61 protein-coding genes (2 of these 61 only partly in view) are annotated in these 57115 nt (G+C 48.5%); 3 read left to right on the forward strand and 58 right to left on the reverse strand.

Annotation, left to right across the window (positions count from 1 at the left end; all coding sequences use genetic code 11):
• The 39 genes from QTL79_RS03020 to QTL79_RS03210 all read right to left on the reverse strand — a co-directional run.
• On the reverse strand, positions 1–454 hold the 5' portion of the coding sequence (locus tag QTL79_RS03020; protein ID WP_346353456.1) for a basic amino acid ABC transporter substrate-binding protein. Its footprint begins 323 nt before the window's first position; the window shows 454 of its 777 coding nt (coding positions 1–454); it begins with the start codon at positions 452–454; its stop codon lies beyond the left edge, outside the window.
• Between the two features lie 294 nt (positions 455–748).
• Positions 749–1042, reverse strand: a complete 294-nt coding sequence (locus QTL79_RS03025) for a zinc-ribbon domain containing protein (RefSeq protein ID WP_346353457.1) — start codon at positions 1040–1042, stop codon at positions 749–751.
• Between the two features lie 441 nt (positions 1043–1483).
• Positions 1484–2791, reverse strand: coding sequence for a flagellar filament capping protein FliD (gene fliD / locus QTL79_RS03030; RefSeq protein ID WP_346353458.1), 1308 nt, complete (start codon positions 2789–2791; stop codon positions 1484–1486).
• A 112-nt stretch (positions 2792–2903) separates the two neighbouring features.
• Positions 2904–3980, reverse strand: a complete 1077-nt coding sequence (locus QTL79_RS03035) for a hypothetical protein (RefSeq protein ID WP_346353459.1) — start codon at positions 3978–3980, stop codon at positions 2904–2906.
• Positions 3981–4247: 267 nt separating this feature from the next.
• Complete coding sequence (gene hisH / locus QTL79_RS03040) at positions 4248–4883, reverse strand: imidazole glycerol phosphate synthase subunit HisH (protein ID WP_346353460.1); 636 nt, start codon at positions 4881–4883, stop codon at positions 4248–4250.
• A complete protein-coding gene (gene hisF / locus QTL79_RS03045; protein WP_346353461.1) occupies positions 4880–5644 on the reverse strand; it encodes an imidazole glycerol phosphate synthase subunit HisF in 765 nt (254 codons plus the stop codon). The genes hisH and hisF overlap by 4 nt, the downstream gene beginning before the upstream one ends.
• A gap of 6 nt (positions 5645–5650) precedes the next feature.
• Positions 5651–6967 (reverse strand): N-acetyl sugar amidotransferase, encoded by a 1317-nt coding sequence (locus QTL79_RS03050; RefSeq protein WP_346353462.1) that lies wholly within the window; start codon positions 6965–6967, stop codon positions 5651–5653.
• Positions 6968–6992: 25 nt separating this feature from the next.
• Positions 6993–7814 (reverse strand): SDR family oxidoreductase, encoded by an 822-nt coding sequence (locus QTL79_RS03055; protein ID WP_346353463.1) that lies wholly within the window; start codon positions 7812–7814, stop codon positions 6993–6995.
• A complete protein-coding gene (locus tag QTL79_RS03060; protein WP_346353464.1) occupies positions 7811–8527 on the reverse strand; it encodes an acylneuraminate cytidylyltransferase family protein in 717 nt (238 codons plus the stop codon). Before QTL79_RS03060 ends, QTL79_RS03055 begins: the two co-directional genes overlap by 4 nt.
• Positions 8499–9437, reverse strand: coding sequence for a Gfo/Idh/MocA family protein (locus tag QTL79_RS03065; RefSeq protein ID WP_346353465.1), 939 nt, complete (start codon positions 9435–9437; stop codon positions 8499–8501). Before QTL79_RS03065 ends, QTL79_RS03060 begins: the two co-directional genes overlap by 29 nt.
• Entirely contained in the window at positions 9434–10483 is a 1050-nt protein-coding gene (locus QTL79_RS03070) for a nucleotidyltransferase family protein (protein ID WP_346353466.1), read from the reverse strand. The genes QTL79_RS03065 and QTL79_RS03070 overlap by 4 nt, the downstream gene beginning before the upstream one ends.
• Positions 10480–11121, reverse strand: coding sequence for an acetyltransferase (locus QTL79_RS03075; RefSeq protein ID WP_346353467.1), 642 nt, complete (start codon positions 11119–11121; stop codon positions 10480–10482). Before QTL79_RS03075 ends, QTL79_RS03070 begins: the two co-directional genes overlap by 4 nt.
• Complete coding sequence (gene neuB / locus QTL79_RS03080) at positions 11121–12194, reverse strand: N-acetylneuraminate synthase (RefSeq protein ID WP_346353468.1); 1074 nt, start codon at positions 12192–12194, stop codon at positions 11121–11123. The genes QTL79_RS03075 and neuB overlap by 1 nt, the downstream gene beginning before the upstream one ends.
• An 18-nt stretch (positions 12195–12212) precedes the next feature.
• Positions 12213–13382, reverse strand: coding sequence for a UDP-N-acetylglucosamine 2-epimerase (gene neuC, locus QTL79_RS03085; RefSeq protein WP_346353469.1), 1170 nt, complete (start codon positions 13380–13382; stop codon positions 12213–12215).
• Positions 13383–13388: 6 nt separating this feature from the next.
• Complete coding sequence (locus QTL79_RS03090) at positions 13389–14564, reverse strand: LegC family aminotransferase (protein ID WP_346353470.1); 1176 nt, start codon at positions 14562–14564, stop codon at positions 13389–13391.
• Complete coding sequence (locus QTL79_RS03095) at positions 14561–15571, reverse strand: NAD-dependent 4,6-dehydratase LegB (protein ID WP_346353471.1); 1011 nt, start codon at positions 15569–15571, stop codon at positions 14561–14563. Before QTL79_RS03095 ends, QTL79_RS03090 begins: the two co-directional genes overlap by 4 nt.
• A gap of 230 nt (positions 15572–15801) precedes the next feature.
• Positions 15802–16737 carry a transketolase family protein gene (locus tag QTL79_RS03100; protein ID WP_346353472.1) on the reverse strand — a complete coding sequence of 312 codons (936 nt, stop codon included), beginning with the start codon at positions 16735–16737 and terminating at the stop codon, positions 15802–15804.
• On the reverse strand, positions 16734–17537 hold the full coding sequence (locus QTL79_RS03105; RefSeq protein WP_346353473.1) for a transketolase: 804 nt from the start codon (positions 17535–17537) through the stop codon (positions 16734–16736). The genes QTL79_RS03100 and QTL79_RS03105 overlap by 4 nt, the downstream gene beginning before the upstream one ends.
• Positions 17538–17568: 31 nt before the next feature.
• On the reverse strand, positions 17569–18666 hold the full coding sequence (locus tag QTL79_RS03110; RefSeq protein WP_346353474.1) for a class I SAM-dependent methyltransferase: 1098 nt from the start codon (positions 18664–18666) through the stop codon (positions 17569–17571).
• Positions 18663–19613 carry an NAD-dependent epimerase/dehydratase family protein gene (locus QTL79_RS03115; RefSeq protein WP_346353475.1) on the reverse strand — a complete coding sequence of 317 codons (951 nt, stop codon included), beginning with the start codon at positions 19611–19613 and terminating at the stop codon, positions 18663–18665. Before QTL79_RS03115 ends, QTL79_RS03110 begins: the two co-directional genes overlap by 4 nt.
• On the reverse strand, positions 19610–20836 hold the full coding sequence (locus tag QTL79_RS03120; RefSeq protein WP_346353476.1) for a class I SAM-dependent methyltransferase: 1227 nt from the start codon (positions 20834–20836) through the stop codon (positions 19610–19612). The genes QTL79_RS03115 and QTL79_RS03120 overlap by 4 nt, the downstream gene beginning before the upstream one ends.
• Positions 20837–20874: 38 nt before the next feature.
• Positions 20875–21948, reverse strand: coding sequence for a CDP-glucose 4,6-dehydratase (gene rfbG / locus QTL79_RS03125; protein ID WP_346353477.1), 1074 nt, complete (start codon positions 21946–21948; stop codon positions 20875–20877).
• Between the two features lie 9 nt (positions 21949–21957).
• Positions 21958–22731 carry a glucose-1-phosphate cytidylyltransferase gene (rfbF, locus tag QTL79_RS03130; protein ID WP_346353478.1) on the reverse strand — a complete coding sequence of 258 codons (774 nt, stop codon included), beginning with the start codon at positions 22729–22731 and terminating at the stop codon, positions 21958–21960.
• Positions 22728–24647, reverse strand: a complete 1920-nt coding sequence (locus QTL79_RS03135; RefSeq protein ID WP_346353479.1) for a glycosyltransferase — start codon at positions 24645–24647, stop codon at positions 22728–22730. Before QTL79_RS03135 ends, rfbF begins: the two co-directional genes overlap by 4 nt.
• An 88-nt stretch (positions 24648–24735) precedes the next feature.
• On the reverse strand, positions 24736–26592 hold the full coding sequence (locus tag QTL79_RS03140; protein ID WP_346353480.1) for a motility associated factor glycosyltransferase family protein: 1857 nt from the start codon (positions 26590–26592) through the stop codon (positions 24736–24738).
• 2 nt (positions 26593–26594) lie between these two features.
• Positions 26595–26858 carry a DUF8042 domain-containing protein gene (locus tag QTL79_RS03145; RefSeq protein WP_346353481.1) on the reverse strand — a complete coding sequence of 88 codons (264 nt, stop codon included), beginning with the start codon at positions 26856–26858 and terminating at the stop codon, positions 26595–26597.
• 93 nt (positions 26859–26951) lie between these two features.
• Positions 26952–28187: a flagellin N-terminal helical domain-containing protein gene (locus QTL79_RS03150; RefSeq protein ID WP_346353482.1), complete on the reverse strand. Its 1236-nt coding sequence runs from the start codon at positions 28185–28187 to the stop codon at positions 26952–26954.
• A 174-nt stretch (positions 28188–28361) separates the two neighbouring features.
• Positions 28362–28673 carry a flagellar protein FliT gene (locus tag QTL79_RS03155; protein ID WP_346353483.1) on the reverse strand — a complete coding sequence of 104 codons (312 nt, stop codon included), beginning with the start codon at positions 28671–28673 and terminating at the stop codon, positions 28362–28364.
• On the reverse strand, positions 28670–29065 hold the full coding sequence (fliS, locus tag QTL79_RS03160) for a flagellar export chaperone FliS (protein ID WP_346353484.1): 396 nt from the start codon (positions 29063–29065) through the stop codon (positions 28670–28672). The genes QTL79_RS03155 and fliS overlap by 4 nt, the downstream gene beginning before the upstream one ends.
• A gap of 64 nt (positions 29066–29129) precedes the next feature.
• Positions 29130–31040, reverse strand: coding sequence for a flagellar filament capping protein FliD (gene fliD, locus QTL79_RS03165; protein WP_346353485.1), 1911 nt, complete (start codon positions 31038–31040; stop codon positions 29130–29132).
• A gap of 48 nt (positions 31041–31088) precedes the next feature.
• Positions 31089–31499 carry a flagellar protein FlaG gene (locus QTL79_RS03170; protein WP_346353486.1) on the reverse strand — a complete coding sequence of 137 codons (411 nt, stop codon included), beginning with the start codon at positions 31497–31499 and terminating at the stop codon, positions 31089–31091.
• 74 nt (positions 31500–31573) lie between these two features.
• Entirely contained in the window at positions 31574–31807 is a 234-nt protein-coding gene (gene csrA / locus QTL79_RS03175) for a carbon storage regulator CsrA (protein ID WP_346353487.1), read from the reverse strand.
• Positions 31808–31809: 2 nt separating this feature from the next.
• On the reverse strand, positions 31810–32271 hold the full coding sequence (gene fliW, locus QTL79_RS03180; protein ID WP_346353488.1) for a flagellar assembly protein FliW: 462 nt from the start codon (positions 32269–32271) through the stop codon (positions 31810–31812).
• Between the two features lie 52 nt (positions 32272–32323).
• Positions 32324–32893, reverse strand: a complete 570-nt coding sequence (locus QTL79_RS03185) for a DUF6470 family protein (RefSeq protein ID WP_346353489.1) — start codon at positions 32891–32893, stop codon at positions 32324–32326.
• Between the two features lie 12 nt (positions 32894–32905).
• A complete protein-coding gene (flgL, locus tag QTL79_RS03190; protein WP_346353490.1) occupies positions 32906–34126 on the reverse strand; it encodes a flagellar hook-associated protein FlgL in 1221 nt (406 codons plus the stop codon).
• Between the two features lie 13 nt (positions 34127–34139).
• Entirely contained in the window at positions 34140–36059 is a 1920-nt protein-coding gene (flgK, locus tag QTL79_RS03195) for a flagellar hook-associated protein FlgK (RefSeq protein WP_346353491.1), read from the reverse strand.
• A 33-nt stretch (positions 36060–36092) separates the two neighbouring features.
• Entirely contained in the window at positions 36093–36590 is a 498-nt protein-coding gene (locus tag QTL79_RS03200; protein WP_346353492.1) for a flagellar protein FlgN, read from the reverse strand.
• A gap of 11 nt (positions 36591–36601) precedes the next feature.
• A complete protein-coding gene (gene flgM, locus QTL79_RS03205) occupies positions 36602–36913 on the reverse strand; it encodes a flagellar biosynthesis anti-sigma factor FlgM (RefSeq protein ID WP_346353493.1) in 312 nt (103 codons plus the stop codon).
• Positions 36914–37114: 201 nt separating this feature from the next.
• Positions 37115–37513, reverse strand: coding sequence for a flagellar protein (locus tag QTL79_RS03210; protein ID WP_346353494.1), 399 nt, complete (start codon positions 37511–37513; stop codon positions 37115–37117).
• Positions 37514–37769: 256 nt separating this feature from the next.
• Here QTL79_RS03210 and QTL79_RS03215 point away from each other — a divergent pair, with 256 nt between their 5' ends.
• The gene (locus tag QTL79_RS03215) at positions 37770–38366 is read left to right on the forward strand and encodes an HD-GYP domain-containing protein (RefSeq protein ID WP_346353495.1); all 597 of its coding nucleotides are present in this window, start codon (positions 37770–37772) and stop codon (positions 38364–38366) included.
• A 69-nt stretch (positions 38367–38435) separates the two neighbouring features.
• On the opposite strand, the gene QTL79_RS03220 is transcribed toward QTL79_RS03215, so the two are convergent.
• The 4 genes from QTL79_RS03220 to fliW (QTL79_RS03235) form a co-directional block, all read right to left on the reverse strand.
• Positions 38436–38846: a GxxExxY protein gene (locus tag QTL79_RS03220; protein ID WP_346353496.1), complete on the reverse strand. Its 411-nt coding sequence runs from the start codon at positions 38844–38846 to the stop codon at positions 38436–38438.
• Between the two features lie 88 nt (positions 38847–38934).
• Positions 38935–39591, reverse strand: coding sequence for a ComF family protein (locus tag QTL79_RS03225; RefSeq protein ID WP_346353497.1), 657 nt, complete (start codon positions 39589–39591; stop codon positions 38935–38937).
• Between the two features lie 153 nt (positions 39592–39744).
• Complete coding sequence (gene recD2, locus QTL79_RS03230) at positions 39745–41901, reverse strand: SF1B family DNA helicase RecD2 (RefSeq protein ID WP_346353498.1); 2157 nt, start codon at positions 41899–41901, stop codon at positions 39745–39747.
• A gap of 227 nt (positions 41902–42128) precedes the next feature.
• Complete coding sequence (fliW, locus tag QTL79_RS03235) at positions 42129–42581, reverse strand: flagellar assembly protein FliW (protein ID WP_346353499.1); 453 nt, start codon at positions 42579–42581, stop codon at positions 42129–42131.
• A gap of 150 nt (positions 42582–42731) precedes the next feature.
• Between fliW (QTL79_RS03235) and QTL79_RS03240 the strand changes: the two genes are divergently transcribed.
• Positions 42732–42986: a TIGR03905 family TSCPD domain-containing protein gene (locus QTL79_RS03240; protein ID WP_346353500.1), complete on the forward strand. Its 255-nt coding sequence runs from the start codon at positions 42732–42734 to the stop codon at positions 42984–42986.
• Between the two features lie 111 nt (positions 42987–43097).
• On the opposite strand, the gene QTL79_RS03245 is transcribed toward QTL79_RS03240, so the two are convergent.
• The 5 genes from QTL79_RS03245 to QTL79_RS03265 all read right to left on the reverse strand — a co-directional run bounded on the left by QTL79_RS03245 (position 43098) and on the right by QTL79_RS03265 (position 46760).
• Complete coding sequence (locus QTL79_RS03245) at positions 43098–43229, reverse strand: YvrJ family protein (protein ID WP_428845454.1); 132 nt, start codon at positions 43227–43229, stop codon at positions 43098–43100.
• 104 nt (positions 43230–43333) lie between these two features.
• Positions 43334–43546 carry a DUF2922 domain-containing protein gene (locus QTL79_RS03250; RefSeq protein ID WP_346353502.1) on the reverse strand — a complete coding sequence of 71 codons (213 nt, stop codon included), beginning with the start codon at positions 43544–43546 and terminating at the stop codon, positions 43334–43336.
• Between the two features lie 177 nt (positions 43547–43723).
• Complete coding sequence (locus QTL79_RS03255; RefSeq protein ID WP_346353503.1) at positions 43724–43951, reverse strand: DUF1659 domain-containing protein; 228 nt, start codon at positions 43949–43951, stop codon at positions 43724–43726.
• Positions 43952–43955: 4 nt separating this feature from the next.
• Positions 43956–44516, reverse strand: a complete 561-nt coding sequence (locus QTL79_RS03260) for an RNA polymerase sigma factor (protein WP_346353504.1) — start codon at positions 44514–44516, stop codon at positions 43956–43958.
• A gap of 348 nt (positions 44517–44864) precedes the next feature.
• The gene (locus QTL79_RS03265) at positions 44865–46760 is read right to left on the reverse strand and encodes an ABC-F family ATP-binding cassette domain-containing protein (protein WP_346353505.1); all 1896 of its coding nucleotides are present in this window, start codon (positions 46758–46760) and stop codon (positions 44865–44867) included.
• A gap of 371 nt (positions 46761–47131) precedes the next feature.
• Between QTL79_RS03265 and QTL79_RS03270 the strand changes: the two genes are divergently transcribed.
• On the forward strand, positions 47132–47695 hold the full coding sequence (locus QTL79_RS03270) for a hypothetical protein (RefSeq protein WP_346353506.1): 564 nt from the start codon (positions 47132–47134) through the stop codon (positions 47693–47695).
• A 296-nt stretch (positions 47696–47991) separates the two neighbouring features.
• Here the strand turns inward: QTL79_RS03270 and QTL79_RS03275 are convergent, their stop codons facing one another.
• From QTL79_RS03275 to rfbA, 10 genes are all read right to left on the reverse strand, one after another.
• On the reverse strand, positions 47992–48669 hold the full coding sequence (locus QTL79_RS03275; protein ID WP_346353507.1) for a response regulator: 678 nt from the start codon (positions 48667–48669) through the stop codon (positions 47992–47994).
• Positions 48670–48717: 48 nt separating this feature from the next.
• Entirely contained in the window at positions 48718–50073 is a 1356-nt protein-coding gene (locus QTL79_RS03280) for a secretin N-terminal domain-containing protein (RefSeq protein WP_346353508.1), read from the reverse strand.
• Between the two features lie 23 nt (positions 50074–50096).
• Positions 50097–50615 carry a hypothetical protein gene (locus QTL79_RS03285; RefSeq protein WP_346353509.1) on the reverse strand — a complete coding sequence of 173 codons (519 nt, stop codon included), beginning with the start codon at positions 50613–50615 and terminating at the stop codon, positions 50097–50099.
• A 293-nt stretch (positions 50616–50908) separates the two neighbouring features.
• Positions 50909–52387, reverse strand: a complete 1479-nt coding sequence (locus QTL79_RS03290; protein ID WP_346353510.1) for a glucose-6-phosphate isomerase — start codon at positions 52385–52387, stop codon at positions 50909–50911.
• Positions 52388–52502: 115 nt separating this feature from the next.
• Positions 52503–53399 carry a UTP--glucose-1-phosphate uridylyltransferase GalU gene (galU, locus tag QTL79_RS03295; protein ID WP_346353511.1) on the reverse strand — a complete coding sequence of 299 codons (897 nt, stop codon included), beginning with the start codon at positions 53397–53399 and terminating at the stop codon, positions 52503–52505.
• Positions 53400–53539: 140 nt separating this feature from the next.
• A complete protein-coding gene (gene rfbC, locus QTL79_RS03300; protein ID WP_346353512.1) occupies positions 53540–54100 on the reverse strand; it encodes a dTDP-4-dehydrorhamnose 3,5-epimerase in 561 nt (186 codons plus the stop codon).
• A 21-nt stretch (positions 54101–54121) separates the two neighbouring features.
• Positions 54122–55252, reverse strand: coding sequence for a DegT/DnrJ/EryC1/StrS family aminotransferase (locus QTL79_RS03305; protein WP_346353513.1), 1131 nt, complete (start codon positions 55250–55252; stop codon positions 54122–54124).
• A gap of 35 nt (positions 55253–55287) precedes the next feature.
• Complete coding sequence (locus QTL79_RS03310; protein WP_346353514.1) at positions 55288–55794, reverse strand: GNAT family N-acetyltransferase; 507 nt, start codon at positions 55792–55794, stop codon at positions 55288–55290.
• A gap of 23 nt (positions 55795–55817) precedes the next feature.
• Positions 55818–56828, reverse strand: coding sequence for a dTDP-glucose 4,6-dehydratase (rfbB, locus tag QTL79_RS03315; RefSeq protein WP_346353515.1), 1011 nt, complete (start codon positions 56826–56828; stop codon positions 55818–55820).
• Positions 56825–57115, reverse strand: the 3' portion of a protein-coding gene (gene rfbA / locus QTL79_RS03320; protein WP_346353516.1) for a glucose-1-phosphate thymidylyltransferase RfbA. The gene runs 624 nt beyond the window's last position; the window shows 291 of its 915 coding nt (coding positions 625–915); its start codon lies off the right edge, out of view; it ends in the stop codon at positions 56825–56827. The genes rfbB and rfbA overlap by 4 nt, the downstream gene beginning before the upstream one ends.

Below are 57115 nucleotides of genomic sequence, written 5' to 3' on the forward strand. Positions count from 1 at the left end.
CGCCGGTCGTACCGATCTGCACGGCAATCTTCTTGCCTTCCAAATCGCCGAAGCCCTTGATCGTCGCATTGTCAGCCTTGACTACCACAGCCAGGCCGGATTTATAGTACGGTTTGGAGAAATTCACTTTTTGGCTCCGCTCAGCGGTGATCGTCATGCCGGTCGCCGCAATGTCAATGTTGCCGGATTCGATGCCGGGAATGATGCCGTCAAAATTCATGTTCTGGATCTGCACTTCGTAGCCCATCTGCTTGCCAAGCGCTTTTGCCAGGTCGATATCAAAGCCGACATATTCTTTGGTGCTTTCATCCTGGAACTCAAACGGCGCAAACGCAGCGTCCGTTCCCACCTTCAATACTTTCGGCGCCGCCTTTTCCTGGCTGCCGCAGCCAGTCACTGCAAAGACCAGCGCCAGCACCGCCAGCAACAAGCCTGTTTTAAATTTCTTATTCATGATTTCGTCCCCCTTGCGGATATTATTCTTTCGATGTTTATAATTATACATTTAACATGCATAATTAGTCAATAGTATTTTAAAAAATATCTCGCAACTCTTTTAACACGAAGAAGGGAAGACAAGAAGATAAGTATTCCCATTATTCATCATGCCTCCTAAAAAATTATCGCTGGCGCTCAGCCCGCGACTTCCTTTCTTCCACTCTTCCTTTCTTCGTGTTCATCCGCCTCCTCTTCCGGTGCAACAAAAAAGCCTGGATAGTTAATCTATCCAGGCCTAACTATACAATTGTTATCTTGAGCGTGCGTTGAAGCACTCGCGACAATAGACCGGACGGTCTAAACGCGGTTCGAACGGCACTTGCGTCTCTACGCCGCATTCGGCGCAAACCACTGTGAACATTTCGCGCGGCGCCCCGGAACGTTCGCCGCTTTCGCGACTTTGTTTCTTGGCACTGCGGCAATCACGGCAACGAGCCGGTTCGTTCTCGAATCCTTTTTCAGCGTAAAATTCCTGTTCACCTGCGGAGAAGATGAATTCCGCGCCGCAATCCTTGCACGTAAGCGTTTTGTCCTCAAAAGCCATAAAAATCCCCTCACCTTTTTGAAAGTAGTAGCACACCAGGCTTTGTCGGGTCAAACTGACCCGAACAAAGAACGCTGGTTATACTCAAGTCCGTAAAGGCCTGATTATAAGGACCCTTTTGCTTAGCCGACCTGGTCTTTGCCCCCACACTCGCCTGCTGGAAGTTTTGCTACTAGAAGTTAATCGCTCACTACTAATCCTCTCGACCATCGCCGCCCCAAGGGCGTCGTGTCCGGCAGGTCTTACCTCTAAGCCGCACCATGCTCAAAGCCGCTTTGGGCTCCTTACGTGGATCGTTTCGCCTGCGACTGGCATCGATTTTCAACCACAGACCTAAGCAATAAGGTTCTCGACTTACATTATAGAATTATCGTCATAAAATTGCAAGGAAAAGCCAAGTAAATTTAAAAGGGATGACCGCTCGTCATCCCTTTACTGTAACTAAATTCGCATATCCATGAACAATCCCTGCGCTCCGTTCAAGCCGCCCATGCTGTTGCCCAGCAACATCTGCAGGTTCGATTGCTGCGCCTGGCTGTCGTAGGTTTTCCAGTCCATGTATTGCGGCGCTTGCAGATATTGATTCGCGGCCGTGTTCATAGCCTGCTTGCTGACCGATTCCAAACGTCCGGACAAGCCGCCTGAACCGCTCAATGCATTTTCAACCTGATCGGGATTTTTTCTCAGTGCGTCCGACAACTTAGTCTGATCCAATTTCAGTTCCCCGGTCGCCGTGTCCTGCGTGATGCCGATATTGGCCAACGCACTTTGGTTGCTCTGCGATACGCTGTTGCCCAGACGATCCAGCAGATGCTGGCCGCGTCGCGTCAGATCGCCTTGCCCCATCGTATCGAGCGTCTTGTTGTAGGCATCGACCAGATTCTGCGTCGCCTTTACCACCGCGCCGCTATCCTTTGCCACCTTGACGGTGGCCGCATTCAGATTGCCTTTGTTGTCGGCAGTCACGGCATTGAGCTGGAACGTCACATTTCCGTTGTCCGTCGTGACTTTATTGCTTGCTGAGCTGTACGCCGTGCCGTTAATCGTATACTTGGCATCCGCCGCTTGTTGCACGGTATTGCCGACGCCCAGTCCCGCCACTGCACCGCCGCTGATGTCGCGCAGCGAAAAGGTCTGCGTCGCGCCGGTCGTCTTCGATTCGAGGCTCAGGAAATTCTTGCCTTGCTTGTCGGTCTGTACCGATGCCGTGACATCGAGCTTCGCCGCATTGATCGAACCGGCAAATTTATCGAGCGTCTGCTTGTTCGTATCGGTTGCCAGCACATTGACCGAGAGTTGTTTTTCCGCACCGCTGCCCACCTTTATGCCGAAGGTGTGGCTGCCGCTGCTGAGCGCACCGTAGGCAGAGCCGGAAAAAGAAGTTCCCGTATTGCGCTGCGTGGTCGCGAGCTGCGTAACGCCGACCGAATAACTGGCGTTCGTCGCGGTCTTCTTCGCCGTTCCTGTTACTGCCGCATTGTTGGAGGTGACCGCCTTCTGCTCAAATGAGTCGCTTGTCACGCTCTTGGCCGCGGTATTCAACTCTTTCCAGCTGCTGCTGAACGACTGCACCGACTGCTTGTAATCGCTTTGCTGCTGCTGGAAACTCTGTGAGAAAAGCGGCGCCAACGCCTGTAGCGATCCCGGATACATACTGAGCGACTGGGAATTCGTCGTATTGAAAACGCCCAGCGATGTCGGCGGCTGCACATTGAACATGTTCGTCCTTAATGCCGGTATCGTAGCCATGTTTCTCCCTCCTTTTGAGGTTTCTTCGAAATAACACACTCCGTCCTATTCTACATTCCCATTTTATCACATTACTGTCAATATTCAAATAGGAATATTGACTCAATTCTGTCTATACCACCAGGTCCACCTGCTGCATGCTGCCCACCTGTCCATCTTCGCGCAAAAAGACGCCGCTGCTGCGCACTTGGCCCTGCAGCTTGTTCTCGCTGTCCTTATGCGAAAACTCGCTCGCCACATTGCCGAGGTAAATCGCGCCGACGCCAGCCTGTCCTAGCGCCAAAAGACGATCCTGCCCGGCTTGATCCTTCGTCCAGATGCGCAACTTGTTATAGATCGGATCATTTTCATCGATCCAGCCGTTGCCGTCCCCGTCATACGCTTTCAATTCATTAAAGCCGCTGCCGCTTTGCGGCCCGAACAATTCCTTGCCATTGTTGATCTTTCCGTCATTGTTCAAATCAAGCGCGAGAAAACCGCTGCCCTTGCTGACGAATGACATCTGTTCCGCATTGCCGTCGCTGTCCAGATCAAAATGATATTTTTCTTCGCTCAGGCTTGCAGCAGCGCCGCCATAATTGATGACCAGCGGATCTTTTAGCGCATCGCCGGCCCTAATGTCAACGCGCTGCTCCGTCATGAAGCTGCGGCTCATCCCGACCTCCAGATTAAAGTCGATTTGCCGCCCATCCGCTGTTTTGACTTGCCCCTTTGCGCTGAACTGCATGCTCTCCTCTTCGACATGGCGTTGCAGCGAATGATACTCAAAACCCCAGCCCCGCGGTTGGTTTGCGGCAACGTGCCGTGCACCGCCTTGACGGAGAATCGAGGCATCACTTGTTTGATCAGCAACCTTCAGTTCCATCTTGTCGAGCATATAGAATTTGATCTTCTTCCCCGTCAGATTCTCGATGAACTTTTGGATCAGCAGCAGCTTTTGCTTATCGGCGTCGCTGATCTCGTAGAGCGGCTTTTCCTCGACCGGCTTGGCCAATTCCGCCTGCAGCGCCGCCTTCGCCCGCTCTGAGATCTGCAGCGCCACCGCCGCCTGTTCCGTGATGCCGCCCGCGACCTGCTCAGCCGACACCTGCTGGTTGCCCACCCAGGCCCGCATCGATTCCTGCCTGAGATCCGCCTCCGACTTTTCACTCTTAGCGCTTAGCGCTACCTGGGATGTTTCGATTCGCATTCTGATCTCCTCCTTGATTTCAGACGTTTTGCAAAGACGGTTCCGATTACGATATTCCTTTATCATCAGAACAGTCCTCATACTATTGTTATCGTATAAATTCATTGCAAGTATAAGTATCGGCAAACATCTCGTCCACAAATAAATAAACCATCATATCGCTTCTTACAAATCAGCATGTCCTTTAAAAAGCAAACAACCCAATCAGCGTTAGCTAACTTGGGTTGTTCACCTGTCTCTCTATTTTCTTTCATCTTTAAAACATTTTTACAGTTCAACAAAATTTTTAATAATACGAAGTCCTACGGCGCCGCTTTTCTCCGGATGAAATTGGCAGCCATATGCATTTCCTTTCCGGATTACAGCCGAAATAATACAGCCGTCATACTCAGCTTCAGCAAGCTTGTTTTCTGCCAAAGCGGGTACCGCAGAATAAGAGTGTACAAAATACACCGCTGTTTCCGGCTCAACTCCTTCTAATAAGCTTCCTTGCCAAGTTTCCCCACTACTCTTGATTTCATTCCATCCGATATAAGGTATTCTATGAACCTTGCCATCCATCCCTTTTTCAGGAATTTTTTGCACAGTTCCAGGAATGATACCAAGGCCTTCGTGAAAGCCAAACTCATCGCTACTATCCATCATCATTTGCATTCCCAGGCAAATCCCTAGAAAAGGTCTATTCTGGAAGCAGTAGTCAATGATTGGTTTAACAAAACCACGATCCCTTAATTCTTTCATGCCATTTGCAAAAGCACCAACCCCTGGCAAAATCAATGCCTCTGCCTTCAAAATATCTGCTGCGTTATCCGAGATAATCACTTCTGCGCCAACATATTCAAAAGCCCTTCTAACGCTTAACAAGTTTCCTATTCCATAATCGATAATCGTAACTTGTTTCATAACTCATATCTCCGCATTTTAATTCCTTGCTCCATCGCCTGTTTTCGTATTTCCGGAACACTTAGTTTCTTATAGTGTAAAACATTGGCCATTGCGATTGCGTCAGCTCCAGAAGCCACCGCATTTCTCAAGTCAGCTACACTATTCATTCCACCACTAGCGATTACAGGAATAGGGACAGCCGCGCTAACTTCTTGAATCAAACTACAATCAAAGCCTTTTCCCGTCCCTTCATTATCGACCGAAGTAAGCAAAATTTCTCCCGCCCCCAACGCATGACCTTTCTTAGCCCATTCAACAACATCGATTCCTGTTCTTTCCCGTCCATTGTCATAATACACTTCCCACTTGTCCAATGCATTTTTTTTCGCCTCAATTGACAGCACCATACATTGGGATCCAAAACGCTCCGAAATTTCGCTGATAAGCTTTGGATTTTTAATCGCAGCCGTATTCACAGCAACCTTATCGGCGCCAACTCGCAAGATGTCTTTCACGTTTTCGACAGAACGGATTCCGCCTCCCACTGTTATCGGAATAAACACATTTCTCGTAGCTCGCCGCACAATCTCGACCAGACTATTCCGTTCATAAAGACTGGCCACGATATCCATATATATAATCTCATCGATTCCCTGCTCATAGTACTCTGTTGCAAAAAGATTCGGATCGCCTAACTTCCTTAATCCTTCAAGCTGAATACCCTTGACCAGATTAGGGCCTTTCACATCTAATCTTGCAATCATCCTTATATTTTTCATTATTTATCACTCTTCATAGGCGGTATGTCTCAAATTCCATACGCCATTCTCCTTTTTCCACAAATGTGGCGAACGAAACTGATCGGCTAGGTTCATGAAATAATCGCGATCCATAATCGGCTGCTCAAACATTTGATACGCAGTTGGGAATTCTTTTGGGTTGATGCTCAAGTAACTAAAAATTTCATCCGCAAAACGTTCCGGGAACTCACCATCGAATTTTTTGACCAATGCCACGCCTTCTTCACGCGTAATTTCTTGATTACGGATTTCCTGCGCCGCATCGTATGTCGCCCGTCCAATGCCAAACTTAATAAAAGTGGTATAGTAATGAAAATCGTCAATCCGATCATCAATGCTATTATACTTACTGTAAGTTCCTGGCGTTCTTTCCGGTGAAGCCTGAAAACCTCCATTTTCCACCGCATAATAATAACATTCCTGGGGATGCCACTTTAAATAATAACCCAGATAATGCACTTCTATCTTTTTCTTTTCCACTTGTTCAGGATCTGCCGGCATATATGGCTTTAGCTCCACCGGCTCAACGCCAAAGTCATGCTCTAGCGATTTGAGCGAAACGCCTCCCAGATGAATTTTTTCTTTATCATGACTAGTGAAGTATTTCCAGTCCCGCTTGGCCGAAGCAGTATCCGAAATAGGATTGCCATATTCCGCCTCATTCTCACCGTAAAAAACCAATTCAACATTATGTAATAATGCCATTTTGGGCGCCAAGGATTTTTGTCCAAACATAAACGCCTGAAACGGATGAAATATGTTTTCTACCGCCAAACGAGTCAATAAACGATGAGTCCGCGGATTCGGCGTACACAAATAATTGTCAAATCCAGCGCCCAACCACGCTTGAAAATTTTGCCATCCCCAGGTCGTATAGATATGAGGCGCCCATGTTACCGTTAACGGATGCATCCCATACTTGTATTTCAACATATGAGCCGCATAAAAGCTGTCTTTTCCGCCTGATCCTGGAACGATGCAATCATACGAGCCATCATTTTTTCGGTATTTGTCACAAAGTTCTTTTAATTCCTGTTCCCGCAACTTCCAATCAATGCCATGCATTTTTTGTTCCGTCACACGACAGGCATCACAAACACCTTTCTCATCAAAATGAATTGTCGATTTTTTAGAGTCCTTTGTGTGTTGATATTCGACTGCCGAGTTCGGCCTCTGATTGGAAATAACACATTTTTTACAAAATTTAACTTCCGCCGGCAAGCCATATTTAATCGGCAACTCTTTTTCTGTTTGGCTAAAGCTTTCCGTATTTATCGGTTCTGGTTTTGCATATTTTTTCATTACTTTTCCATCCTTCATATTTTAATCACCAAGCGCTTAGTCCGCCATCAACAATCAAATTCTGGCCCGTCATATATGAAGACGCTTCGGATGCCAAATATACCAACGCCCCCACCATTTCATCACGGTGTGCCATTCTTCCCAGTGGAACGCGCGTCGAATATCTCCGTTTGAATTCATCATTTTGTCCACTCTCAACGCCACCTGGCGTCAACGTGTTTACCCTTATATTGTGTTCGGCCCAATACGTCGCTAAGTATTTTGTCAGACCCACCACGGCCGCTTTCGATGCCGCATAGACAGCCGGAGTATTAATCTCCATTCCTAAATAAGAAGATCCTTCATAAATCCGCTTATCCGGAGCCATGATTCCATAAATGGAAGCGGTTTGAATAATGCTTCCACCCGTTTGCTGTACAACCATTTGCTTCCCGACAGCTTGCGCAACCAAAAACATCCCATCAATGTTCACTGACATAATTTTACGCCATTCTTCCAATGAATACTCTTCAAACGGTGCAAAAAAAGCCGCTAAATTATCGGATTTAGATGCTGCATTATTGTGCAACACATCAATTCCACCCCAAATTTTCACCACCGTATCTACCATTTGTGCAACAGCCTGTGGTGAGGTAACGTCGCAGGTTATGCCGACACTGCGGACTCCGTAACGCTGCTCCAACTCCGCAGATAACTGAACGACCCTCTCAGCATCGAGATCAACAACTGCAACATCTGCACCATGAGCAGCTAATCCTTCGCAAAAACGACCTCCCAATATACCGGCTCCGCCAGTCACAATCGCTCGTTTTCCCTGCAACGAAAAATCCGCTAGTTGCTTTGTCATCTGCCCACCTCCACTATCGTCATTTTTCGTGCCATCAAAAACTCTACCAAACTAAAATCCAGTTCACTATCAATATCAATAGAGCGCTCTTCCGGCATTACATATAATCTAGTTCCTGTTTGAAATAAGCTTTGATTTTCTCGCAAACTCTGTGCGGTCCACACATAAATAGATGCATTCATATCGTAACATCTAGGTGCATCCTGACGACGCAAGATAGGCTTTTGTGAAACTTTTGCAAGAGCTATCTCACCATTTTCCAGTTCCTCAACCAGGTTAAAATACGGCGATCTGCGTGCGGGCGCTCCTGTGATCACATTGGTTGCTCCGGACTCCTCCAATAAGTGTACCGAACCTAGTATATCCTCCGGTAAGCGCAAGGGAGACGTGCAGTCCAAATCAACAACTATGTCAAATTGAATACCGCTCTGCTTTTCCGCTTCCTCTAAGCAATGCCGTATTGCCGGCAGTTTTCCGGCGGTATCGGTAGCCATCTCCATCGGTCGTTGGATAATGAAGTCTGCCCCCCATTGTTTGGCAATGGTTAATATTTCCTCTGAATCACTACTGACAGCGATCGCATCAAATAGCATTGTCGCTTTCGCTTGCAATATACTATGCGCAATAAGCGGTTTTCCAGCCAGCATCCGTATATTCTTATTTTTAACGCCCTTAGATCCAGCTCTAGCACAAATCGTACAAATCCTTTTCATTGGAAATCCACCTCTTCAACATTGCTGATTTTTCAATCGACTCTAAGAATCGCATTACTTTATACCCCTGTTCCAGAGTACAGAGCGACCCTGTCTCTCCACTTAAAACAGCCTTATGCTGAGTTCCGTAAGTAAAATCACGTTCTACCGAAATTTCCACTCTATCGCCATCCAACTCAAAACTTCCTTTGACAAAATCCAGTTTGATGCTATGTTTCTCAGTATTCACTATGATTTCACGCTTAGAATTACGATCTAAATAATTCATTTGTATATTAATAATCGGACAGCGCTTAGTTTCAGCCAGTATTGCAAAAACATCCTCACTCTCAATATCCAGCTGGCTATATTTGCCGCCAATTGCTACGACATTATTCCAGTCGCCAAACAACCATAGCAGATAGTCTAGTTCATGGCTCAAATCACGCAGCACGCCGCCGCCCTTAGACTTACTGGCAGAATAAGAAACTCGATAGTCACTCTCCGGGCGCCAGTTTGGCAAATATTGGCCCACATATACTTGAACAGAGATGACTTTTTCAGTTTCAATAGCAGCTTTCAATTTTTGCATAAGCGGATGAAATCTTAGATTATATGCAACATAGCAATGCTTGAAATTATGTTTTGGTAATTCATACGTCTTTTCAAATATAGGCTTCTCAATTAGGACCACGCCTTCATAATTATGCCGAATCAATTCACAAACTGTACGATAATGATCACCCGTTCTATTGGCAATCACTACATAATCAAAAAAAGATCTACTAAACGCTTCCGCAAGCGAAGAGGATGTTTGTGGAAAGTCAACGACTCTTTCGCTAACAACCGTTACATCGCAGCCTAGTTCCCTCAAAACTTTAGCATGACGGCTACCGATTGAGCCATATCCTACGACGAGCGCCTTGATCATCCAAAGACCTCCACAAATTCATCCTTAGCTTTTTTAAAGTCATCCATCTGTCCAATATCTAACCAATACTCTCTAATTGGAAAGGCTGCCGTCGTCTTTTGTTCTGCAATCAGTTTGTTGAATAAATCCGTCATATCAAAAAAAGTATTCTGTGGAATCATTTCGACGGCTTCTGGATTCAATACATATATCCCCGCGTTCACAAAAGCAGAACAAGCCGGCTTCTCCTGAAGTTTCGTAATCTGTCCCTGCTCAATTTCAATCACGCCATACGGTATCTGATAACTATATTCCCGTACGCACATGGTAGCCATAGCCTGACGCTCCATATGAAAATCAATTAAATGTTGAAAGTTTACTTTAGTCAATAAATCCCCGTTCATTACCACAAGCGGCACTTTCGATTTTTGCAGCAGCAGACTTAATGCACCTGCTGTTCCCATTCGCTTTTTCTCATGTATATATTGAATTTGCACGCCAAATTTAGAACCATCGCCAAAATATTTCTCAATCATTTCCGCTTTATAATTGACAGCTATATAAAACTTTTCAAAGCCATACTCAATAAAGTTTTCCAAAATTGTTTCTAAAATCGGTTTACTGCCAATTTCCAATAAGGGTTTCGGACAATGATCCGTCAACGGTTGCAACCGTGATCCCAAACCACCGGCCATTAGGATAACCGGGTTTTCTTTTGCATTAGACCCCATCAGTTCTTTTAACAATTCTATCCCCACGACAATTCCTTTACTGTCAAGAAGTGGGATTTGTTGCAGGCTTTTCGCATTCATTTTTGCTAAAATTGCATGCTTTTTCTGATTTTCCCGGGCAATTATCGGCTTGCTGTTCATGACATCCTGCACAGAGTTAGTTAATGGCACGCCATGCAAAATCGCCCGCCGAATATCACCATCGGTCACCGTACCCAATAGTTTATTGTTCTCATCTACAATGACCGCAATCTGCACGGCACAATCGTCAATTATTTTGATGGCTTCCAATATTGTTGTACTCGGTGTAATAAGACAGTTCTGCCAATCTTTCATATCTTCTTCACTTCTTTCGCAGGATTGCCGTAGACTACTTGTTTTTCCTTAACTGGCTTAATGACCAGTGCCCCAGCACCGACCACTGCCTCTTTTCCTATCTTCATGCCTTGAATCAGCGTAGACCCCGCCCCTATATGCGCACCTTCGTCGATCGTGACCCCACCACAGAGTGTAACACCTGGTGCGATATGCGCATGTGCTTCAACCAGACAATCATGATTCACCGTTGCTCCGGTATTTACAATCGCATTGACGCCAATTACTGTTCCCGTTTCAATCACCGCACCCGCCATTACCTGAGAACCTTCTTTCAATGCAACATCATCGGCAACTATTGCCGCCGGATGGATCAGCACCATGAAGTGGTAGCCCCACTTTTTAAATTTTAAGAACACGTTCCTTCTTAACTGCGTAGAACCAATCGAGCCAATGCCGTTAACCAAAAGTATTGCCTCTTTCTCATACCGTAACACCGCGTCGTCATCGCCAATAACCGCCACACCCAATATGCTGTCTTTCTTCTTGTCAACAGCCGCTTCCAAAATCCCCAGAATCGTTGCACCCTGTTTCTGCAAAGCAGCAATCACTACTTTTGCATGTCCGCCTGCCCCCACAACAATTACCGGCTTATCCATTACGTCACCTTTTCATCTTGTTTAAAATCGCGCGCCGCCCGGCGCCCCAAATAATCCCAGTAGTAAAGAGGCGAAATGCCGCTACCCGGTCTCTTGATTGCAATATTATCTTCGTTGAAAACCTCACCCTGGCAAATAGCCTGCGCTGCTACTAAACTCTTTCGCGCTACTATTTTATTGTCCTGCTCAGAAGTCGTGGGTATTTTCACTTTCCTGCCCAACGCCTGTTCAATTTGCCGTATCCCTAGTACCATGGCCTTGAGTTCTTCCGGTTCAAGAGAGGCTCTATGATCGGGTCCGGGAAGCTTGCGATTTAGTGTAAAATGTTTTTCAATCAAGATTGCGCCACGTGCTGCAGCCGCCAACGAGATCGCGATTCCTTGCGTATGATCAGAAAAACCGACCGGCAAATCAAATGCTGCTTTAAGCGTTTCGATATTTCGCAAATTCACGTCGTTGAAAACAGCCGGATATTCTGTCGTACAATGCAGGAGTATCACTTTATCGCGTAAAACCTCCTGCCCGTCACCTGAGCTGTACGCCGCTGCAAAACGTTCCACAGAAGGTTTTTCTTCTGCATTTAAGTATCCATACGCCAAGACTCCCAGCGCCGCTTCTACATCACTCAGTGTACACATCCCCGTCGACAAAATCACCGGCCTGCCAGTCTGTGCAATTTTAAGCAATAGTGGCGCATTTGTGATTTCTCCAGATGGTATCTTGATTTTGGCAATATTGCATTCATCAACCAGCAACGTCAAGTTTTCTTCATCAAATGGCGTCGATAAAAATTCAATCCCTTGCTGGTTGCAATAAGCGACCAGTTCTCGATGCATTGCATTGGTCAACTCAAGTTTTTTCAGCATTTCATATTGCGACTCTGCTGTCGTAGTATTTTCCTTCTGGTATTTTGCCTTCGGCGCCTCTTTACTGACGAGCTTATCCGCCTTAAATGACTGAAACTTCACCGCATCTGCGCCGGCAGCAACAGCCACGTCAATTAGCTGCTTCGCCAATTCCATCGAACCATTATGATTGACCCCCGCTTCAGCAATAATGTAAGTTCTGTTCATACCAGCAAACGCTCCTCGTTATTGATTCAAATCATAAAACTTTTTCATCACAATATTCTTCAAATCCACTCGCTTAAGGGTTTCTTTTATCATGACAGACGCTTTTCCTGTCCCATAGGGCGATATTGCACCATCAACAATTGTCTTGAATTCCGGTGACAGCGCCTTAGTAATCGCTTGCACAACGTTTGCGGTTTCTTCAGAACAATCGACTATCGACGCAGCTTTTAGACGTCCATTTTGTCGACTGCCGATATTGATTGTAGGTTTTTTCAAAAAAGGAACTTCCAAGAGACCGCTTGATGAATTCCCCATGACTGCATCTACATGAGCGATTGTGCTCAAATATCGCAATTGCCCAAGCGAAGCAAATAACTTTGCCCGCTGCGGATTTTCAGCGCAATATCCTTCCAAGATCTGATTAACTGCCCGTCCCGCCGCATCAGAGTTCGCTTTAGTGAAAATTATTCTCGCGTCCGGAAAACAGTCCAAAGCAGCCAGAATTTTCTTCAATTGTTCTTCTGGCGTTATTTCTTCCAGTGTGGCCGGATGGTAAGTGAACAAAAAATTAATTGCCCCAAAAGTGAAATCCAGTTCTTTTTCTAGCTTCGCTTTATCAATTAACTTTAATTTCATAATATTATCCAAACCTGGCGTTCCTACATTAAAAACATGTTTCGGATTTTCTCCCAATTGAAGAATCCGTTTGCAGTACGCCTCCGCCGCCGCAAAATGCAACTGCGCCATCTTGGTGATCGCATGGCGGATCGATTCATCTATCGCCCCTTCAGTGACTTCGCCGCCATGAATATGCGCCAAGGGAATTTTTGCAATCATCGCGGCCTGCGCTGCCGCCAAAATTTCATAACGGTCACCCAAAACAACCACCACATCGGGTTTTAGTCGAGCTAAGCTTTCCGCAAACCCAATGACCCCTAGTCCAATCGATTTGGCTATACCGACAGGCGTATCGCTCGAGAGCAGCATTTCAATCTTTTCATTAATAAGAAAACCGTCTTTTTCAATCTCCTGGTATGTCAGACCGAACTCCGGCGAGAGATGCATCCCCGTTACAATAAGCTGCAACTGTAATTCTTCATCCGCCTCGATTTCCTTCATCAGCCAATACAAGAGCCCATATTCGGCTCTCGTACCAGTGACCACGCAAATTTTACGCAAAACGCTCACCACGCTTCATAGGTTTACACTGCTCGGTATGTTGATCAAGCTTGCCGCGATCCGTTCGGCGACTGGGCAGTCCATGCGCGGAAAAGAGCTAAACATCGGCAACGTATACATCAGATCCCACGCCGGACGCGCCATGATGCCGCGCTCATGCGCAAGCGTCAGCAGCGCATCGCGCTTTGCGCTAAATTCCGTTTGCAATAAGATGGCATTCAACCAGTAATTGCTGGTACAATGTTCCGACTCGCTGACAAACGTAACACCGCTGATCTTTGCAAAAGCAGCCTGATAACGCGCAGCCAAATTCCGCTTTTTCGCTAAGAATTGCGGCAGCGTTTCCAATTGCGCACAGCCTAGCGCCGCGTTGATATTCGGCAAACGATAATTATAGCCGACCATATCATGGCGGAATTCCCATTGATGCGGCAGCTTGGCCTGCGTCGTCAAATGCTTGGCCAGCCTGCCCAGTTCCGGGTCATTGGTCAAGATCGCACCGCCGCCGCCGGTCGTGATCACCTTGTTGCCGTTAAAACTGAGCGCAGTCACCCGTCCCCAGTTTCCGGTGTGCTTTCCTTTATAATAGGAACCCAGTGACTCCGCGGCATCCTCAATCAATTCCAGCGAGAATTCTTCGCAGACCGCAACCAAGCCTTCCAGATCGACCGGATGGCCGAAAGTATGCATCGGCACGACCGCTTTGATGCGTCGTCCCGTCTTTTTGTTAAAGCAGCCTTCCGCCTTCACTTCGGCGATCTCGCTCAAATAGCGACGCAGCTTCTTCGCGTCCACGCCGAGTGTGTTCATTTCACTGTCGATGAAATGCGGCACCGCGCCGCAATAACTCACTGCATTCGCGGTCGCAATGAACGTCAGCGCCGGCATCAGGACTTCATCGCCTTGCTCGACGCCGACCAGCTTCAGGCAGATGTGAAGCGCGGCGGTGCCGTTAACCACGGCAACGGCCCGTTTCACGCCGGTAAACTCCGCTAGTTTTTCTTCGAACAAATCGACATATTTGCCCACGGACGATACCCAACGCGTATCGATGCATTCTTTGACATACTGCCACTCATTGCCTGCGAACAAGGGCTCATGCAAAGGGACGATCGCGCTATCCGTCTCGATCACGGAGCGGATCGTTTCTACAATTTCATTCAAGTTAATGCTTTCCGCTGCATTTTTCATATGTTATACACATCTGCCTTATATTGTTTTAGGTTCGCCTTGTCGGTGAACCACTCGACCGTTTCCTGTAAGCCCCGTTTAAAGCCGTCCCGCCCACCGTAAGCCGGTTCCCAACCAAGCAGAGCCTTCGCTTTTTTATTCTCCGCCCACAAACGTTCCACTTCACTCTTTTCCGGACGCAGGCGGTTTTCATCGGTTTCGATTTCAATCGATGCGCCCATCACTTCGGCAATCAGCTTGACCGTATCGCCGATTGAGATTTCATAATTGCTGCCGATATTGATTACTTCGCCGACGGCCTTTTCCGCTTCCGCGACCGCGATAAAACCGCGCACCGTATCTTTCACATAATTGAAATCACGTGTCGGCGTGATCGAGCCCAGTTTTATCCTGCGCTTGCCGTTGGCGATCTGCGTGATGATCGTCGGGATGACCGCCCTGGCCGACTGCCGCGGTCCGTAGGTATTGAACGGACGGATGATCGCCACCGGCGTGTTGAACGAATTGTAAAACGACATCGCGATTTGATCCGCGCCGATCTTGCTCGCCGAATACGGCGACTGGCCCTGCAACGGATGTTCCTCGGTGATCGGCACAAAGCGTGCCGTACCGTATACTTCGCTGGTCGAGGTGTGCACCACCTTTTCCACGCCCAGTTCGCGCGCCGCCTGTACGACGTTCAACGTGCCTTTGATATTGGTATCCACATAGGTATCCGGCGAATGATAGGAATAAGGAATGGCGATCAGCGCAGCCAGATGCAACACGATATCGCAGCCCTTCATCGCGGTCTTGACGCCGTAGGGGTCGCGGATGTCGCCGGAAAACACGTCCAAACTGTCTTTGACCTCTTGCGCTGCATGATCCAGCCAGCCCCATGAATTAAAAGAATTATAAAGGGTAAAGGCTTTTACGGAATGCCCTCGACGAACTAATTCTTCAGTCAGATGGGAGCCGATAAAACCATCTGCCCCGGTTATTAAAATACGTTTTTCTTTTTTTTGCATTGGGATTCTTGCCCCCTTTGTTTAACGATCTCATCCCTAATACTTATGTCAATAAATCAGATAAAGGCACTTTGAGTTCAGTGCCTACTTTTTTATCGTATTCTTTTCTTCAATTGTTAAGTCATTCAATAAGAAAACAGCAAACCCTGTTTCAAGATCCAGTAAGATGAACTTGCTTACGCAATCTCCTTACTGATAATTTCTGAAACATGGTTCACTGCAAACATTCCTTATTTTTCGTTGTTCTCCACTTCCCACCGTATTCCAACGTCCTTAAGATTTACCTTTTCAATTTCAAAATGCTTACGCAATCGCTGCTGATGTCCGACGGTGTGTGAATATCGATCAGGAACCGCGACTCGTTTGAACTTTATGCCGCAGCCGCTCTCAGCAATTACTTCGGCGACTGCACTGCCAAGTCCTCCGATTATGCTGTGTTCCTCTAATGTTATTATCGGCTTTCCGGCTCTGATCAATGTATTGATCTTTTCAATATCCAGCGGCTTAATCGTGTGCATTGAGATAAGTTCTGCATTTATTCCTTTTGCTGACCATTCGCAAACCCATTGTCGCCCTTGCTCTAGCATATTGCTAGTGGTGATCAGAGCTAAATCCTCTCCGTGCGTCACGCTGATTGCTTTTCCTAGCGTTATTTCTGTGTCAGCTTCATGAATGTTAACTTCTCCATTTTTCGCCAGACGAATAAACATCGGGCCTTGATGGTGAAAACTTTCCTTCGTCAATGCTTCTACTTCGATCGGATCACCAGGGCAGCACACCGTCATATTCGGTAACACTCTCATAATGGCAATGTCCTCCAGCGCATGGTGCGTTGCACCTTGCGCTCCATAAGAAAACCCGGCGCCAACACCAACCAGTCTAATGTTTGTATTCATGTAAGCAGCCTCAAGTCTGATCTGCTCGTAGCAACGCATCGTGATGAAAGGAATTATACTATAGACATATACTTTATATCCGGATAAAGCCAATCCTGCGGCAACGCCAATCGCATTTTGCTCCGCTATACCTACATTAAGAAAGCGACTGGGAAATTCCTCACGAAACGTCTCCAATACCGAAAATCCAAGATCCGGCGTAATTACAAATATACTGTCATCGACCCTTGCCTGCTCTATTAATGTTTTTATAAATGTATTTCTCATCATAACCCATCCAATTCGCGAATTGACTGTTCCAATTGCTCTTCATTTGGCGATTTATAGTGCCATTCCAATTTGTCTTCCATAAAAGACACGCCATTGCCTTTTACCGTATGGGCGATAATAACTTTCGGCCCTTTCTGCGGTTTCAGCAGCGCTTCTTCAATCTCACGTAGATTATGTCCGTTAATTTCACAGGCTTCCCATAAAAATTCTTGCCACCTGCGCTTAATATTTTCTTGTTGAATAATTTCGTTCGTTCGTCCAAAACCTTGTAACTTGTTATAGTCCACAATTACAAGCAAATTGTCCAGGTTAATATTGGGTGCAAGCATAATTGCCTCCCACACCGATCCCTCATTGCACTCACCATCACCTAAAAGGACGATAATCCTGCCGGGATTATTCTGCAGTTTATTGGCGAGCGCCATCCCCACGCCAATCGACAGCCCATGACCAAGTGAACCTGATGACACTTCTACGCCGGGAATAGCCTCTTTATCTAAATGACCTGGCAATTTGCCATTATCCGTGTAAAATTCTTCAAGTATTTTTTCGGCAAAGAACCCTCTTTCTGCCAGTGTCGCATATAAAGCAGCGCTGGCGTGACCTTTGCTTAAAATGAATTTATCCCGCTCTGAAAATTGCGGATTTCTCACATCAATTTTCATTATTTTAAAATAAAGTACATACAAAATATCCACAATAGATAGACAACTTCCAACGTGCGATGCTTTAGAAACATGCGTCATCTTCACTACATTTTTTTTAATATTTATTAACTTGCTATTTTTTTTTTCACACATGCGCTAGCGCTCCTCTATAAATCTGCTCCATTCAAAACCTTATTATTTCCGGTTTGTCTTTAAAGCACAAGATATCACCACGATAACCATACTCATTTCTAATAACATTAACAATCTCATCCTGATATGAAATCGCCATGACGATTATCAAATCACTTTCATTCACCTTAGTACTTGTCGGTTGCGTAATTTCTTCAATGCAATTGACAATATATTTTCCCTGTTTATTTACATCTGAATCAAACACATATCTGAATTTTACTGTTTCCGCAAATGCCGTCATTATCGATTGCGCCTTTAACCCGGCTCCCCAAACAGAAACTACAGGATACTTGTGTAAACACTGCTTGATCAAGTTATAATCGTCATCTCTTTTGCATTTCAATTTGACTGCCTCATTGCTTTTTCTGATAAATATTTCCAAATAATCCCCGTCAAAATTTTCCTGCAACAGCAGTATATCAAACCCGCTGTCAATAACCATTTTACACAAACTTAACGGTGTGAAATAATTTATATGATCTGAAAACAGATCGTAATATCGACCTTGTGCTACTATCTTTTGCATGTTGGGCACTTCAATCAAGCCAACTGCTTCCGTGTCTATTTTTGAATGTATTATTTGTAAAATTTTTGCCGGATCATCCAAATGTTCAAAGACTTGTCGAGCGGCAAACGCGTCAATTTCCCCCTCAAATTTTGTCTCCTCTGATAGATATTCATTAATTATTGTTAAGCCACGCGCAGTGCATATTTCATAAAACGGTTTAGATGGTTCAACGCCCACCACCTTCTCAAAATGCTGCGCTGCTTTCGCTAAAAAATGACCATCACCACAGCCGACTTCAATGAACTGTCTTTTTTGCTTAGCATAGCCAGCCAATTTTTGCGCTTGCTCACTTTGCAAATTATGCATCTTTGATGAGAATCCGGTAGAAATGATGTATTCATCATAGTTGTTTTCATTGATATAAGGGATCTGAAAATGGCCGCACGCCTCACAGTTAAACAGATTCACATCTACGCCTTCCGATAAAATCGGCTCTGAATGAAGCTTCGATGGTTCTATTACAATATTGGAAAACGTTTCATATAGTGCCGCCTGTTTCCCGCAAATTCTGCATTTCATTTTTCTCCCCCCTGTACTACACTTCGCAAATATCGGATCAACTCGGCTACGCCTGTTGCAATATCTGTTTTAGGTCGCCAGCCACTGTCTCTTGTAAGTTTTTCAATATTCGCCTCCAGATACATAACCTGATCCGGTCGATAAGCGACTTCCCCAAATCCAAGTTCTAATTCAGGATCAATCAAGTCACGCACAAGCTCTACAACGCTTCTGATTGTCTGACTTTTTCCCGAACCAAGATTATAGATTCCCGTTACTTTTTCCGTTATACCTAGCAGCCAAAATGCTTCGGCAGCATCCACCACCTGAAGATAATCCCATAGCTGCTCGCCTAACGTCAGCATCGGCTTCTCCCTGCCTAACAATTTTTTTATCACATCCGGCAAAAGCCATCCTTCGTTATCACCCACGCCATACGTGCTAAATATCCTTACCCAAACGACGTCTAACCCTAGTTGTTCTCCAACCAGTCGAGACATTCTGCAAGTTGCAAGTTTTGCTTCTCCATATAAGGTTGTCGGTTGCGTCGGATCCGTTTCTGCAATGCGACAATGCAACGTTCCATACTCCGCCTGTGAGCCGGCACCGATCCACTTGACACAGCCTAATTCTTTTGCTGCTTTTAGCGTATCAAGTGAAAGTTTTATATTTTCCACTTGTTTAAAATCATTTCGCTCCTTATTCCCTACGCCTTTCCATGCCAAGTGATAGAAAATTTGCGGTTTAAAATCTGCTAATTTTTTTGACCACTCCGCAACATCATCAAGGTCTGCTCCAATAATGGTCAACTTGCTATCATTCGGCAGGCGACTTAAATTAGGAGAATTTTTACGCACTATCGCAGCGACTTCCCCCCCTTGCGCAAGTATATGTTTTACAAGATACGAGCCGATAAATCCGGTCGCGCCGGTAACGACTACTCTCATTGAAGATCTTTCTTGCTTCATATTACCTCCAACAGCGAGATGATCTCCCTCGGTGCGTTGGGTAGCGCCAGTACGGCAGTACGGATTTCATCGATATAACCAAAACTAAATACAAGCAGCACGTCAACGGGGTTTATCCCCAGTTCTTCTGGCGCCACGATTGGCAGATGTGTCTTCGGCATAAACTTACCTTGAAAATTTTTATTTTGATCGCAAACATATTCCAACCTAGATGCCGATTGCATCGCTGCCAGCGTCATCACGCCTCGACCTCCGGCGCCATAACCCGCGATTTTCTTTCCTTGCTTCCAATAGCCTTCAACTAAATCATCTAACCTGTCGATTGCATGTGTAAGTTCATCGGCAAATATTGCATGTCGGTTCAAATCATATCCGTCATTGTCGTCAATCGGCATAGCCTTTGCTGCATGGACAGATTCAAACGGCGCCGCCACAACCAACAGCGAATTGCCGCGTCGATCCTCTTCTGGCAGGATCTCATGCGTCACTATGAGAAAACCTGCTTTATACAAGACTTTTTTCATCGTCTCCAGTGATAGGTAAACGGAATGTTCATGCTCAAACAGACAATACTCATGTCGCTCCATTATTTTATCAAGATCGTGCACTTCCATAATCAATAGTCCTGTTTGCGGATTAATGATTTGCTTAGCCGCCTTGAGAAAACTCATCGGCTCCGGTATATGATCAAATGTATAGGTAAGAAGCAAAACGTCTGCAGGACGATATTCTTGCGGTATATATTCTATTGACTGCTCAGTAAACAGTCCCTGATAGACAGGAACGCCAATTGCCTCACTCACGTCGCATAAAGCAGCTGATGGTTCATAACCGTAGACTTTCACTCCCAACTCTTTAAAACAAGCTAGCTGTGCGCCATCTCCCGATCCGATTTCCACGCAGATCGCCCCTTCTTGCAACTGAAACGTATCAACAACGGCTTTTGCGAGTTTCTTCATAAAATCCGTCGCCTTTGCCGACCCGGCGACCGAATAATTATAATCCAAGTAATACTGACCATAGTCTATGTCGTGAAGAATTTGCGAAGCATGGCAGTCCGAACATACATATACGTCAATATCAAATAAAAATTCCGACGCAAAATTGTCCGGCAAAAGTAGTTGGTCCGTCAAAGGCATTTGCGGCAAGTGAACCCACTTTATTACGTTCTTCGAGCCGCATATCCGACAATTCTTCCGTTCATGAACCTCTATATTAGCCATACCTTTCCTCCTCACAAAATTCATTTTATGTTAAAAACCTATTCCTTCACATACTCTTCTATTTGCTTTAAGGTTATTTCTCGCATATCTTCGTTCCCTAAATAGGCAGTATTCCATACGATAATTCTATCCAAACCCGTCTCTAAACTCCATTTCGGATTCCACGCAAGACGATGTTTTGCTTTGGAAATGTCCAATTTCAAATAATTGGCCTCATGAGGCTGTTCTCCTGTATTCACCTCATAGCTTGCCCCGTCGCCCCATTTGCGGCATAAGGTTTCAACAATCCATTCGACTGATTTTGCATCCGTATCATTGGGGCCAAAATTCCAGCCCTCCGCAAATTCCATTCCCGTCTCATAAAGCTCCCGGGCCAACAGCAGATAACCTCCAAGCGGTTCTACAACATGCTGCCATGGCCGTATCGCCCTTGGATTTCTGATGCCGATTTTCTCTCCATTTATCAAGGAGCGAATACAATCGGGGATCAATCGATCTTTTGCCCAATCGCCGCCACCGATCACATTGCCGGCTCTCGCCGATGCCACTGCGGTTCCATGTTTAGCATACTCTTTAGCGTTGAAAAATGAATCACGGTATGAGGCCGTTATCAATTCCGAACAACTTTTGCTATTTGAATACGGGTCGTAACCGCCCATCGGTTCATTCTCACGGTAACCCCACGGCCATTCTTTATTTTCATAGCACTTATCGGTCGTGACATTGACAACCGCTTTGACCGAATTGCATTTTCGCACAGCCTCAAATAGATTCACCGTACCCATCACATTAATTTCATAGGTTTCCGCCGGATTCAGATAAGACTCTCTCACCAATGGCTGAGCCGCCATATGGATGACAATCTCCGGCTGCGCTTTCAGCATTTCTGCTTGCACTTTTTCCCGATCCCGAATGTCTCCGATTATTGATGTAACAAGTTCATGTATCCGGCATAACGTAAATAGGGCTGGGTCGGTCGGCGGATTCAAAGCATATCCCGTCACTTCCGCCCCCAGCATATGCAGCCAAAGACTCAGCCATGAGCCTTTGAATCCCGTATGCCCAGTAATAAATACTTTTTTTCCGCTCCAGAAGTCCTTACTCATCTTCATAAAGATTCTTCACCACAATTTCCATGGCGCTTTTTTATTCCGCCATAACTCTTCCAATGCATCTTTGTCACGTACTGTGTCCATTGGTTGCCAGAATCCGTCATGCTTGTATGCGACCAATTGATTATCCTTCGCCAGATTTTCCATCGGTGAACGCTCGAATATCGTGCTGTCTCCTTCGATATAGTCAAAAATTTCCGGTTCTAAAACGAAGAATCCCGCATTGATCCAACCGCCGTCCCCTTGAGGCTTTTCTTGAAAGCCAGCCACCGTATTCTCTGCAGTTATATCCAATGCCCCAAAGCGGCCTGACGGCTGAACCGAAGTGACCGTCGCACGTTTGCCGTGAGCCTTGTGATATTGAACCAGACTTTTAATATCTACATCACTGACGCCATCGCCATAAGTCAACATGAATGTCTCATTTCCAATATACGGCTGCGCTCTTTTCACCCGCCCCCCAGTCATCGTCTCAATTCCAGTATTCACCAAAGTCACTTTCCACGGCTCGGCTTGATGGTTATGAATAAACTGCTGGTTAGACATCGTAAAATCAAAAGTAATGTCTGCTTCATGCAAAAAATAATGTGCAAAATATTCCTTGATGCAATAGCCCTTATAACCAAGGCAGATCACAAAATCATTAAATCCATAATGCGAATACAGTTTCATAATATGCCAAAGAATCGGGCGATGTCCTATCTCAATCATCGGTTTGGGCTTCAAATGAGATTCTTCGCTTATACGTGTGCCAAACCCGCCTGCTAAAATAACAACCTTCATATTCCTAGCCCTGCACCTTTCTTATTGATTTCACCATACTGCCCATGAAAATCAAGCCAGAATCTTTCACACGCCACTTTCAAAGCACTGGCAAGTCGGCTCTTGGCGCGAGCATCCGTAATTAATGCAGCAACTGACTTCAAACAATAATAATATGCATACCTTGTAAGCAGGCATAAATCGCGCCGTTTTTGATAATTCGGTCCGTTTACCAAAATGATTAAGCGTATTGTCTTACAACACAATTTCAAGTATATATCCGTTTTTTTAAATTCGTTCTTCTCGCCCATCATCGTCAGCACATCTTCCGCCATTTCCAAGAACTGTGTATGCTGTTCCAATCGACTCTCAAAGGAATAGACGGAACTTATTTCGGCTGCAGCAACATCCTCGCTTTGAAACTCCGCTTCTGCTCCTTCGATGCACAAGATGTCACCCAATATTTTATCTTTCCCCACAGTACACAATAATGCCTCGAGGTATAAATGCGGATACGCAACATATTCATCCACTTTATCCAGATATTTATCATACAATTTATGTGCAATAATAAGATCCCTGTTGTAAATGCCCGCCGAAAAATAGTTGAAATGAAACGCAGCATTTAACAACGATTCATAACCTGCTGCAAATTCATAATCTTCTAACCTTCCTTGCATATTCGGCCCCTGAACGGAACCGTGTAAAATCGCTACGTCCTCCGCAGTGCGCAAAACTTTCAGCAGTCGCGGAATCGCTTCCAAATTAACAAAATCTTCGTCACTGATCAAATAGACGAATTTCCCCTGCGCCCGTTCAATCGCCAAAAGGATATTCGCGGCAACTCTAAGATTGATTTCATTTTTGTAATATTTAAGCCGAACATCATCAATTTGGCTAAGTTCCTTATATTTTCCATCTTCATCCGCTGACCCGTTGTCACTTACAACAATCTCCACTTCTTCGCTACATTTCAACTTTAAGATATGCTTTACGTTGTCTAACGCATGTTGTCCACGATTCCACGTCGGAATGGCAATGCTCAGCAAGATCTTTTGCTGGCTTGGCCTCCACGCTAACTGCGTCAGGAATTTTCTTACATCGCTTTTGTTCTCAATAACCGGGCATGAAAAAGAAACATCTAGCTCTTTATTTTTTTCACCGATTATGCGTTGGGAAAATTCTATGAATCTCGTATATATATCCTCTTTGTCAGCATTCACCAAACACTTCGGTAAAGCACCTTGACCGGCAAACTCTTTGACAAAATCCACCAGATTAAAAATCATTTTTACGTTTGCATTTTGAATGATCGGCGTAAAATCGACAATCTGACAGTATGCCAAAAACTCTTCTACCGGATCATACACCAAGCAAAGCGAATCTTTTTGCTGCTTGCTAATATGTTTTTCTATTTCTTTTACATGGTAAAGATTTTTGAAGAGCAGCGTCGGCCTTCTCTCACTGAGAAATCTATCGCCAAAACAATCCTCAATCTGTATCGCACCGGCAAATTCGCGCTTTCGTTTATCAAAAATATAGAATTTTGTTTCCGACACTGGAACAAACTGAAGCGGGAGATCTTCAAATGAAATCTTTCCCAATTCCGGATAAGCCTTTTGCAATGCCTTTTGATTTTTCTCATAAGCTTCACGAAAAGTCGGGATGTTAGGTAGATAACAAGCATCACTTAACAGTTTTAATACCTGTTCTTTTTTATGCGCCTTATTATAGGCCTTAATAAACATTTGAACGGCTTCATCATATTCTTTACTTTGAAACAGGCACACGCCCAGTTCATAAAAAACGTCTCCATGCCTCCTTCGCCAATCATCAACCATTAATATATTTTGATAAACTTCTTGCGCTTTATGCAATTCTCCTTTCAAAGCAAACTCCTGTGCTGCTTTCATCTTAGCATTAAATTCGGCCATCATCGCACCTCTTCAACTTTGCTCGATTTCATCGTTTTCTCTCACATTCACATTTGCACAAACTTTAGCCGCCTGGTTTTATGACGCATCATTATTCAATAGTGATGTTCAATGTCTTCTCGCCCCGGTATTCTTGTGTCAAATTTTTCAGAAGATCTAAATATTTCCCCAATTCAAGCGTATTTCCGATGAAGACCTTCAAATCTTTTTCTGCGGTATCGCGCCAGTTTTTAGCGTCAATTCCACTGGCAAACAGTCGCAGTTTAAAGGTATCGGCAAATTCCGGGTGAATTACCTGTTGGTAAAACGCTTGTCCATTCATCAACGCGAATGTTTTACTTATTTTATCCATTCCTTTTATAATTTGCTTATTGCCGCCATTTGCTACAACCAATTGCAAGGTCTTGCTAATATCTCTGCAGTTTTTTTCATTCAACTCGATCAGCTCTTCCAACTGCTCATACATATTATCAACTGCACTCTTCAGCTGATTTTTTTTCAACGGCAAATTTCTTTTTTCAACCGCTATCCGTTCAGCAATTTCTCTCTCAAATTCGTATGTAGTTGTCAAATATTCGGCTTCTACCTCTGCCAGCGATTTATGCAGCATGCCCTCTATTTTTAACCCACCTTCAGTCGCATTGATAACTGTTGCGGCTGTCGCGTCTCTTTTATGCATTTCCAGTATTTTTTCAAACACCAGCTTCATGCCCAAGAATAAACGATCCGTATACACTTTCTCACCAAATTGATTGACTGTTTCAACTTCCTCATTAACATATTTATCATCAAATTCGCCGTCCCAGGCGCCATGTGCGTGCATTCGCCCCTCGGTATAGCATAAATCCTGTCCAAGCAGAATAATCGTAGAACATTTTAACTGCTGCAGCATATCCATCGCTACATTCGCCACGGAAAATCCGCTTCTAACAGTTAGGCATTGCCACTCCGCCTTTTCAAACAGATAATTGGGTAATAGATGTCCAGTCAAAGACATATGGATTTTAGGCCCCTGATAATTTTCGATCATTGGATGATACGCATAACCGCTATAAATCAATGGACATTTTTCCGTAGCGACATTCTTGAAGATCAATTCATTTTCCTTCACGCCGTCAATCGCAACCCTAAAATGAGGCGTGATTCCGTGACTCTCCAAAATAGAGATCGAACTGCCCACCGCAATAATCAAAGCCTTTTCTTTTAAACGCTCTAAGAGGCCAATATTCTTGCCCAACGATGGCCCCGCCGACACAATAATAGCTGGTCTTCCTTCAAATACGCCGCGCATTTCGCTAACATCAATTTCAGCCTGTCGCAAATTGCGCCAAAAATTAATCAGCCACAGTACTCTGAATGAATCCTGCGTCGTTTTATTGACATGGTAAAAGCGCAGTGCTTTCAAAGCTTGCCGAACCAGTCCCCTATAGTACTCCCCATAGGCCACCTGATACGCAAACAAAGACACCACACTATTATAATATTCGATCGCATCGGAAGTGATCAGCAGCTCTTCAATCTTTTTTTCTGCGTCTTCCAGCGTATAATTTATTAAGAAAGTAACTTTTTTAAACGGCGTGAAACTAGCGGAAAAATCGTTTTCCGCCAAAAATCGTTCCAGCACAGTTCCATGCGGCTCAACAATTAGCAAATGTTCCAAGCGAGGATAATGTTTTTCTATATAATGCAAAATTGAACCGTCATCCAAACCAAATATAATTAACCGCGTCACACGGTCAGGCACGTCACGAAACATCTCTTTGAATTCCCGTTCTCGGTTGTAAATACTGTGTAGAAATAACCGACGCCCATCTATGCACAACTGAAGTGCATCATGCTCTCCGTCATATTCAATTTCTCCCGGCATAGCACTCTTTGAAATAATGGCATTCGCCATCAGGCTCGATTGCTTGCGAATAATCTCCATGTTTTTCGCCAGTAACGACATTGTTATTTGCCTCCCTCTTTCACAAATGGCAGCAACTGATACTCCAATAAATCCGCAACCAATAAATAATCCTGATTGGCAAACGCCTTCAAGACCGATTCCAACAAAGCAACCAATTGCATTTGTCTTTCTTCCGTTAAACAAGCACTCCAAGAACCCAACGCATCAGCAATTTTTGCAAAATGCTCTCCTAACTCCGTCAATTCGCCTGAAAAAAGAGCCTCTTGAAAGGCAGTTATGGTTTCTAGAATATTGTTCTCTCTCACAGCAATATCTTCCTTCCTCAAACCCATATAGATAAGGCCAGAGACAAATAGCCTCTGGCCTTAAACCATTTTCGGTTAAAACTACTTTTGCAATTAACGCAGCAATTGCAGAACGCCTTGCGGCTGTTGGTTGGCTTGCGCCAGCATTGCGGTAGCGGCTTGGTTGAGGATGTTGTTCTTTTGGAACGACATCATTTCCTTCGCCATATCTACGTCGCGGATGCGGGATTCGGCAGCGGTGATGTTTTCCGAAGCGCTGCTCAAGTTGTTGATGGTGTGTTCCAAACGGTTTTGGATAGCACCCATGTTGGCGCGTTGCGTCGACACGAGATCCATAGCGTTTTGAACAGTTTCGATTGCGGTTTGCGCACCGAATTTAGTAGAGATGTCGATTTTGTCAACATTCAGAGCAGCCGCTCTCATGTCGCTCATCGAGATGAACGCAGTTTGGCCGGCATTAGCGCCGATTTGCGTCATCACCGAGTTGCCAAGATTGCTCGTAGCCGCTTGGAATTTCGAGAAGACGAAGGTAGCCGATTGTCCAACAGCGACATTGGCATCCATAGTCGTCAGAGACACGGTTACCGAAGCCATGCCGGTACCGATCATAGCAGCGCCGAAGGTTACTGCATCGCTCGACAGCGTCATGCCGGCAGCGCCTGCGGAAGCAACCGTCATTTGCGTAGCGCCAGGTCCGACGATCGTCCAGTCAGCAGCAGTGAAGCCGCCGGAAGTAGTGTCGGTATCAGCGACGCGAACGATCATGTATGCGCCGTTAGCAACCGAAGAAGCGCCCAAGCCCATTGCCGTGGTCAGCGAAGCCATACCAGTCGTGTTCAGCGGATCGAAGGTCAACGCGGAGTTGTTGTTGACGCGGTACGAACCGGAAACTGCAGCAGCCACGCCTTTAGCGGAACCGTCGATCAGTTTCTTGGTATTGAACTCAGTGGTGTTGCCGATACGGTCGATTTCAGTGATCGATGCGGTGATTTCCGCTTGCAATTGCTTGCGGTCGGAGTCGGTATTCGTATCATTGGACGATTGAACAGCCAGCTCACGCATACGTTGCAGAATGCTGTGGGTTTCAGTCAGTGCGCCTTCAGCGGTTTGGATCAGCGAGATGCTGTCCTGTGCATTTTTGCCAGCCATGTCCAGACCACGGATCTGTCCACGCATTTTTTCGGAAATTGCCAAGCCGGCAGCGTCGTCGCCAGCGCGGTTGATACGCAGACCCGAAGACAGTTTTTCCAGGGATTTGCTGGTCGCTTGGTTGTTTGCATTCAACTTGTTATACGTGTTTAATGCCGGTACGTTGTGATTGATAATCATGATGAAATTCCTCCTTGATTTTAATCGGGCATCCTTGCCCTGATTTTTTTATGAGTCAGTCGCCGAAGTGCTCCCGGCCGGATAACACTCCAGCTTCTGAACTACTCATTAAAGATATCGTAGCTCCCGGAATAATCCTTAAGTGTTTTTTTCGTTTTTTTTATATGTTTTTTCTTAACGCTTGCGATCCATCCAAAGCCCCGTGTCTTCTTGCCCCATACTTTCGTAAGCCCGTGAAACTTGTTGGCTTTGTTTCATCTGATACAGCTTCTGACTTAATAAACTCTTCAGTTCCTGATCGAGTCGATTGATTTCATCATAAAGCTCCGCCTGCAAAGGCTCTGCAGGTTCACTTTGCATTTTTTGCCGCTCTTCCAACAAACTATTGAAAGTCTCCCAATCTTCGCAAACAAGAAATTTTTTCAATTCATTTGTAAAATAGAGATATTTTTGCCAGTATTCTGATTCGCTTGCCGCAATCGTCATGAAGAGGCCGCCTTTTGCTGCCTCGACAGTTTCATCGCTTCCACCCAGGTATTGCGCAATTCCTGCAGCATGTCCTTCGCTTCCGCCAGCAACGCTCTATCATTTTTCAAATTCCCTTGGATCAGAGAAAATTCTATGTAGTCATACAGTTGGAAATATCCTTTGGAAACTTCATAATCCATATTCAATGTGTTCATAAACTCTCTAACGATATCCTGAGCCCGCATATTGGTGTTATGCGCCTTCTCTAAATCCTTTTGTTCGAGCGCCGCCATGCTTTCGCTTACGAAACGAATCGCCCCGTTGTACAACATCAGGGTTAATTCTTCCGGCGAAGCCGTCATGATCTGCTGGTTCTTATAGGTGTTGGCCACGCTGTTACTCGCATGCATTTCCCTCATCCTCCTAAGCCGAGCCAAGACAACACGCGTCATCCTTTTCGGCATATCTTACCGCCTATTTTTGTTGACTGAGCCAGGAACTCTGTTTGTTCAAGGCCGCCAGTGCGCTCTCCATCGCATTAAATTGGTTGTAATAGCGCGTCTGCAAATCGCTCATGTGCGATTTCCAGGTTGTGATTTCCTTCGTCGATTTGGTTAGTTGCTTGGCCAGATTGCTTTTGGTGTCATAACTGGCAATCGCAGCCGTCCCGGCTTGCGTCAGCAAGTCCGCTTTGGAATCAGTTACCGTATCGTACAATCTAGCCCCAATACCCTTGGAAGCATGCGTAGCTCCAGTGGTCGTTGAATTGTTACTGAAAATCTTATTAACGATTTCCGGATCGGCCTGCAAGGCTGTTCGCAATTTTGTTTCATCCAGATGCAATTGACCGCCTTCGGTATAATATCCGGTGGTAAGGCCGATGCTGGCCGCACTGTTGTAAATGCCGCTGAGTCCCTCGATCGGAGCAGACAAGTCACTGCGCATTTTTTGCACGGTTGTTCTCAGCAACGTATCGTTATGCAGCAATCCGCTTTTGGCTTTGGCTTCCCATGCGGTAATTTCACTATCTTTCATCGCTGCGCGCTGCTCATCGGTCAGCGGTGCATACCCCTTGTACTTGGCCTGATCAATTTCAGTGTTCAACTGCACGATCATCTTGTTGTACGAGTCAACGAACGCCTTTACGTTGGCAACGGTTTTCTCCACGTCCGATGTGACGGTGATGTTAGCAGGGCCAGTCCCTTTTAACGCATAACTTACGCCGGAAATGGTAAAATTGTTCGTTGCCTGGTTGAGCGCGACGCCGTCAATTGTCAGCACCGCATTGCGACCGGCGGTGAAATTCGCCGCCGGAGCCGTAGAATTGTTGGCCAGTTTCAATCCATTATTCCACAGGTTCGCCCCCGCTGCGTCCGTAGCGCCGGTCACCGATACCGAATCTCCGGCTCCGAGCGGGCTCACCGTAAAGCGGCCCGATTTCGCGTCATAATTTGCCCGAATATCAAGCCCCATATTGTTGATGTCATTGACTAACGTGTTGATTGTTTTTCCGGCCGTATTATAACTCCCGCCGCCTAAAGCAACCGTTTTAGTCCCGTCGAAAAGCGTTAGGTTCAGCGTCGTATCGGTACCTCCGATCAAATCCTTTAATGCTGCACTGCTCGCTAGCGGTTTGCTGCTACCATCTACCATCGCTGAAGAGCTCACGATACCCGCGGTTGTAACCAGCGCCGAAGTACCCAGACCCAGTTTTGCAGCCAGCGAATTCGCGCCGCCGGTTCCCGTTCCGTCCGCCGAAGAAAGCGTAATCTGGTTGGCCGCCCCCGACTGCGGCGACGTCAGGAAAAATCGATCCAAAGTCGCATCATAACTGGCCCGGACATTCAAGCCCAGCTTGTTGATGTCGCTGACCAGGTTATAGATACTGGTATTGCCGTCAATATGGTATTTTCCGTCGGCATTGTTGCTCAGCTGTTTGCTGGTCGAACCGTCGGAGATCGTCAGATCAATCACCGTGTTGGTGCCCATACCTAAATGTGCGGCCAAATTGGCCGTCGAGGTGATCGGTACCGCCGAAATGTTGTTAGCGCTGGTCATGCCCGCCCCTTGTGCAATATTGGCCACATTAACCGTATGACTGAAGTTAATAGCGTCAGCATTCGCCGTGACGCTGGCCACGTTGGCATTATCAATCGCGACTGATTTTGGCATTAACGTCCCTTGCATCTTGTAGTTAAAAACCGTATCCTTATTGAAAGTGTCCAACGAACTATAAATTGTATTGTATTCGGTTTTTCTCCATTGCAATAGTGTCTTGTTTTGATTCAGCTTATCCAGATGCGTTTGCGAACCGGCCAACATCTTCTTGACCATCGCATCGATATCCATACCCGAGCCGCTCAGCCCGTATACTCCGCCTGCCATAATAACCCCTCCCTACAACTCGTATTGACGCTTCTTTATCGCTAGTTCTTATGCTTTTTTATCCAGCAAGACCCCAACATAATCGCGGATCCGCGCCATCGTGTCAAGCAGTTCTTCCGGCGGAAACTGCTTCAGCACTTTCTGCTGCTGCATGTCCACCACTTGGACGATCAGTTGCTTCGTTCCGTCATGAATCTTAAAGCGTATATCGGCGTTAATCAGTTCCATGAAATGATTCAGTTCCTGGCTGATATTCTTCACATCAGTCCGCGTCAATTTCTTGGACGCTTCCAGGTACAGATCCTGGGCGCTGGCCTCCTGTTCCTTAAACGATGTTTTCGCAACGTTGCCATCCTTGGTCGCGCTGGCCGTAGAAGTATCTGCTGCAGCCGGTCTGGCTGGAGAAGACGCATATCCTGTGCTCGCGGCATCCAGCGTTTTTACATTGTTGACATCCATGTCATCACACCCCGCTCATTATTCATCAAACTCTTCATTTATATTATCGAAAACAATCCATCTTTTCCTTAGGATTATTTTCGTCCCGGCAATTTTTTTATCGCCTCCAGCGCTTCGGCGCTCAGCGGCGCTAACGCTTGCTTATTCTCGGCAACAATCGCCGCATAAATTTCACCGCGATAAATTTTCACGTCTTTCGGCGCTTCGATAGCGATCTTGACGTTATCACCGCGCACTTCGACAATCGTAAGTACGATATTGTCGCCAATGATCAATTTTTCACCCGCCCTGCGAGTCAATGCCAGCATCGCTATTTCCCCTCCCCGCTCGTCGTTTCCTTAGGAAAACCGTCGGGAAACAAACGTTGGCGCAATGAATATTGGGAGTTTTCCAGCACAACCTGGCGTGCTTTGCCGCTTTTGCGATTGATCACCAGCGGCGCCAACAGGTTGGCGGTCATTTCTTCCGTCTTCTCCGGTACTGTGACAATGTTGAGAATTTGCGGCGGCTCATCCGGTGATACTGCTAGCTCAATTGCGATGGCATCCTCGAGTTCAAACTGATAGTCGCCAAAAAATTGAAACGCGTCGACCACCATGAAGGTCAGTTCCGGATTGTTTAGCGCCTGCAAAAAGGCAAAAGGACTTTCTTCACCATATGCGATAAACGCAAAGCGCTGTTCTTCCGGAAAACCAAGCATGCCGTGTTCGAAACAAAGCACATCTTTTTCGTCGACTTCTACTATGCCGAAGCGGGTCGATTCAATCTGCATATTGCTCCACCTCTCCTATATATGGGCAAAAGCGCCTTTAGGCAGGCGCCGTTCAAGCCCTTATGTCCATCGTAGCATAACTTGCTTCCGTCGTCCAAAACTTTACGCTTTGGTATTGCTGCATACCGACGTTCACTTCTCCCCAATTCAATTGATTATCAAACGTCGCACTCGTCGGATTGAATTGGATGCTACCCGGCTGAACCTGAAATTCGACCGGTTGCGCCTCATAGTGAATCTCCGGCGGCTCCAACCAAGCCCATGTGATTTCCTTTTGCGCCTTTATAGAAGACTCCGCTGCCAACTGGGTTACCGTAGCGCCACTTCTCGCATAATTACCCAGTCGGTCACCGTCTTCTGCCGTTTTAGCGACAAACTCCTGCGCCGCCTGCATGCCACGGTCCGCGTCTTCCCTGATCATCTGTTCCCTTGTCTTGATGCCGTAAGATGCACGCATCGCGGTAGAGTCGATCGTTAACTTCCCTTGCGGCGAGTGGATTTCCACCGTCGCCGCTTCGGTTTCGATGTTCAGCTCTGCCGGCGCGGTCTGCAGCTGAATTTGCGGCGGTTTGCTATCAAGACTGATTTTTGCATATTGTTGGCTGATATTCAGTAGCAGCATCGCGTCCACCTCCTACTTGAGAAAATCGACCAGCGATTGCGGTAAAATTTTTGCTCCGACTGCCAACGCTGCATTATAGACATTTTCACTGTTCTTAAAATCAATGATTGCCTTTGGCATGTCGAGATCCTCATTGGCCGATAAATTATCGGTAATCGTCGTACTATTATTTTCCAACATGCTTTCCGCCATATTATACATCGACATCCGGCTACCCATTTGGGTATGTTGCGACAATAATCGATTGTAATCGCTGTCCAGATTGCCCATGTAACTGCCGATGTTGAAGTTATAGGTGTCACCAGCCGCATTAGCCGCATTGCCATTGATGCTGATCGTCGCCAAATTCGCTGCCGCGCCCATTGGAATCGTCAATGTACCTCCTGGCGTCGCAACCCCGGTATTCCAGGTAGTACCGCCATCGGTCGAATAATCAACGGTAGCTGGTACGCCGCCTGCCCCCAACGTATTCAACCTCACCTGACAAGCATATGGACCGCCATTGAGCGGTGTGCTAGTCTTAGTCACCGAGGCGCTTCCACCTACAGCATTGGATTGCGTAACATAGATCGGATTTGCCTCACTGATGTTTTGCAAATTAGGCGTACCACTCACAAGTTCGTTCTTGATTTTAGACAGATTGTAAAGCAACTCCATGTTTGGCCCAAAAATTTCCGGCGCAGTTAAATTTACACTGTCTTGCGTAGGATTTGCTCCGCCGTTTTGCAATACCATCGATATTTTATTATTGTCACCGTTATAGACAAATTGGTCATTTCCTGCAGCATCCTTCGTTCTAACGACCGGCTGATTCTTATCTTTTTGGCCAGAAAAAAGATATCGATCGCCAACTTGCGTGTTGGCCAGACTGACCGCCTGATTAATCAGTTCATCAATTTCCTTGCCAATCGCCTGATAAGCCGTCGTATCATTCGGACCGACCGCCTGGATCGTCAATTCTTTCGCGCGTTGGATGACCTTGCCCATATCCTGCAGCGATTGGTCGGTCTGCTCCATCCACGACACGGCGTCTTTAACGTGTTGCGTGAATTGTTCATTGCCTGCCAATTCCGTGTGAAACTTTAAGGCACGAATAGTACGAACCGGATCATCGGACGGTTTGTGCAGATCCTTTCCATCCGAGAGTTTCTGTTGGATCTCGCTTTGCCGCGCCAAGGATTGGTTTAAACTGGTCAGGTAATTGTTCAGCAGCATATTATTTGAAATTCTCATTGCATTTCACTCCTTATCGCCCGACCACGCCGGTACCGTTAATCAGTTTATCGTACATTTCGTCCATCGTCGTCAACACTCTGGCTGCCGCGTTGTAGCCTTTTTGGAATCGGATCATGTTGCTCATTTCCTCGTCCATGTTAACGCCGGAAATCGATTGTCGCCAATTGGTAATCTGTCCAACAAGCGTCGTCTGGTTGGTACTCATTTTTGTCGCCGTCTGCGACTGCACTCCAAGCGCGCCCATGTTCGCGCTGTAATACGAATCCAAGGTCGTATTGCCCAGCACAGCTGATGTAGTTTTTTTCAGCATATCCGCCATGTTGGCCGCATTGTCGCCGGAAGCATTGCCTTGGTTTACCGTAAACGTGTACGTATCGGCCACTTTATTACCGGTGGTCGTTCCCATAACAATCGTCGCAGTCCGTCCGCCGCCATCGGTCATTACCACTTGCTGACCGGCCGCAGGCGGACCGGCAACGGTAGTGATGGAAGCTGCAGGTACCGTCGACCACGTTTTGCCGCCATCATAAGAAAAATCAACGCCGGTAATCGCACCCGTCGTCGAGTTGACGGCCGTCGCTTTGACAGTATAGGTACGTGAGTCAGCCGAGTTATAAGTCGTACCAATAAATGTGCCAATACCGCCATTCAGATTGGACTGTTGCACCGTTACCGGCGGCAGATTGGGAACAGGACTGGTTTTAGCAGCAATCTTACCTAAACCGGTTGTCGTGTCAAACAGCGCCGGATTGACTTTTAACTGATCCAGCCAATTATTGGTCGCCGAGGGATGATCGTAGTCGCTACCCAACGTAACGCCAGTCGTGTTGGCGCCATATACTTTACCCATCGACGCATAACCGAGCGGCGCCCCTTGAATCGTCGCCAGATTGGTCGCGGCATTGGTATAGTAGGTTCCTGCGTCGCCGAAAAAATTATTGCCGTTGGTATTATCGGTTCCGTAAGCCTTAAGATGTTGATCATTAAAATCCGTCAAGAAAAATTGACTGGTCGTGTTCAACTGATCCATATACCCTTTCACGCCGTTTTGGCGTGAATCGCGGCTCTCAATGATCCCCTGCAGTTCGCCGCCGTTCGTTGAAAAAGGCATATCTACGCTGGTGAAACGGACATTAGTCAGCGAATAACCATAATCCGCATCTTTGACCGTATATGTCTTCAGTTGCTCCGCATCGTTGGCGCCAACCAAGATGTTGCCGCCTGCCCGAACAATACAATTGCCGTTTGTGTCTTCGCTCGCAGTGACGCTGGCGATTTTTGTCAATTGGTCCACCAGCAAATCCCGGCGGTCGCGCAAGTCATTCGCATGATCGGTACCGGCGAATTCAACCTTGCGAATCTGTTTGTTCAAATCCGCGATCTGCGAGGTAATTTGATTGATATTGCCTACTTTAATCTCAATTGTCGAATTGGCGTCGGTAACCATGTCACGCAATTGCTGTTCCGCTTTTTTGACGGCCTGAACGACTTCGACGCCGCGCTGGCGAACGACGGTCCGCATGCCGGTGTCTGAAGCGTTCGTACCGAGCGACTGCCAAGACTTCCAGAAGTTGTCCAGCGTAGTCTGCAAACCGGTATCGGAAGGTTCTTTAAAAATCCCTTCAATTTTTGCCAGATTATCGCTTAAGCTTCCGGTATAGCCGAGCGAAGCGTTTTCTTTCCAGTATTGCTGATCCAAGTAACTTTCCCTCGCCCGTACAACCGACGTGATCGACACGCCCGTGCCCGCCTGCATCGGTCCATTGCCGCCGTAAATCGTTTCCGGCGCCGACGTCGTCAGGTTCACGCTTTGCCGCGAATAGCCGTCCGTATTGGCATTGGAAATATTGTGTCCGACCGTGTCGAGCGACACCTGCTGTGCATTGAGTCCTCTTACTACTATATTTAAACCGCCAAATGTCGATTTCATTGCTCATTCACTCCCGTTCTCTTTCATCTGCGCTCAGGCTTTCGCATCTAACATGATCGATTTGCGTACCGGCCCCGCATCGGTACCACGATCGGCATAGGTATGTCCAACCGAGTTGTTGCTCAACAGGTTCAGATTGTACTGGATGATGCCGAGCGCCTGTTGGATCAGTTTCGCATTCGCTTCGTTCAGCGGCATCAGTTCGGCCCAGACCGCTTCGAACGCAGCGGTGATTTCGCTCAATTCTTCCAACGTCGTCCCCTCAGCATGACGGCGCAGCTCCGACAGATCCATCTGGCTTTTGGGCACGCCATAAAAATCAGCAAGATCGTCGACCGCTTTGCGGCGCAGTTCTTCGACCTTGCCCATCTTCACGATGATAATCTCTTCCTGCTGCGTCAGCTTTTCGAGCGCTTTGGAATCCACTTTGATCAACACTTGCTGCTTATTTTGATTGATTTCTAACAGTGCGCGATAATAGCCCAACAACTGCCGCAGCGTCTCCAACAGTTCCGTCCATCTTGTATCCATCGGTTTTCTCCTTATTCGCCAATATTATCCGCGATAACGCGGCCGATCATCTTGTCGGCGATCGCTTTTCCCGCCACATGATAGGAGCCTTCCTCAATCGCTTTGCTGTACGCATCCACTTTATCCTGGCGCACATCGCTAAGATTGCGCACCGATTGAAGCACAGAACCGAAGGTCTGCACCTGGGACGACAAAATCACCTCATCCGGCTGTTGCGGCGAACGAGCCGACTCGCCCTTATTGGCCTTGCCTGCTTTTGCCACATTGTTTTGTTCCTGATACGTTTTCAAAATGCCGGCTACCTGATTGCTTGAAATGATCATTTTCTTACACCTCACAATATAATGAACCGCTGGCAAATCCAGTACGATTCACCCATTGGTTTCACTCAGAGACGGAATTTGAAAACTTCAGATTGGCGTCTCTTATTCATACTATCGACAAAAAGGGCGAGGATATTAATCCCCGCCGCTAAAAAAAATATTTTTTTTTAATTCACTTCATCCATTCTAAGATACTGCGCATTAATACTTCTTTTCTTCTTTCTCTTTCGAATACATCCGGATGCCGTCACGCTGTTCTTTTGCACGCTGGTCTTTTTCATAACTTTGTTTAACCTGCGATGTAAATGATTGACTGCACTCGGAGCAAAGACGACCTTCATAAATCGGCGCGCCGCAGGAATCGCAGGCATAGCTGACCGAACCGGTCACAATCCGTCCCCGCTTAATCATGCGCAAAATCGTCTTTTCCTTGACGCCGGTCGCTTCATGAATTTCCTGAATCGAAACCTTATCATGCTTGCGCAGGTATTCGCCGATCTTGTATTCGGCCTCTTCTTCCAAACGATAGCATTCCGGACACATGCCGCTGGCATTATCGACAAATAACTTACCGCAATCTGGACAATTTTTTAAAGTCATAGGAAGCGCCCCCTTCTTTATCTACCTGAAAACATGATTTCTCTTTTTCAGAACCCGCAACGCCGTTTCCATTCCTCTTTGCCTGCCGATTCTTCCTCTCCATTTTATTATACTTATCGTCTTACGACAACTGCTACAGGACTTTTTGCCCATTTGCTTTTTTTTAGTTTTTTAAAGCAGGAATCCTGTCAGCTTTAGCCAATTTAAATATGGCAATTCAAATTCAATTCATAGAAGAAAGGCAGTTTGTTGCGTTATGCTGACCCTGATGCAGGACCCGGAAGCCTATGCCGGCGAGTGGTCCGCCATCCAAGGCATCGTCGATAACTTAATGAATCTTCTTCAGTTGAAGAATCACCGCATCTATCTGCACAGTCACCAGGTGGCCAACTATGCGTCCAGCATTGCAGCCAAAATGCGTCTTCCACGCGAAGAGATCGAACGGATTCGCCTCGCGGCACTGCTGCATGACATCGGTCATCTGACGGTGCCTAATTCGATTTTAGCCAAAATGCCTTATTTCTCGACCCGTGAACTGAGCGTCTTCAAGAACCACTGCAACGCCGGCAGCTGCATGCTGGAAAACATCGCGCAGTGCCAGGAAATCATCCCTTATATCCGCTATCACCATGAGCGTTGGGACGGCAAAGGCTACCCAAAACGCCTCAAAGGCGTCAACATCCCGCTCGGCGCGCGCATCATCGCGGTGACCGATCATTATGATAAATTCATCAATCCCTGCACCGAAAATTGGGGCAAGACAAAAAAGGAAGCGGTGCGTGAACTTTTTAACCTAAGCGGCAGCGCGTTCGACCCCGAAGTCGTAAAAGCGTTCGTCGAGGCACTGGGCTGACGGAAAAACGTTTCAACACGAAGGCACGAAGAATTTGAAGACACAAAGACCCTTGGCATTCGCCAAGGGTTATTTATTTTCTTTTAGCAGAACACGTTGCAACCCTTCTTTTAACCTTGCAACGTTAAAATTCATAAGTAAGCCCAGCGGATATCCGGTAATTTTCAAATAGGAATGCAACTGCGCAGCATGAACAGGCAGCAACGTCTCTACCGCTTTCAATTCGATGATAATTTTTGCATCCACCGAAAGGTCGATCCGGCCGGTTTCAACAACGTCTCCCTGGTATGAAATCCGCACCGTTTTTTGTTGTTCCCACGCGATACGGCGCAAGGTCAGTTCTTTGATAAGTGCCGCCTCATACACTTGCTCTGCATAGCCAGGTCCTAAGACGCGATGAACTTCAATCGCTGCGCCAATCACTTTCGTTGCCAGCTCTTCCGTTTCATCATCCAGCTGCCCCTGCCACTTCTTGCGCACTGTCACTCCTATCCGACAATTCCTCTCTTCTTCATCAGGGCAGATAAAATCTGCCCCTTCCCCTCTTCGTGTTAAAAGGTTCCCCGCCTCACCGGCTCGCCACCGTCAGCGCGTAGACGCTTTCCGCTCCGGCGCGGCGCAGGACTTTGGCGCATTCGTTGATCGTCACGCCGGTCGTCAGGATATCATCGACCAACAGGATACGGCGGCCGGCCACAAGATCCGGGCGACTCACCGCAAAGGCATCTTTCAGGTTGCTGCGCCGCTGTTCCTTGTCGAGGTCCCACTGCGGCTCCGTCGGACGAACGCGCAGCAGCACATCGCACCACTCCAACTTTTTCTCCTCCACCCAAGGCTGAAAGATACGCTCTACCTGATTATAGCCGCGTTCCTGCTGGCGCTTCGGATGCAGCGGCACCGGTACGACCAATACATCGGGCGCAGCGACCCAAAGCTCGTCCTGCGCCTGTTGGATCAGCCAGCGCAAATGCGTCGCATAACGTCGCCGCCCCTGGAATTTCAGGCGCTGCATCAGCTTGCGCACGCCTTCGCGATAATGGCAGATGGTTTGCGCGCCTTTCAAATAGTTGAGCTTGCCCAAAACGACATTGATCTCGCGCACGCACGAAACTTCGCTAAAACAAGGCCTGCACCACTGCCCATGCACATGGACCTCTTTTTTGCAAACCGGACAACGCGGCGGATACAGCCAATCCACCAGCGCCGAAACCCATTCCTGCCACATCAATAATCGCCTCCTAGAAAATTCATCGTACAAGAGGAACCGATAAAAAATCAACACGAATAAGAGAAGAAAAAAGAAAAGACACAAAGAAATTCTTTTAAAAATCCCTTCCCCCTCTTCACCTTTCTTCGCATCTTCGTGTTAAAAATCGCCCTATATCTCGCGCTGCAACCGTTCGGCGAGCAGCGTGTAGCGGCGTTTGGTGCGGTCATTGCCGAGTGCGGTATTGAGCGCCGCTTTGCTGCCGACCAGAACCACCTTGCGCTTAGCGCGGGTGATCGCGGTATAGAGCAAATTGCGCTGCAGCATCACATGATGGCTGCCGGACAGCGGCATCACGACGACCGGGTACTCGCTGCCCTGGCTCTTATGTACGCTCATCGCATAGGCCAGATGCAGCTCGGTTAGATCGCCCTTTTCATAGAGCACGACCTGTTCCGGATAACGCACGCTGACCCGCCCGCCGCTCACCCATTCGACAAAACCGATATCGCCGTTATAAACGCCCTTCGTATAGTTGTTGCGCATCTGCATCACCTTGTCGCCGCCGCGCAAATTATGCCCGCCGACCTGGACGCTTTCGCCGCCGGGCAGCGGCGGATTAAGCGCTGCCTGCAGCTGTTGGTTCAGATTTTCCACGCCGCAGGTCTGGCGATGCATCGGCGAGAGAACCTGAATGTCCTTTAGCGGCTCAAAGCCTTCCTGCGCCAGTTCTTCTTTACACAGTTGAACAATCCGATCCGCCGCACGCTGGCTGTCGTTGATCTCGAGAAAAATAAAATCGTCGCCTTCTCCCAACTGCGGCGCGAGGCCACGGTTGATCCGGTGCGCATTCAAAATGATCCAGCTTTCGCCGGCCTGCCGGAATACGTCAGTCAGGCGTACCACCGGCAATTGCCCGGAACGGATGATGTCTTTGAGTACCGAGCCCGGCCCGACCGCCGGCAGCTGATCGACGTCGCCGACCAGCACAACGCGGCAACCTTCCTGCACCGCCGCTAAAAAATGATGCATCAGTGAAATGTCCATCATCGAGACTTCATCGAGAATGATGACATCGGCCTCCAAAGGCAAATCTTCGCCGCGCAAAAAAACAGGCGTTCCTTCGACGCCGCCAGTCGCTTCCAAGAGACGATGCACCGTCATCGCTTCCTGTCCGGTCGCCTCACTCAAGCGTTTTGCCGCCCGTCCGGTCGGCGCGCCGAGCAAGATGCGCAGCCCCTGCTGCTCCAACAGTTCCATAATGCCGCGCACTACGGTCGTCTTCCCTGTACCCGGCCCGCCCGTCAAAACGAGAATGCCATGTTTCAACGACGACAGCATCGCCTGACGCTGCGCCTCGGCCAACTGCAGCCCGGCGGCCTGTTCCCAGTCCGCGACCAATTGTTCCGGATCGCTGCCGCCGACCTCGCGCGCCTGATCGCGCAATGTGACTAAAAGCCGGGCGACTTCCGTTTCCGCCTGATACAGATTCCAAGGATACATCAGCGTCAAACCATGAAAATCTTCGACGCACAAACGATCCTTCTTGCGCAGTTCGGCAACCACCAGCGAGACTTCCAGTTTCTCTACGCCAAGCAGTTTGGCCGCTTCAGCAACCAGCGCTTCTTCCGGCACGCAACAATGTCCGGCCTGCGCAATCTGCAGCAATGCATAATCGATGCCTGAGGCGATCCGTTCCTGGCGATCCTTGTCCCAGCCCAGTGCCATCGCCAATTGGTCAGCCGTGCGAAAGCCGATGCCGCTCACTTCTTTGGCCAGACGATATGGATTGTCTTCTAAAATTTGCATCGCCAACATGCCGTATTGCTGATAAATCTTCGCCGCATGCGTGCCTGTGATGCCGTATGTTTCCAGAAAGAGCATGATGTCGCGCATTTCCGATTGCTCCGTGTACGATTCATGGATCTGGCGCGCCTTTTTCGGCCCGATGCCCGGCACTTCTTCCAACCGTTTTGGTTTTTCCTCCAACACGCGCAGCGTATCGCTGCCGAAATAGCGCACTAATTTCGCCGCCACTGACGGCCCGACGCCCTTGATCGCACCGGAGGCGAGAAACCGTTCGATGCCCTTGATGCTGGTCGGCGCGACCCGGCGACAGCTTTCGGCCTTGAATTGCTGGCCAAACTTCGGATGTTCAAGCCAGTTTCCTTTCAGTTCGACCTGCTCGCCAACTAGCGGCGTCGCCAAGTTACCCGTTACCGTTACCTGTCCCAACACTTGTCCCTGCCCGGGACGCAGACGAAAAACAACGAATCCGCTGTCGCTTTGAAATATGATATTTTCAATCGTTCCTTCTAACAGTTCCACAAACATTAGCTCCCGTGTCGATAGTCTATCTGCAGATAGTTCCCCGTCTGCAGCGCTAATTCCTGCCCGAACGCCGAATTACGCAGCAAGAAAGACGACGGCGTAGCCGCCTTAGGTTAACGACGAAGTTTTGACGCGAAGAGGGAATGCTAATGCAAAGTCAGGGCGACTTCGCTTGCAAATGAAAAAAGAGGCCTTACGGCCTCTCTATGTTGTGCTGTAGCGGATTATTTTCCGTTCCCCGCTTTCGGCACGCCGAACGGGAACAGCCGCTGTTCCTTACTGAATGGACTGCCGCTTAAAATAACCTGTTCGGCCCGGCAGTTTTCCCAGTTGACTACAATCGGCGCGATCAGATTCGTCGTCATTTGTTCCGCCTGTTCGGGCACCTTTACGATGCTAAGGATTTGCGGCTCCGTTCCCGGTTTGAAATCCATATCCCGCAATACTTGATCATCCATATCGATGCTGTAATGCCGGAAAAAAGAAAACGGGTCGACAACCATAAAAGTAAGATCGGGATCATGCGCCGATTGTAAATAAGCGAACGGACTATTCACGTCATCGGTCAGATAAGCAAATTTCTTTTCTTCGGAAAAGCCGGGAATTCCATCGGAAAAAGTAAGCATCATCCCCTCCGGCACATCAATTTTACCGAACCGAGTCGACTGAACCAGCATACAAGTCACCCCTTATACAAATTTTACCATACTCTTATTATAACAAACTTCACCATTATTTGTAAGTCATTACTTTTCGCTGGACAACGCCGCCATTTCCCGTTATTGTAGGAACAGGTCATTTTAAGCGAAAGACAAAGGAGTCTCATCATGCAAACATTTCCCACCGAGGGCATCTGCCCGAACGCAATCAGTTTCGACGTACAGGACGGCCGCCTGACGCAAGTCTCGTTTCACGGCGGCTGCCCCGGCAATTTAAAAGCGATCAGCACGCTGCTTGAAGGCATGCCGGTGCAGGAAGCGGCAGCTAAGTTAAAAGGCATCACCTGCGGCCAAAAAAGCACCTCTTGCACCGATCAATTGGCAACGCTGCTCCAACAACACGCTATACCAAGCGAAAAATAGCGTAAAGCGCATTTTCTGTACGCGACGGTACTGCCATCGGGCTCCGTAGTTCAATCAAAAAAATAAAAAACAGCTCGGCAACGGACGCTTGGTCCGTTGCCGAGCTGTTTTTTATTTCTCACCGATGGCCTGCGCCAACTGGTGGATGCTACTCGTCAGGCTTTCCAGCTTTCCTTCGATGCGCACCAGCAAATAGGCGCAGACCACCATCGGAAAGCCATAATTGCCGAACAGTACCAACATTTGGTCCACATGACCACCTCCGTTTTTCAGCTTATGACACATGGCTCTTATATACCATAGCCATGAGCCGTTCCGCCATTAGCCCCTTCCGTCCCTCCGTTCCGCTACGCCAGCACGACCGCTTCACGGCTGTTGATGCGCGCTTCGACCACCTGGTTCAGTGCGCCGCCGCTGCTGCGCAGAATATTTTTCGCGACCGCCATCTCCATCACGGTCCTGACCTGTGTCAAATTCAGATCATCTTTCGGTTCCGCCAGGCTAACGACGATTTCCTTGCCGCTTTCATTGCGAAATACCATTTCAAGAACCTTTGCCATCCTCTCCACCTCCTTTCATAACGATGGACTGGGGTTATTGGCTCGTGGCTCGTGGCTCGTGGCTCGTGGCTCGTGGCTCGTGGCTCGTGGCTCGTGGCTCGTGGCTCGTGGCCATTATCCCACAGCCGTTAGCTCATCGCCAGTAGCCTCTAGCTGCCAGCCCTTATCCGTTACTCGTTAACCGATCTCTTCCAGCGCCGCTTCATCGACACGCGTAACGCCTTGGAACGCCAGTTTTTGCAAACCGGCAAGAGCTTGCGCAAAAAGCTGCAGATCGGCGTCGGCCGCATCAATACGCACATTATGGAGCGTACGTTTTTTCAGCACTGCCTTGCCGTTCGCATCAACGCCTTTTTGCAAGAGCAGCACCAACGAACTGGCTTTCGCTACTTTTTTTACTGCCATGTTCTCACCCCCTTTCGCACCAAGACATTCCCGCCAGCTTTTCTTTTAAACGCACCAGAGCGCGCTTTTGCATCTGGCTCGCCGCTTGCGGCGTGATGCCATAGCACGCGGCAAAATCCGTCAGGCTCTCGCCGCGCCAGAAAACCGCTTCGATCACGCGACGCTGCCCCTCCGGTAAGTCTGCGAGCGCCGCTCTTACTTCTTCCTGTTGCCACTTCGTCTCAATCAACTGCGCCAGATCCTCGCCCCGTCCTTCAGGCAGCGTTTCCGCCATCACTTCGCGCTGCCAGCGTCTTCGCTCCGACTTAAAGCGATTCCAAATCCGGTAACGCACCGCGGAAGCCAGATATCCGGCCACCGGCACGCCAAGTTCGGCTCGATAGTTCGTGACCGCTTCCGCTAACGCCAACCAGGCTTCTGCCTCGACATCTTCGCGCATGCTGCGCAGATGGTTTTGCCCGGCCGTCTTACGCACCAGCGGCGTAAAACGGCGGCAAATTTCTTCCCAGGCCGCCTCCTCTCCCCGCTTGGCTCGTTGCATGATTTCCTCGATTGTCTCTTCCATTTTCCCTCACCTTTCGGCAAGGAACCGGTTCCTTATTGTTTAGCGCTAAACCAAGCATAACCGCTTCTTTCAACACCGACCAATGTCGAGGTAACCTCACTAGGCAACTGAAACACGCCCGCTCATCACAGCCTTATCATGAAGCAAAGCAGGTTGTCCAACGTATTGCCTGCATTGCAACAACACCGCAAAATATTATGAACCACGCCGCAGCTTCTGCACCACAGAAGCCGCATTGCGCCTTGACGATCAAATCGTGCAGCCGCCTGCGGTTCAATGCATGCTCCCCTCTCTCACAGACAAAAAGACCTGTCAACGGCCACATGGTGGTCATTGACAGGTCTTTTCCTATTCTTCTTCGTTGTACTCCATCCAAGTCGTGTATTTTTCATCGAGCGCAGCCTTGGTATTCGCGTATTCTTCGGCCAGTTCTCGGCTGCGGCCGGGATCGGCGTGACTGGCCGGATCGCTCAGGCGCTGCTCGAGCGCGGCCAGTTCGTATTCCAGCATCGCGATTTCCTCTTCGAGACGCTGCTTCTGCTTCGCATCGACCTGGCGCTTGCGCCGGACTTGCGACGGCCGCTCCGCGCGGCTGTCCTTGCTCTCTTTGGCGGGCGCTTCTTTTTCGGGTACGGCAGCCGCTTTGGCGGTCGCTTTCTTTTCCTTGTAATAGCTGTAATTGCCGCCGTACTCGGTCAGGCCGTCCGGCGTCAGTTCGATCACGCAGTTGGCCACGCGATCGAGGAAATAGCGGTCATGCGATACCGCGAGGAAGGTGCCGGGAAAGGCGCTGATCGCTTCTTCGACCGCTTCCTTGGCCGGAATGTCGAGATGATTCGTCGGTTCGTCGAGAATCAAGAAATTCGCGCCGGTCAACATCAGTTTCAGCATCGCCAGCCGCGCCTTTTCGCCGCCGCTCAGGTCGCCGACACATTTCAGCACCTCGTCGCCGCGAAAGAGAAAGGCCGCCAGATAATGGCGCGCCTGCGCGTCGCCGACGCCAAAATCGCTCATGATTTCGTCGATCACACGCAGCTTCGGATTGAGCGTCTCATGTTCCTGCGAGAAATAGCCGCATTTGACCCGGCTGCCGATCTTCACCCGCCCGCTGCTCGGTTCCTTGTCGCCGGTCAGCAGCTTCAAGAGCGTCGTCTTGCCGACGCCGTTCGGCCCGACTAGCGCCACGCCGTCGCCGCGCCGGATCAAAAGCGATAGATTGTTAAAAACCGTATGGCTGCCGTAAGCGACGCTCGTTTCGGTCAGTTCGGCCACCCTTTCGGCGCATTCGCCCGGCGGATGAAAGCCGAAATAGTCGAAGCGTGCCTGGTTCGCCGGCAGCACGATCCGCTCCAGACGGTTCAGCTGTTTTTCCCGCCCGCGCGCCTGTTTGAACTTCACGCCGTTCTTATAGCGCCGGATGAATTCCTCGGTCTTGGCAATCTTCGTCTGCTGCTTTTCATAGGCGCTGGCCAGACTCTCGAGCTGCAATTCTTTTTGCTCCGCATAGGCGGAATAATTGCCCTTGTAGCTCGTGAAACGATGGTTTTCCAGTTCGCCAATCCGGTCGACCACTTCATCGAGAAAATAACGGTCATGCGAAATAATCAGCACGCCGCCGTTATAACTTTTCAAGAAATCTTCCAGCCATTCGACCATGCCGATGTCGAGATGATTCGTCGGCTCGTCAAGGAACAAGAAGTCCGGCTGGCGGATCAGTGCGCGCGCCAAGGCGATCCGCGTCTTCTGTCCGCCGGAAAACGTGTCGATCGCACGGGGAAAGTCGTCTTCGCGAAAACCGAGTCCGAACGCCACGCGCCGGACGATGTTTTCATAGCCGTAACCGCCGCCGCGTTCGAAACGATCCACGATCTGCGCATATTCCTTCATCAGCGCTTCCTGTTCCTCTTCCTGCGCCGCCTTCGCAATCGCGGCCTCCAGTTCCGTCATCCGCTTCTGCCAGGCGATGACGTCGTGAAACGCCGTGCAAAGCTCTTCATAGAGCGTCTCGCTCTTCAGGCTGCTGTCCTGTTCGACATAAGCCACCGTCTCGCCGCTCGGCACTGAAACCTGCCCGCTGTCGGCCGCTTCATGCCCAAGCAGGCAACGCATCAGCGTCGTCTTGCCGGTACCGTTCGCGCCGACCAAGCCCATCTTTTCGCCGCGCGCCAATTCAAAAGAAACATCTTCGAACAATATCTCAACGCCGAAGGCCTTGTTCAGACCTTCCACTCGTAAAATCCCCATACATCCTCCTGCATCGTTTACTGCTACCGTTCATTATACAATGATTAAGCAAGTACTGGCTACTGGCTCGTGGCTCGTGGCTCGTGGCTCGTGGCTCGTGGCTCGTGGCTCGTGGCTCGTGGCTCGTGGCTCGTGGCTCGTGGCTCGTGGCTCGTGGCTCGTGGCTCGTGGCTCGTGGCTCGTGGCTCGTCAAGCATTTCACCATAAACTTATGTCCTGCGCTACTTCGCCATCCTGAGCCATGAGCGCTGCGCCAAGTGCCGCTCCGTTGGCGTTGCGCATTCCTTATTCCACCCTTGCACTTCAACGCGTTATTTGCTATACTGACCTCAGATATAAATCGAACATACGTTCGCAAGGAGGGAAGTCATTTGCACCAACAAAGAGAACGAATTGCCGCGTTGATCCCCTGCTACGGCCCGGCGGGGGATACGACCATCACCATCACCGGGACAGGGGAGGTTCGCACGCAGCGCTCCGCTTTACGCACGGTCCTGCAACGCCTGCTCCGGGAAAAGTCGATCGACATCAAAGCCTTGCGTAAGAAGACCGCTCCGCCTGGTCGGCGGCCTGTCCTGCAGCCGCTGCCACTCGCCGACGGCCTGCTGCTATGCCCGTTAAAACTACGCCTGCCCAAAGTGCCTGGCGACACCTGTACCGGCTATGTCAACGTCCATCTGGTCGAATCCGTCTCCAGCCTTAAACAGCCCCCATACCAAAGTCAGCTTCATTTACGCTGCGGCCAGCGCGTTCCTGTCGTCTGGAGCGCCGCGACGGTCAACCGTCATCTGCACAACGCTCGCCTTTGCCAGCAGCGCAGCTATCTGCGCGAAAGCGACGCACCCGACCTCTTGCCAATGGCACACAAACTGGCCGAGCTGATCTATGAGCTGCTTTTATATCGTCCGCCGCTTTCTAAAGAACCACTGCTTTAAAAAACGAATTCAATTGGGATGTTTTTCACACGAAGAATTGAAGAAGGGAAGGCAGGAAGAGTTTTTTAATTCTTCTTCCGTTCTTCCCAACGGGCCGATATAATCGGCCCGCTTCGCTTCTTCGTGTTAGCGAATCTGTGCTTCCATCGCATTTTGTCCTGTCATTCTGCAGAATGGTTATGCATGGAACGCTGCAAATGAATTCGCAGTTCCCTAAAGCTCCGTCGCAATCAGTCCCTTGCTTTACAAAGACAAAATCCTTCAAACGCAGCGCTGCGTTTGAAGGATTTTTTACGTTACTGTTCCAGAATCACGACTTTATTCTTTAATGCATAGAGTACCGCCTGCGTACGGTCGGTCACGCCGATCTTGCGGAAGATATTGGTCAGGTGGTTCTTGACCGTTTTCTCACTCAAAAACATTTTCCCCGCGATTTCATGGTTGCTCAGTCCGAGGCAAATCATCTGCAGCACCTCGATCTCCCGGTACGTCAGACGTTCCTCGCCACGCAGCTTTTCCACCACTTTGGCTTCCTGCTGTTTCTTTTCTTCTCGTCGGTTTAGCTCGCCAAATAATTTTGTCGCCAGCGTAGGATAAACGAACGACTCGCCGCCGTATACCGAGCGGATCGCCTTGACCAGCATGCTCGGTTCCACATCCTTCAGCAAATATCCCATCGCGCCCGCCTTGATGACCTCCAGAACATAGCTCTCATCGTCATGGATTGTCAGCACCACGATCTTAAGTTTCGGATGCACGTCCCGCGACTTTTTCAGCACTTCCAGGCCGTTCAGCTTCGGCATGTTGATATCCAGCAACAGAATATCCGGCATCAGCTCGCCAATTCTCTCCAACGCCTCTTCTCCGTTTGCCGCTTCTCCCACCACGTCAAAATCCTGCTCCAGCATCAGCACGTCCTTGATGCCCTGACGAAGCAGCACGTGGTCATCTGCAATCAGAATGCGTATTGGCAAAGCTACACCCCCTCAATAAAACTTTCCTTACTATCATACCTCATTTCCCTATTCTTTCACAATCCTTGCCGTGAGAAAAATCACCAGTTCGCTTTCATTGTTCGCATGGCTCGTGCTTTTGAAGAAAGCGCCAAGGATCGGAATGTCGCTTAAGAACGGCACCTTTGTCATCGCCTTCATCTCTTCCTTGCCGATCAGACCGCCGATTACCAGCGTTTCGCCGTCCTTTAGGCGCACCTCGGTATCGGCCGAACGTTTGGTGAATTTATAGGCTTTCAGTTCCGGCACCAGAGAAGGCGAACTGACTTCGGTATGCACCGTGGCGACGATATGGCCGTCCGCATTGATGCGCGGCTGATACTGCAAAATAATGCCGCATTCCTGATACTCGACCGCGCTCGTCGTCACGTTGTTGGTCGTCGTCGTGACCGGCACCGGCACGCGGTCGCCGATATTGATTACCGCCGTTTGTCCGTTGATCGTCATCACCTTCGGCTTGGCTAAAACCTTGGCGTCGCCGCTTGCGAACAGCGCCTTGATCGTCGAGTTAAAATAAAATTCATACGGGTAGCCGCCGGGACTGCGACCGTAGCGAATCGTACCCGACATATGTTCCTTGTTGCGCGTATATTTTTCGCCATCGGTCTGCGTCGCGATCGGATGCCCAGCCGCATCCTGCGTCACCGTATATTTCGCCGCCTGGTATTCCGGATATTGCGTCGACTTCGACCATTCCCACTCGACGCCGAGCGCTTTGCTGGCCTGCTTGTTCAGCGCGACAATCTCCGCTTCGAGCGATACCTGCTGGTAGGGCAGGTCGACCTGCTCGACGATCGCGCGCGCCTGCGCCGCTTCTTCCGGCGAACCCTTGAAGACGATAAAATTATTGTATTCGTCCACTTCGATCCGGCTTGTCGCTTTCGCGCCTTCTTTGCCGCTCTCCGCCTTGCCTTTCTTACCGGGCGCTGCACTTTCTTTGCCGCCGTTTTGCGCTGATTTTTCCGTCCCTTTCTCTTCCTGCACAGCCGCCGTCTCCGTGCTCTTGCCAACCACCTGCAAAAGTTTCGCCACTTCGCCCGCCTTGGCATATTTGATTTTGAAGACCGTAACGCCGCCGAACGCCCGACCCAATTTTTCGGCTGGCCCGACCACAATCACACTGCCGACATTCTGATAGGCAAGCCCCTGCGATTTCGTCACGATTTCAAGCGCGGTCTCGAACGGCACCTCCGTCATATTCAGCGACACCTTACCCACGACCGCTTCATCGACCACCAAATTCACGCCGCCGATCGCGCCAAGCGCGGTCAAAACATCCTTCACGTCCAGGTTCGCGCCATGCAGCGTAACCAGCGCCGCTGCTTGCGAATGCAACGCCAATACGGCCCATAGCAGAGCCGTCAATAAAGCCTTCCTCCCGTATCCTTTCAACGCTCCTCACCTTTCCGCTGCAAACGAAGCGTTCCGCCCGGCCCCTGCAGCAGCGCACTGTTTTCCGTCGCTTCCAGCAATTGATATTCGCCGATCCGTTCGCCGCTTGCCAGCACTTTGCTCTCGCCGCGCAGACGGACAATGGCCAGACTGCGCCCATTGCCGCTCGCCACTCCGAGTAAAAGCGGTTGTGAGGCAGGCACTTTCTCTGCCTGACCAGGCAAAGCACGCTGTGCGATCGCAGGCGACGCGTCCTTCTCGTCCACGGCGCTTTGCCCCGCCTTGCTAAACGGATCGCGCAACGCGACTTTAGCCTGATACCCCTCCGGCATTAACGGCTTCGCCGCCTTTTCCGGCAGCGTCGTCTTCAACGGCGCATCGTCCTTCAATTTAACCGACTGCGCCGCTGGCGAATCCCCGCTCCACAGCGTGACGCTCAACACGCCGCCGACGGCGCAAAGCAAAAGCAATCGTTTATTCATTTGCAGCCATTGCCCGACTTCATCCCAGTGCATCGTAAGCCTCACCTTATGACCGTCATCTCTTTTTATTGCTTCTAGCTGACAAGAAAAACTCCTGTCAGTGACAGGAGTTTTTGGAAATTTAATGCTATTTTTGCGACGATTTTGAACCACAAAGACGCAAAGTTCACAAAGTAGGACGAATGGTTTTTGATCTTCCTCCACCACAGGTGCCTGACGGCACCACAGAAGCCACATCGAGGCTAACGGTAAAACAGCTAAATCGTGCAGCGATTTCCGTGGCGGCTATGCCGCCTGTGGTTCAAACCGTCCTTTACTTTCCCCTACTAGTTCTTCGCCTTAATTTCCTTCAGCATCGGGCCCATGATGCGTTTGTAGGCCTCGACGCCGGGTTGGTCGAACGCGTCGACATCGGCCAGTTCGCCTTCGTAAGCGACCGACAGCGCCAACAGATAAAGCAGTTCGCCGAGATGTTGCGGCTGCATCGCCGGGAGCACGAATGTCGCATTCGGCCGCTTGTCGCCGATCAGTGCCGCGGCATTCGCCTGACGCGCCGTCTCCAGCGCTTCGCCAAGCGTCAGACCGGCGATCTCCGCCAGTTTCGCCGCCTTCGGAAACGCGTCGGGAATCACTTGATCTTCGGCCCAGTGCGCCACTTTCACGAATTGAACCACCTTGTCCTGCTTGCCGTCCTGATGCTGCTGCGTCTGCGCATGCATGTCGGTCGTGCCGACCGCAACGATCGGCGTACGGCCGTAATACACCGTCTTGCCACTGCGGTCCGTGCGCTTGCCGAGCGATTCCGCCAACAGTTGCACATACCATTCGGCCACCGATTTCAAATAGTCGGCGTACGGCATGAAGACTTCGATGTCGCGGCCGTATTTTTCCGCCGCGATATATTTCAGCGCCGCATTGAGAAGCGCCGGATTGTTCCAAAGATCGTCTGTTTGGCAGGCTTCGTCCATCGCCCGCGCACCCGCCAGGAACGCGTCGATATCAAGTCCGATGCAGGCAGCTGTAATCAAGCCGACTTCGCAAAAGATGCTGAAACGTCCGCCGACGCCGTCCGGCACGCTGAACGTCGGCCAATTGTTTTCATCGGCCAGTTTTTTCAGCAGCGTCGCCTTCGTACCGGTTGCCGGATCGGTCACCGCGACGACCTCCACTTCGATCTCCGGACGCAATGCCTTCAGCTGCTCATAGGCGACCATAAAGGTCGACATCGTATCGAGCGTCGCGCCCGATTTCGAAATCACGACCAGCATCACGCGATAAGGCTCCGTTGATCCATGACAAGCCTTCGCCTTCGCATCAGCTGCCAACCGCACCAGCATCTCCGTCGTACGTCGCGCATCGATATTGTTGCCGTTAAAGAACAGCTTCGGATAGCCGTCGCGCTCTTCCCGGTTCTTATAATTCCAAAATTCACCGCAGTGCAGATCGAACAGCACCTTGTTGCCAAGATACGAACCGCCGATGCCGAACGAAATCACCGCATCCACACGATTTCGAATCGACTGGCTGAAATCCTTCAAGCGCTGGATCGACGCGGGGTTATTCAGATTACCTTCTTTAACATACGGCAACTGACTGAACAGTACCTTCTCCGGCTCCCCATCCTTCGACAGATGACCGCGAATGATGCCGCTCTCGCGCATCACGCCGATCGCCTTATGCGCCGCCTGCAGCCGCTCCCCCAACTCCTGCAAGTCGTTTTCCGTCACGCCGCCCTGCCCCATCATATTCTGATAATCAAAAACAAAGCCCGATTTCAACTGCAGCTTTTTTGTTTCCTTGCTCATCTTCATCTCTCCTTATCTCTTGATCAATTCTGAAATATTATACACTATTAGCAAATACGACTCGTGGCTCGTGAACCATAAGCCCTGAGCCACGCGCCATGTGCTCTGAGGCGCTCTACTTTTCGCCCCCATTAACCAATTCGCCCCAATTTTTCTTCAGATAGCGCAGAAAGCCTTCCCGTAAATCCGGGCGTTTCAGCGCGAATTCCACCGTAGCTTCAAGATAGCCCTGCTTGTCGCCGACATCATAGCGGCGGCCTTCAAACTCATACGCATAGACAGGCTGCACCTGCGCCAACTTGCGCAGCGCATCCGTCAACTGAATCTCGCCGCCGCGCCCCGGCTCGGTCGTTTCCAACAGCGCAAAAATTTCCGGTTCGATGATATAGCGCCCCAACACCGCCAAACGAGACGGCGCTTCTTCAAGCGTCGGTTTTTCGACCAGGTCGACCGCCTGCCAGAGTCGTTCTTTTACGACTTTCGGCTTCACGACGCCGTAACTCGATACCTTTTCCTGCGCCACTTCCTGCACACCGAGAATCGTACCCGGACAGTCTTCATATACTTGCATCAGTTGCTTTAGGCACGGCACTTCCGCATCGATGATGTCATCACCCAGCATCACCGCGAACGGTTCGTTGCCGACAAACTGCTTCGCGCATAGCACCGCATGGCCGAGTCCTTTCGCTTCCTTCTGGCGAATGTAATGGATCGCCACATTGGGAATTTCCTCAATCAACCCCAAGAGGTCGTATTTCCCCTGTGCCTTCAACGTCATTTCCAGTTCAAACGCCCGGTCAAAATGATCCTCGATCGCTCGTTTGTTACGTCCGGTAATAATCAGTATTTCCTCAATCCCCGACTGCACCGCTTCCTCAATAATATATTGAATCGCCGGTTTATCGACAATCGGCAGCATCTCTTTTGGTTGCGCCTTTGTCGCCGGCAAAAAACGCGTGCCAAGTCCGGCTGCGGGTATGATTGCCTTACGAACTTGTTTGTTTTTTATCATTAATTTACCACTCCAAACCGTCTCGAGTATTTCAGTGCATAAAAACGCCATCTATAACAGATTCGACAAATAAAAAAGGAATCCTACCGCATATACGCAATTGCGTTCTTGCAGCAAGATTCCTTCGATACATCACCAATTCACTTTTGCTCAAAGCGTGGCAATTTCTCTTGGGGTAGGAATTTCAAGCAGTCGTACTTTTTATCTTTGTCTGAAAGAGTCACCTCTTGTAACGGCCAGTCAATGCCGATATCCGGATCATTCCAGGCAATGCCACCCTCGCATTCCGGCGCATAACGATCCGTACACTTATAGCTGAACAAAGCCGTATCACTCACTACACAAAATCCATGCGCAAAGCCAGTCGGAATCCAAAACTGTCGATGGTTTTCACCCGACAGCAGTACCCCCTCCCACTGTCCGAACGTCGGCGAACCGACGCGGATATCGACCGCTACGTCAAACACTTCACCCTGCAATACGCTGACCAGCTTACCCTGTCCATGCGGATTTTGAAAATGCAGCCCACGCAGCACGCCTTTCGTTGAAAAGGACACATTGTCCTGCACAAATTCTCCCTGAATGCCCAAGACTTCATATCGATCCTTTTGCCACGATTCAAAAAAGAATCCCCGTTCGTCGCCGAACACCTTCGGTTCAATGATTTTAACGCCACTCAACCGTGTTTCTAGTACGTTCATGGTTCCGCCTCTTTCAGAAAACTATTTTGCGTATTTCAACACGGCTGCCGCAACCGTGTCCACATCTTCTTTCGTTAAACGCATATGCATCGGCAGAGAAATGATCCGGTTACTCATCCGCTCCGAATTTGCACAAGTTCCTGCCGCATATGCATACATCTTGTATTCGGTATTGTCCACATAGTGAACGCCCGGATAAATTTCCGACTCATTCAACGCTAGGATCATTTCATCCCGATTGTTCACTTCAATTTGGTACAAATGACGCGACGATTCGCAGCCCGGAGCCACCGGAATCGCTTTCACTTTAGCTTCATGTCCTAAAAAGGCCTGATCATACCAAACTGCCAGTTGGCGACGATACGCATTGTCGCGTTCCAAATATTTGAGTTGGACCAAACCGATCGATGCAACAATAGAATTGCCATGGTGCTTATAGCCGACATATTCCACATCGTACTTCCATTTGTATGCGCCTTTATCGTTTGAACGTGCATAGGTGTCTTTGTTGATACCCAGCCAAGCCTTTTTACGGACGATAGCGTCAAACGCCTCTTCTTTAAAGCAAATCATGCCTGAGTCCGCTGTCGGTAAGTTTTTTACTGCTTGGAATGAATACACGACCACATCGGCTTCTGCCCCCGGGATTTCCCCATTCAACCGTGTTCCTGCCATATGTGCGGCATCTAAGATCAATTTCAGATTATGCTTTTTGCATAGCTTCACTATCTTTTGATATTGACCGCAATTTCCGCCCAAACCTACAAACATAACGGCTCGCGTCTTATCGGTAATCTTCTTTTCAACCTCCACCGGATCCAAGCAAAGATACTGATCCACGTCAGCAAATATGACTTTCATTCCCTCATACACAATCGCATGATTGGTAGATACAAACGTAAGCGGCGTTGAAATGATCTCGTCGCCATCATTCCATTTGTACTCTTCTTTTAAAACCTGTACTGCCAATTGCAAGCCAACCGTTGCCGAGTTCAAAAAATGAGCATGCGGCAGACCGGTGTATTTCTTCCAGGCATCCTCCAACTGAACCGTTTTGAAACCTAATCCCGTCCAGCCTTTTTCTAAACACTCGCGAATTTCAGCCAGACATTCTTCCACTTCGAATGTCGGTATGAATAATTGTACTGCCATATTATTTCCTCCTCTGTTTTTCAGCAACAGCTCGTTTATTTATCTTTCCTGTTGTACTCCATATGTATCAGTTTCCCATCCTGCGCCGTAGGCATATATCCAGCCTTTTCATAAATTGAAATCGCTTTGCAATTGCTATCAAACACTTCTAAAAGAATTCTTTGTACACCTATTTCTTCTATAGCAAATTTCGTCAGCAGCTGCACCGCCTCTAATGCATACCCACCGCCCAACGCAGAAGGTTCCCCAATCATCAGTCGGCCAAACTCACAACTCTGCTCTGTAACTGCATACAAAGCTACTGCCCCAATTGCGAAACCGTCATCTTGCTTCTCAATCACATACATCCGATCATCATCGCGGGTTTGATATTCATTCCACCAGTTTTCTTGCTGTTCCTTCGAAATGACTCCACTGTACACGAAACAATTACGAACGCGCTCATCATTGCGCCAAGTCCTAATTTTTTCAATATCTCGATGCTGAATTGGCCGCAAGCGAATTCGCTCTCCTTGAACGCACTTTTCATACTGCTCTTTCATCTCCTGCAGTTCCTTTCCGCAAACTAACGATTCAAATACATTTTTTTATAATAGTCCCGATACGCGCCTGACCGGATTCGTTCCCACCAAGTACGATTTCCAACATACCAATCAATTGTTTCCTTAATTCCCCGCTCAAACGTATACTCCGGTTTCCAACCCAATTTTTCAGTGATTTTTGTCGCATCAATCGCATAACGACGATCATGACCGCTTCGATCCGCCACATGCCGAATCAAGGACTCTGATTTGCCTACTTCCTTTAGAATTGTTCGTACGATTTCTAAATTCGTTCGTTCGTTATTACCGCCCACATTATATACTTCTCCGGCTATTCCGTTATGCAATACCAACTCGATCGCCTTGCAATGATCTTGCACATGGAGCCAATCTCTTACCTGCAGTCCGTCTCCATATACAGGAATCTCTTGATTTGTCAGGGCATTGGTAATCACCAATGGAATCAATTTTTCTGGAAAATGATATGGCCCATAGTTGTTTGAACAACGTGTGATATTTACATGCATTCCATAGGTTTCATGATAAGCCCTTACTAATAAATCCGCTCCCGTTTTACTTGCCGAATATGGGCTGTTCGGCGCCAGCGGCGTCGTTTCGGAAAACAGCCCTGCCGTCCCTAACGATCCATATACTTCATCGGTCGATACCTGCAAATACTTTTTCACTTTATATTTCCGCGCTGCTTCCAATAAGACCTGCGTCCCCAGTACATTCGTCCGAACAAATACTCCCGGATCTTCAATGCTTCGATCAACATGTGACTCTGCTGCAAAATTGACAACAGCATCAATTCCCTGCTTCATCACATTGTCCACTAGCACAACGTCAGCAATATCACCATGCACAAAAGAATAATTTTCCCTTTCCGCAACATCCGCCACATTTTCCAAATTTCCTGCATATGTCAGCAAATCAAAGTTAATGATCCGATATTGCGGATATCTTTTAATCATGTGGCGAACAAAGTTGCTGCCAATAAATCCTGCTCCGCCGGTAATCATTATTGTTTTCATTTTGTTGGCTCTCCCACTTTTAAATATCCGCCGTCCATTGTTGATTTTAACATACTTAGCAAATAGTTGCCGTATGCATTTTTCTTAAGAGGCTCTGCCAAACGCTGAACCTGTTCTTCATCAATATATCCCATCCGATACACAATTTCTTCCGGACAGGCAATTTTCAACCCCTGACGCTCTTCCACTGTCTGTACAAACAACGATGCCTGCAGCAAAGACTCGTGCGTCCCCGTGTCAAGCCACGCATAGCCGCGGCCAAGCAGCTCCACATTTAAATTTCCGTT

The organism is Azotosporobacter soli (genome assembly GCF_030542965.1).
GTDB classification, from domain to species: Bacteria; Bacillota; Negativicutes; order SG130; family SG130; genus Azotosporobacter; species Azotosporobacter soli.

Excerpts from the sequence above, each read along its gene's own strand:
- flgL (WP_346353490.1), bottom strand. The coding sequence starts at position 34,126 with ATGAGAATTTCAAATAATATGCTGCTGAACAATTACCTGACCAGTTTA.
- rfbC (WP_346353512.1), bottom strand. The coding sequence starts at position 54,100 with ATGAACGTACTAGAAACACGGTTGAGTGGCGTTAAAATCATTGAACCG.
- QTL79_RS03265 (WP_346353505.1), bottom strand. The coding sequence starts at position 46,760 with ATGGGGATTTTACGAGTGGAAGGTCTGAACAAGGCCTTCGGCGTTGAG.
- QTL79_RS03100 (WP_346353472.1), bottom strand. The coding sequence starts at position 16,737 with ATGATGAGAAATACATTTATAAAAACATTAATAGAGCAGGCAAGGGTC.
- QTL79_RS03135 (WP_346353479.1), bottom strand. The coding sequence starts at position 24,647 with ATGATGGCCGAATTTAATGCTAAGATGAAAGCAGCACAGGAGTTTGCT.
- QTL79_RS03250 (WP_346353502.1), bottom strand. The coding sequence starts at position 43,546 with ATGGCAAAGGTTCTTGAAATGGTATTTCGCAATGAAAGCGGCAAGGAA.
- QTL79_RS03095 (WP_346353471.1), bottom strand. The coding sequence starts at position 15,571 with ATGCAAAAAAAAGAAAAACGTATTTTAATAACCGGGGCAGATGGTTTT.
- QTL79_RS03115 (WP_346353475.1), bottom strand. The coding sequence starts at position 19,613 with ATGAAGCAAGAAAGATCTTCAATGAGAGTAGTCGTTACCGGCGCGACC.
- QTL79_RS03055 (WP_346353463.1), bottom strand. The coding sequence starts at position 7,814 with ATGACAAAGCAACTAGCGGATTTTTCGTTGCAGGGAAAACGAGCGATT.
- csrA (WP_346353487.1), bottom strand. The coding sequence starts at position 31,807 with ATGCTGGCATTGACTCGCAGGGCGGGTGAAAAATTGATCATTGGCGAC.
- QTL79_RS03070 (WP_346353466.1), bottom strand. The coding sequence starts at position 10,483 with ATGAAAGATTGGCAGAACTGTCTTATTACACCGAGTACAACAATATTG.
- fliD (WP_346353458.1), bottom strand. The coding sequence starts at position 2,791 with ATGGCTACGATACCGGCATTAAGGACGAACATGTTCAATGTGCAGCCG.
- QTL79_RS03105 (WP_346353473.1), bottom strand. The coding sequence starts at position 17,537 with ATGTGTGAAAAAAAAAATAGCAAGTTAATAAATATTAAAAAAAATGTA.
- QTL79_RS03185 (WP_346353489.1), bottom strand. The coding sequence starts at position 32,893 with ATGCTGCTACTGAATATCAGCCAACAATATGCAAAAATCAGTCTTGAT.
- QTL79_RS03255 (WP_346353503.1), bottom strand. The coding sequence starts at position 43,951 with ATGGCAGTAAAAAAAGTAGCGAAAGCCAGTTCGTTGGTGCTGCTCTTG.
- QTL79_RS03290 (WP_346353510.1), bottom strand. The coding sequence starts at position 52,387 with ATGAGCAAGGAAACAAAAAAGCTGCAGTTGAAATCGGGCTTTGTTTTT.
- QTL79_RS03245 (WP_428845454.1), bottom strand. The coding sequence starts at position 43,229 with ATGTTGGTACTGTTCGGCAATTATGGCTTTCCGATGGTGGTCTGCGCC.
- QTL79_RS03065 (WP_346353465.1), bottom strand. The coding sequence starts at position 9,437 with ATGATCAAGGCGCTCGTCGTAGGATATGGCTCAATCGGTAGCCGTCAT.
- QTL79_RS03025 (WP_346353457.1), bottom strand. The coding sequence starts at position 1,042 with ATGGCTTTTGAGGACAAAACGCTTACGTGCAAGGATTGCGGCGCGGAA.
- rfbG (WP_346353477.1), bottom strand. The coding sequence starts at position 21,948 with ATGAAGATGAGTAAGGACTTCTGGAGCGGAAAAAAAGTATTTATTACT.
- hisF (WP_346353461.1), bottom strand. The coding sequence starts at position 5,644 with ATGAAAAATATAAGGATGATTGCAAGATTAGATGTGAAAGGCCCTAAT.
- hisH (WP_346353460.1), bottom strand. The coding sequence starts at position 4,883 with ATGAAACAAGTTACGATTATCGATTATGGAATAGGAAACTTGTTAAGC.
- QTL79_RS03260 (WP_346353504.1), bottom strand. The coding sequence starts at position 44,516 with ATGGAAGAGACAATCGAGGAAATCATGCAACGAGCCAAGCGGGGAGAG.
- QTL79_RS03170 (WP_346353486.1), bottom strand. The coding sequence starts at position 31,499 with ATGGATGTCAACAATGTAAAAACGCTGGATGCCGCGAGCACAGGATAT.
- QTL79_RS03210 (WP_346353494.1), bottom strand. The coding sequence starts at position 37,513 with ATGACTTTAAAAAATTGTCCAGATTGCGGTAAGTTATTTGTCGATAAT.
- QTL79_RS03200 (WP_346353492.1), bottom strand. The coding sequence starts at position 36,590 with ATGGATACAAGATGGACGGAACTGTTGGAGACGCTGCGGCAGTTGTTG.
- QTL79_RS03150 (WP_346353482.1), bottom strand. The coding sequence starts at position 28,187 with ATGATTATCAATCACAACGTACCGGCATTAAACACGTATAACAAGTTG.
- flgM (WP_346353493.1), bottom strand. The coding sequence starts at position 36,913 with ATGATCATTTCAAGCAATCAGGTAGCCGGCATTTTGAAAACGTATCAG.
- QTL79_RS03215 (WP_346353495.1), top strand. The coding sequence starts at position 37,770 with ATGCTGACCCTGATGCAGGACCCGGAAGCCTATGCCGGCGAGTGGTCC.
- QTL79_RS03310 (WP_346353514.1), bottom strand. The coding sequence starts at position 55,794 with ATGAAAGAGCAGTATGAAAAGTGCGTTCAAGGAGAGCGAATTCGCTTG.
- QTL79_RS03120 (WP_346353476.1), bottom strand. The coding sequence starts at position 20,836 with ATGGCTAATATAGAGGTTCATGAACGGAAGAATTGTCGGATATGCGGC.
- QTL79_RS03075 (WP_346353467.1), bottom strand. The coding sequence starts at position 11,121 with ATGGATAAGCCGGTAATTGTTGTGGGGGCAGGCGGACATGCAAAAGTA.
- flgK (WP_346353491.1), bottom strand. The coding sequence starts at position 36,059 with ATGAAATCGACATTTGGCGGTTTAAATATAGTAGTAAGAGGACTCAAT.
- QTL79_RS03240 (WP_346353500.1), top strand. The coding sequence starts at position 42,732 with ATGCAAACATTTCCCACCGAGGGCATCTGCCCGAACGCAATCAGTTTC.
- fliD (WP_346353485.1), bottom strand. The coding sequence starts at position 31,040 with ATGGCAGGCGGAGTATACGGGCTGAGCGGCTCGGGTATGGATATCGAT.
- QTL79_RS03110 (WP_346353474.1), bottom strand. The coding sequence starts at position 18,666 with ATGAAATGCAGAATTTGCGGGAAACAGGCGGCACTATATGAAACGTTT.
- galU (WP_346353511.1), bottom strand. The coding sequence starts at position 53,399 with ATGATAAAAAACAAACAAGTTCGTAAGGCAATCATACCCGCAGCCGGA.
- rfbF (WP_346353478.1), bottom strand. The coding sequence starts at position 22,731 with ATGAAGGTTGTTATTTTAGCAGGCGGGTTTGGCACACGTATAAGCGAA.
- QTL79_RS03090 (WP_346353470.1), bottom strand. The coding sequence starts at position 14,564 with ATGAAAAATGCAGCGGAAAGCATTAACTTGAATGAAATTGTAGAAACG.
- QTL79_RS03305 (WP_346353513.1), bottom strand. The coding sequence starts at position 55,252 with ATGGCAGTACAATTATTCATACCGACATTCGAAGTGGAAGAATGTCTG.
- QTL79_RS03140 (WP_346353480.1), bottom strand. The coding sequence starts at position 26,592 with ATGTCGTTACTGGCGAAAAACATGGAGATTATTCGCAAGCAATCGAGC.
- neuB (WP_346353468.1), bottom strand. The coding sequence starts at position 12,194 with ATGAACAGAACTTACATTATTGCTGAAGCGGGGGTCAATCATAATGGT.
- fliS (WP_346353484.1), bottom strand. The coding sequence starts at position 29,065 with ATGCATGCGAGTAACAGCGTGGCCAACACCTATAAGAACCAGCAGATC.
- fliW (WP_346353499.1), bottom strand. The coding sequence starts at position 42,581 with ATGCTGGTTCAGTCGACTCGGTTCGGTAAAATTGATGTGCCGGAGGGG.
- QTL79_RS03035 (WP_346353459.1), bottom strand. The coding sequence starts at position 3,980 with ATGCGAATCGAAACATCCCAGGTAGCGCTAAGCGCTAAGAGTGAAAAG.
- QTL79_RS03050 (WP_346353462.1), bottom strand. The coding sequence starts at position 6,967 with ATGAAAAAATATGCAAAACCAGAACCGATAAATACGGAAAGCTTTAGC.
- QTL79_RS03060 (WP_346353464.1), bottom strand. The coding sequence starts at position 8,527 with ATGAAAAGGATTTGTACGATTTGTGCTAGAGCTGGATCTAAGGGCGTT.
- fliW (WP_346353488.1), bottom strand. The coding sequence starts at position 32,271 with ATGCAGATTGAATCGACCCGCTTCGGCATAGTAGAAGTCGACGAAAAA.
- QTL79_RS03285 (WP_346353509.1), bottom strand. The coding sequence starts at position 50,615 with ATGCACTGGGATGAAGTCGGGCAATGGCTGCAAATGAATAAACGATTG.
- rfbB (WP_346353515.1), bottom strand. The coding sequence starts at position 56,828 with ATGAAAACAATAATGATTACCGGCGGAGCAGGATTTATTGGCAGCAAC.
- QTL79_RS03155 (WP_346353483.1), bottom strand. The coding sequence starts at position 28,673 with ATGACGATTGCGGCAAGCGAATCAGAATACTGGCAAAAATATCTCTAT.
- QTL79_RS03225 (WP_346353497.1), bottom strand. The coding sequence starts at position 39,591 with ATGTGGCAGGAATGGGTTTCGGCGCTGGTGGATTGGCTGTATCCGCCG.